The organism is Pseudomonas sp. St386 (assembly GCF_018325865.1).
GTDB lineage: Bacteria > Pseudomonadota > Gammaproteobacteria > Pseudomonadales > Pseudomonadaceae > Aquipseudomonas > Aquipseudomonas brassicacearum.
Window position 1 is genome coordinate 6089527 of record NZ_AP021900.1, and the last position, 56764, is coordinate 6146290.

Consider the following 56764-nt stretch of genomic DNA (forward strand, 5'->3'; position numbering starts at 1 on the left):
TGCGGCCAAATGCACCGTGGCCCAGCAGGAACTGGAAAGCCCGCTGTTCGGCGATGAACCGGACCACGAAGACCATGACGACGACGGCGATGGCGACGAGCACCACGGTGAGCACAGTGAGATCCATGCCCACTACCAGTTCACCTGCGCCGCCCCGGGTGCACTGAAGAACCTGGACCTGGCGACCCTGTTCAAAACCTTCCCGGCCACCCAGAAAATTCAGGTACAACTGATCAGCCCGAGCGGACAGCAAGGCGTGGAAGTGACGGCCAAGGCGCCAGCCCTGAAATTCTGATCCACCGCAAAACCCAATGTGGGAGCAAGCTTGGTGGGAGCAAAGCTTGCTCGCGATAGCGGTCCGACAGTCAACATCCAAGTTGAACGTGATGGCCTCATCGCGAGCAGCTCAGCTCCCACAGGTGTTCCACAGGTTCCACTATTTGAAGCGGCAAACATGACCCAAGCACTCATCGAACTCTCCGACCTGGGCTTCAGTTGGCCCGGGCATCCGCCGTTGCTGGATATCCCGGCGTTTCGCCTGGAGGCCGGTGAGACGCTGTTTCTCAAGGGCCCGAGCGGCAGTGGCAAGACCACCTTGCTGGGGCTGCTGGGCGGTGTGCAGACGCCGGATCGCGGCAGCATCCGCCTACTCGGCCAGGAACTCACCGAACTGGGCGCCGGCAGTCGCGACCGCTTTCGCGTCGACCACACCGGCTACATCTTCCAGCAATTCAACCTGCTGCCGTTTCTCTCGGTACGCGAGAACGTCGAGCTGCCCTGTCACTTTTCCAAGCTGCGTGCGCAACGGGCGATCCAGCGCCACGGCAGCGTCGATCAAGCCGCCGCCACGCTGCTGGCCCACCTGAGGCTGACCGATCCAAACCTGCTGGAGCGGCGCGCCGACTCGTTGTCCATCGGCCAGCAACAACGGGTCGCCGCCGCCCGGGCGCTGATCGGCCAACCGGAACTGGTAATCGCTGACGAACCGACCTCGGCCCTGGACTACGACGCCCGGGAAAACTTCCTGCGGCTGTTGTTCGCTGAATGCCGCGAGGCCGGGTCGAGCCTGTTGTTCGTCAGCCACGACCAGAGCCTGGCGCCGCTGTTCGACCGCAACCTGTCGCTGGCCGATCTCAATCGCGCCACCACGCCACTCGAGGTTTGAGATGTATTTGTTCCGTCTAGCCATGGCCAGCCTGGCGAACCGCCGTTTCACCGCGATCCTCACCGCGTTCGCCATCGCCCTTTCGGTTTGTTTGTTGCTGGCAGTGGAGCGGGTACGTACCGAGGCGCGGGCCAGTTTCGCCAGCACCATCAGTGGCACCGACCTGATCGTCGGCGCCCGCTCCGGCTCCGTGAACCTGCTGCTGTATTCGGTGTTTCGCATCGGCAACGCCACCAACAACATCCGCTGGGACAGCTTCGAACACTTCGCCAGCAACCCGAAAGTGAAGTGGGCGATCCCCATGTCCCTCGGCGATTCCCACCGTGGTTATCGGGTGATGGGCACCACCGAGGCCTACTTCGAACATTACCAGTACGGCCGCCAGCAGCATCTGGAACTGGCCGACGGCCGGGCTTTCGCAACCGATCCGTTCGAAGTGGTGCTCGGTGCCGAAGTAGCCGAGGCGCTGCACTACAAGCTCGGCGACAAGCTGGTGCTGGCCCACGGCGTGGCGGTGGTCAGCCTGGTCAAGCACGACGACAAGCCCTTCACCGTGGTCGGGATTCTCAAGCCCACCGGCACGCCGGTGGACCGCACGCTGCACATCAGCCTCGGCGGCATGGAGGCGATCCACATCGACTGGAAGAACGGTGTGCCGGCCCAGGGCAATGGCCGCATCAGCGCCGACCAGGCCCGCAACATGGACCTCACGCCCCAGGCGATCACCGCGTTCATGCTCGGCCTCAACAGCAAGATTTCGACCTTTGCCTTGCAACGCGAGATCAATGAGTTTCGTGGCGAACCGCTGCTGGCCATCCTGCCCGGCGTGGCGCTGCAGGAGTTGTGGAGCCTGATGGGCACGGCGGAAAAAGCCTTGTTCGTGATTTCGTTGTTCGTGGTGCTCACCGGGTTGATCGGCATGCTCACGGCGATCCTCACCAGCCTCAACGAGCGTCGTCGGGAAATGGCGATCCTGCGTTCGGTGGGCGCGCGGCCGTGGCACATCGCGACGCTGCTGGTGCTCGAAGCCTTCGCCCTGGCGCTGGCCGGGGTCACCGCCGGGCTGGCCTTGCTGTACATCGGTATCGCCGCCGCCCAGGGTTACGTGCAGTCGGCCTACGGCTTGTACCTGCCGCTGAGCTGGCCGAGCGAATATGAATGGACGCTGCTGGCTGGCATTCTAGTCGCTGCCCTGCTGATGGGCAGCGTGCCGGCCTGGCGCGCTTATCGCCAATCGCTGGCCGACGGCCTGTCGATCCGTTTATGAGGACGTTGAAGATGCCCCGCGCCCTGCTTGCGCTGTTGATGATGGTCGCCCTGCCGCTGTGGGCGGCCGAGCCGAGGGACCTGGCCTGGTCGGAAATGATCCCGCCGGACGCGCCGCCAGAAGTGCCGAACATGACCCCGCTGCACGACTTGTCGAAGATGAGCGACGCCCTGGCCGCCGAGTCCGCGCCAGCCGCCAAGCAGGATTTGCCCAACGCCCCGGTAGTCAAGGCCCTCGATGGCCAGCAGATTCGTTTGCCGGGCTACATCGTGCCGCTGGAAGTCAGCGAGGAAGGTCGCACCACGGACTTCTTGCTGGTGCCCTATTTCGGCGCCTGCATCCACGTACCGCCACCGCCGTCCAACCAGATCGTGCATGTGAAAAGTGAAGTCGGGGTCAAGCTCGACGAGTTGTACCAGCCGTACTGGGTCGAAGGGCCGATGCAGGTCAAGCCGTCCACCAGTGAACTGGCCGATGCCGGGTATCAGATGGAGGCCGAGAAAATTTATGTGTATGAGCTGCCGGAGTGAGTCCGGTAGTGATGTGTTGTTGATGAGATAGCTATCGCGAGCAAGCTCGCTCCCACAGTTGATCGCGTTTCTTCAGAAAGAATACGGTCGAATAATGTGGGAGCGAGCTTGCTCGCGATGGTTCCCTCAAATTTTCCCATCAGCGCTTTTATTGAGCTGAGTCAATTAAACACCCCCTGACTCATTGAGCTGTGTCAAAAGACCGGAGCAGACGGCTTCGTACCATGGGACATCAAATTTCGATGCCCTCTGGAGCCCTCATGAACAAGTCCTTGCTCTGCGCTTCCCTCGCGGCCCTCGCGCTCGCTGCCCCACTCGCCCAGGCCCACACCGCTGGCGATATTATCGTTCGCGCCGGTGCCATCACCGTCAACCCGGAAGCCGACAGCTCCAGCGTCAAGGTCGACCGTGGCCCGCTGGCCGGCGCCGACCTGGGTGGCAAGGCGACCATGAGCAGCGACACGCAGTTGGGCTTGAACTTCGCCTACATGATCACCAACAACCTGGGCATCGAACTGCTGGCGGCCTCGCCGTTCGAGCACGACGTGAAAATCAAAGGCACCGCCCTGGGCGCGGCCAATGGCAAGCTCGGCACCCTCAAGCACCTGCCGCCGACCTTGAGCCTGGTCTACTACCCGCTCGACGCCAAGTCGGCGTTCCAGCCTTATGTCGGCGCCGGCATCAACTACACCTGGATCTACGACGAACACGTCGGCAGCGAAGCCAGCGCCAACGGCTTCAGCAATTTCCGTGCGAGCAACAGCTGGGGCATGGCGTGGCAAGTGGGCGCGGACTACATGTTGACCGACAACATCATGATCAACGGCCAGATTCGCTACATCGACATCGACACCACCGCGTATGTGGACAACAACGCCGTGGCCGGCGGTACCCGGGCCAAGGTGAATGTCGATGTGGACCCATGGATCTACATGGTGGGGTTGGGCTACAAGTTCTAAGCCGAACCTGAAGGTACGAAAATCCCTGTGGGAGCGAGCTTGCTCGCGATGACGGTGGATCAGCCAGCAATCACGTTGACTGACCCGCCGCTATCGCGAGCAAGCTCGCTCCCACAGTTTTTGGGCGGTGAGAATCTCAGCGTCCCAGCAACCGCGCCAGCCCCACGCTCATCGGGGTTTGCGGGGGAAAGCTGAAGCGCTGCAACAGCCGATGATTGTCGGCCCGCGAATGGCGGATGTCGCCGGAGCGTGCCGGGCCGTAGCTGATCGGCGGCAGATCGCCCACCACGGCGGCCAGGGCCTGGAGCATCTGCTTGAGGGTCGTGGCCTGGTTCCAGCCGACGTTCACCGCGCCCACTTCCACCTCGGGCTTTTCGATGGCCTGCACCAACAAATCCACCAAATCTTCGACGTAGACAAAATCCCGAGTCTGCTCGCCATCACCGAACACCGTGATCGGCAGGCCTTTCTGCGCCCGTTCGCTGAAGATGCTGATGACCCCGGAATACGGCGAGGACGGATCCTGGCGCGGACCGTAGATGTTGAAGAAGCGGAACACCACCGGCTCCAGGTTGTGCTGGCGGCGATAGAAGTCGAAGTAGAACTCGCTGGCCAGTTTGTCCGAGGCATACGGCGTGAGCGGGGCCTTGGGGGTTTCTTCGTCGATGGACTCGCCTTCGCCATTGTTGCCGTAGACCGCTGCGCTGGAGGCGAACAGCACCCGTTTCACACCGCTCTGGCGCATGGCTTCGCAGACATTCAGGGTGCCGATGAAATTGCTCTGGTGGGTGCGCACGGGGTCGTCCACCGAGGCTTGTACCGAGGCCACCGCCGCCAGGTGCGCCACGGCGCTGCAACCGGCCATGACCCGCGCCACCAGCGCGGCATCGGCGACGTCACCTTCGATCAGTTCGAGCGCCGGGTTGTCCAGCGGCAGGTTGCTGCGCTTGCCGGTGGACAGATCATCGAGGATGCGCACCGAATGTCCCTTGGCGAGCAAGGCGTCGGTCAGGTGCGAACCAATGAAACCCGCGCCGCCGGTGATTAAAACAGGGCCTTCAGCCATGGCGATAAAACCTATCCAGTAAGCTTGGGAGTGCCGCGCGCCAGGCGCGGGGCTTGATCCCGAAAGTGTGCAGAATTTTCTTGCAGGCCAGCACCGCGTGCTGCGGTTCTTCCGCGGCGTCCGGCCGTGCGGCGTGGGCCTGGGGGGTGGGCGACTCGATGGCCAGCGGATGCAGGGCGCGGGCTTCGGTGAGGATCGCCTGGCCCAGCGCCAGCGGCGTAGTCGCCTCGTGGCCGGCGTAATGGTAGGTGCCCCACAGCGGCGCCGCGCAATCGAGTTGCTTGAGCACCGAGATGATCACGCGCGCGGCATCGTCCACTGGCGTCGGGTTACCGCGGCGGTCGTCGGCCAGCAACAGCTCTTCGGGCTGTTCGGCCCGGGCCAGGAAACGCCCGAGGATGCCATCGGCGCTGTCGTCCAGCAGCCAGCCGAACCGCAGCAGCACGTGTTGCGGGCAAGTGGCGCGCACGCTTTGCTCGATCCGCCACAGCGCCTGGCCGCGCACGCCCAGGGGCACGGGCTCGTCTTTCTCACTATAGGCCGTGGCGCGGGAGCCATCGAACACGCGATAGCTCGACGGTTGCAGCAAGACGATGTTGTGATGCTGGCACAGCTCGGCCAGGCGCTCGACAGCGCGCTCCTGGCTGGCCAGGCGCTGCTCGCTGACGGCCTCGGCCTGGAACCAGTCGAAGTAGTACGCCAGGTTGATCAAGGCGTCCGGGCGAGTGTCGTCGAGCAGTTGCGTCAGGCTCGCGGCATCCCAACCGTCTTCGGGCGGGCGGGGGGCAAGAAAACCGATGTCTTCTTCTGCACCGAGGCGAATCAGCGCCTGCCCAAGGGCATTTCCGCCGCCCAGTAACATAAGGCGCATTCGCATAAAGTCAGCAGGCCCAGTCTATTGGCACAAGAATTTGGTCGACAACGCCCGCAGGCGTTGTCGGAATCGTTGCATTTTGCGGGTTTAGTGCGCAACCGTCATCCGTAAAGTGCAGATCGCCGGGTTTGGGTGGGACTTGAGGCCGCTATCGCGAGCGAGCTCGCTCCCACAGGGGATCTCAGGTGCCCATGCTATCCCTGTGAGAGCGAGCTTGCTCGCGATGGCATTCTGGCAGGCAATGAAGGTCTCAAGTGGTACTTGCATCTTGCCCAACCCACCCGCATAACTGCCCCATGAATCTGCCTCTCCCAGCCAACCACGCCATGGCCGGCTTTCACCCCGCCGTTCGCGCCTGGTTCAGCCAGACCTTCCCGGCGGTCACGGCCGCCCAGGCCCGGGCGTGGCCGTTGATCGGCCAGCGTCGTTCGACCCTGGTGGCGGCGCCTACCGGCTCGGGCAAGACCCTGACGGCTTTTCTCGCCGTGCTCGATGACCTGGTGCACCGCGGCCTGGAACAGGGCGGCCTGCCGGACCAGACGCTGGTGGTCTACGTCTCGCCGCTCAAGGCCTTGAGCAACGATATCCAGATCAACCTGCAAAATCCCCTGGCCGGCATCACCGAACAGCTGCGGCAAATGGACCTGCCGCCCCTGCACATCACCACCGCCGTGCGTACCGGCGACACGCCGCAGAAAGAACGCTCGGCGATGCGCAAGACCGCGCCGCACATCCTGGTGACCACTCCCGAATCGCTCTACGTGCTGCTCGGCTCCGACTCCGGCCGACAGATGCTCGCCAGCACCCGCACGGTCATCGTCGACGAAATCCACGCCATCGCCGCCAGCAAGCGCGGCAGCCACCTGGCCTTGAGCCTGGAGCGTCTGCAAGCCCTGTGCGCCGAACCGCTGATGCGCATCGGTCTGTCCGCCACGCAAAAGCCCATCGAAGCGGTTTCACGTTTTCTCGTCGGTGAGGGACGCACCTGTGAAATCGTCGACATCGGCCACGCCCGCCCCCGGGACCTGGACATCGAAGTGCCACCAGTACCGCTGTCGGCGGTGATGGCCAATGACGTATGGGAACTGGTCTACAACCGCCTCGCCGAGCTGGCCGGGGAACACCGCACCACCCTGGTGTTCGTCAATACGCGGCGCCTGGCCGAACGCCTGAGCCGTCATCTGAGCGAGCGCCTGGGCAAGGACGCCGTGGCCGCTCACCACGGCAGCCTGGCGAAGGAGTTTCGCCTCGACGCCGAACAACGCCTCAAACGCGGCGAGCTGAAGGTGCTGATCGCCACCGCGTCCCTGGAGCTGGGCATTGATATCGGCGATGTCGACCTGGTGTGCCAGATCGCCTCGCCCCGCTCGATCTCGGCGTTCCTGCAACGGGTCGGTCGTTCCGGTCACCAGGTCGGTGGCATGCCCAAGGGACGCCTGTTCGCCACCACCCGCGACGACTTGATCGAGTGCGCCGCCCTGCTCGACTGCGTACGCCGTGGCGAACTCGACATCCTGCACATCCCCAAGGCGCCGCTGGATGTACTGGCCCAGCAGATCGTCGCCGAAGTCAGTTGCCAGGAATGGTCGGAGCAAGCACTGCTGGAAACCTTGCGTCGTGCCTCGCCCTACGCCGGGCTGGACGAAGGGCATTACCAGGCGCTGTTGCAGATGCTCGCCGAAGGCCTCAATGGTCGCCAGGGCGTACGCAGCGCCTACCTGCACCGCGATGCCGTGACCCGGACCTTGCGCGGGCGCCGCGGCAGCAAGCTCACGGCGGTGACCAGCGGCGGCACCATTCCGGACAATGCCGACTACGCCGTGCTGCTCGAACCCCAGGGCTTGAACATCGGCAGCGTCAACGAAGACTTCGCGGTGGAGAGCATTGCCGGCGACGTGTTCCAGTTGGGCAATACGTCGTATCGCATCATTCGCGTCGAGACCGGCCGCGTGCGGGTCGAGGACGCCCAGGGACAGCCGCCGACCATCCCGTTCTGGCTCGGCGAAGCGCCGGGGCGCAGCGCCGAACTGTCCCTGGCCGTGGCGCGCCTGCAAGCCCAGCTCGATCAACTGCTCGGCGCCACGCCGGGCAACCTGCAACCGGCCCTCGATTGGCTCACCGGCACCCTGCAACTGAACCTGGCCAGCGCTGAACAACTGGTGGATTACCTGGCCCCGGCGCGCCTGGCCTTCGGCGCCCTGCCGTCCCAGGACACGCTGCTGATGGAGCGGTTTTTCGACGAGTCCGGCGGCACGCAACTGATCATCCACACGCCCTTCGGCAGCCGTATCAACCGCGCCTGGGGCCTGGCCTTGCGCAAGCGTTTCTGCCGCACCTTCAACTTCGAATTGCAGGCCGCGGCCAGTGAAGACGCCATCGTGCTCTCGCTGTCCACCAGCCACAGCTTCGAACTGGACGAAGTGTGGCGCTACCTCAACAGCCACAGCGCCGAGCAGATCCTGGTCCAGGCGGTACTGGATGCGCCGCTGTTCGGCGTGCGCTGGCGCTGGAACGCTGGCGTGGCCCTGGCCTTGCCGCGTTACGCCGGCGGACGCAAAGTCGCCCCGCAGATCCAGCGGATGAAAAGCGAGGACCTGATCGCCAGCGTGTTTCCGGACCAGATCGCTTGCCTGGAAAACCTGGCCGGCGAGCGTGAGATCCCCGACCATCCGCTGGTGGAACAGACCCTCGACGATTGCCTGCACGAAGCCATGGACAGCGAAGGCTGGCTGACGCTGTTGCGGCGCATGGAAGCGGGCGAGATTCGCCTGATCAGCCGCGATCTGCCGGCGCCCTCGCCGCTGGCGGCAGAAATCCTCAGCGCCCGCCCCTACACCTTTCTCGACGACGCGCCGCTGGAAGAACGGCGCACCCAAGCGGTGATCAATCGGCGCTGGAGCGATCCACAGGCCACCGATGACCTTGGCGCACTGGACGCCGAAGCCATTCAGTCGGTCCGCGATGAGGCCTGGCCGACGCCGGCCAATCTCGATGAGATGCATGAAGCGTTGATGAGCCTGGCCTGCATCGCCGACAGCGAAGCCGACGCCCACGCGCCGTGGCTGGATTGGTTGCAGGCATTGGCCGCCAGTGGTCGCGCCAGTCACCTGCAGATCAGTGCCGAGCGGGGTCTGTGGGTGCCGCTGGAGCGCCTGACCTGCCTGCAAGCCGTTTATCCACAGGCCCGCTGGCAACCGCCGCTGACGCCCCTGGCCGGTTTCGATGAAGCCTGGGACAGCGACGAAGCCCTGGTGGAAGTGCTCCGCGCCCGGCTCAGTGCCTTTGGCCCGCTGCCGTTGAAAGCCATTGCCTACCCGCTGGGATTGTCGACCCCGCAGGTCACCCAGGCCCTGGCGCAGCTTGAACAACAAGGCTATGTGCTGCGCGGGCGGTTCACGCCGGGCACCGGCCAGGAGGAATGGTGCGAGCGGCATTTGCTGGCGCGGATCCATCGCTACACGGTCAAGCGTCTGCGCCGGGAAATCGAGCCGGTGATGTTGCAGGACTTCATGCGCTTTCTGTTCGACTGGCAACACCTGTCATCGTCCACCCAGGGCCGGGGCAATGCCGTGCTGCCGTCGATACTCGGCCAGTTCGAAGGCTTCCCGGCCGCTGCGTCAGCCTGGGACAGCGACCTGTTGCCAGCGCGGATCAAGGACTACTCGCCCAGTTGGCTCGATGAGTTGTGCCGCAGTGGCAAGTGGGTATGGACGCGCCTGAGTGCGCGCCAGAAGCCTTCCGCCAGCGCCCTGCGCAGCACGCCGGTGGTGTTGTTGCCGCGCAGTCAGGTGGCGCTGTGGAGCAGCCTGGCCGGGCAAACGGCCCTGGATGAGTTGTCGCCCAAGACGCAAAAAGTCCATCAGGCCCTCAGCGAACACGGCGCGCTGTTTTTCGACGAACTGGCCCACGAAGCCCACCTGCTGCGCAGCGAACTGGAAATCGCCTTGCAGGAACTGGTGGGTGCCGGGTTGGTGAATGCCGACAGCTTCGCCGGCCTGCGCGCGCTGATCACCCCGGCCAGTAAGCGCCAGGCCCGCAGCAGCCGGCGCGGGCGCGGAGCGTTTGTCGGTGGTATGGACGACGCCGGGCGCTGGGCCTTGTTGCGCCGCAGTCAACCGGCGCCCGTGGACGGCAACCGCGCCGCGCCCACACCGCCCGACACCCTGGAGCACATCGCCATGACCCTGCTGCGCCGTTACGGCGTGGTGTTCTGGCGCTTGCTGGAACGGGAAGCCGATTGGTTGCCGAGTTGGCGCGAGCTACTGCGCACCTTTCATCGCCTGGAGGCGCGGGGCGAGATTCGCGGCGGGCGTTTTGTCAGTGGGCTGGCGGGCGAACAATTCGCCCTGCCCGAAGCCATCCCGCTGCTGCGCGAAACCCGCCGCCGCCCTACCGATGGCAGCCTGGTGGCGGTGTGCGGCGTCGACCCGCTGAACCTGGCGGGCACCTTGCTGCCGGGGGCGAAAGTGCCGGCACTGGCGAGTAATCGGCTGGTGTATCGCGATGGTTTGCCGGTGGCGGCGCAGATTGCCGGCAAGCAGCATCTTTGGGTGGAGTTGGATGCTCAAGGGATGGCTGAGGTCAGGAACAAGCTGATTCAGAAAGGTTGAGGGCTTCTGGGCCGGCCCTATCGCGAGCAAGCTCGCTCCCACAGGGATTGTTCATTCACCACAAACCTACTGTGGGAGCGAGCTTGCTCGCGATGAGGCCATAAGCCCCACCACAGCCCCAGGCAATCATTGAGCTTGATCGGGCAGTTCATCCCCCGCTTTTTGCTCCTCGACCAACCGCTTGGGCAACACCACCTGCTGTGGATAAGTCTGCGCGAAGTGCACCGCCGGATGGTTATCCACAAGCTTCTTCAACTGCTGGTTGAACGCCCGGCTCACCGCATACTGCCCGCCGGATACGGTGCGGAACTGCGCCGTGAGCACCACGCCGTTGAGATCCATCTTGTCCACGCCAAACACATCCAGCGGCCCTTGCAGGTTGAATTTCAGGAACGGGTCTTCGGCGATCGAACGCCCGGCCTCGCGAATCAGCTCGATGGCCTGGTCGACATCGGTGTCGTAAGTGAACTGCACGGAGAAGAACGCAAAGGCGAATTGCCGGGACTGGTTGGTCACGGCCTTGATCTGGCCGAACGGCACCGAATGCACGAAGCCCTTGCCGTCGCGCAGGCGCAGGGTGCGAATGGTCAGGCCTTCGACGGTGCCGGCGTGGCCGGAGCTGAGCACCACCCAGTCGCCGATGGACAGCGTGTCTTCAATGATGATGAACAGCCCGGTGATCACATCCTGCACCAGTTGCTGGGAACCGAAACCGATCGCCAGCCCCACCACCCCGGCACCGGCCAGCAACGGTGCGACGTTGATGCCCAGGTTGGCCATGGTGGTGATTGCGCAAATCACCACCAGGATGATTTTCGCGGCGTTGCGCAACAGCGGCAGGATGGTTTTGACCCGGGTGCTGGGCTGACGGGCCCCGCGCTTGTTCAGCGGCGGTTTCAGGGCTTCCTGGATCGCCGTGTCGAGCACCACCCACGTGAGCCAGGTCATCAGGAAGATCAGGCCGATGCGGCTCAAGGAATCACTGATCGCCCGGCCTATGGCATTGCGCGAGGCGAACTCGAACAGGGAAATCCCCCAGATCCGTCCGAGGACCTCAATGAATACCACCGCCATGACGATGCGCAGCAACGCGTGCAGCAGGCTCAACAGGCGGCCCTTGTAGGCGCTGTCGCGCTGGATGGCCTCGGCCTTGGGCGACTTGAAGACATGCTGGAACACGGTGCTGAGGAACACCGTGGCGATCAGCAGGATGGTGGTGAACAACGCACAGCGCAGGGCTTTCTGGTTGTCCTCGCCGACACCGATCAGGCTCACCGCCGACACCAGCACCATCAACAGGATCGGCCAATACCAGAGCCCGGAGAAAATCCGCAGCGACTCCTGCAAGGCCGGTTGCTTCAAGCGCTGGGCCAGCGGGCGGTTGCGGATCAGGTGCGCCACGGGCCGGCGCATGCGAATCACCAGCCAGCCAAAGATTACCGAGGCGAACAGGCCGGTGAACACCGCGATGCTGCTGGTGATGTTGCCACCCAGTTGCCGGGCGATCTGCGGGCTGGTCAGGGCATCGCTGAGGGCGGCGAGAAAACCGATCATGAACAATGGCCGGGGGCTGAAGCGCCGGATCATCGCCACCGCCCGGCGTTTGTGGCCGGCGTTGAACATCACGATCACGCACAGCAACACCGAGGTGGAGAAAATGCCGCTGCTAGTGGCATAGGCGAAGCACAGCGCCAGGGCGCGACCGACCGAGACCTGCAGGAAGTGGCTGACGTACAGGGTCAGCGGCAGGCAGATCAACGCCGCAGCGGTATACGGCAGCAGATAACCGAGCAGGTCGCGCACGCGCTGGTGGGTGCGCAGCCAGCGGCGCCGGCCCAGATGGCGCAGCAGCAGCCGCGCCCCCGACCAGATCAGTGCAAAAGCGCCGATCCAGACGCTCGACAACAACAGGAAATCCCCCGCCACGCGCCAGGACGAACGGGACGTCTGGTCCACCAGCCGGTCCACCTCATCCGCCGCCCGGTCCGCCCGCAGGCGCCAGGCATCCACCAGGCTCTGGTTGAGATCGAGCTTGTCCTGGACGTCATCGATGCTCGAACTGATGGCCCCCAATAAACCGCCCTGCACCAGCGGCGCGGGTTCGGCGGGCGTTTCACTGGGCTGGGAGGTGCCGGGGACAGCGGCGGTCCCGTAGGCGCTGGTGCCGGTCATCGCCAGCAGGAACAGCAGCAATACAGTGCTCAATCGAGACAAAACGCGAGGCTCCTTCACACGGGATCGGTAAGGAACTGATCAACAACGGGCGGGCAAGTTCGCTCGAATGATCAATACAACCCCTGTGGCAAGAGGATTATGTGGGAGCAAGGCTTGCCCGCGATGGAGGCGCTGCGGTCTTTCAGAAATCGAGGCGCCTCCTTTCGCGGGCAAGCCTTGCTCCCACATAGCGGGGATAAATCCCCTCGCCACAGTACTTCACCGTCTGCTCCACCGTCGGTAAGACCATCGAAACTTTCCGGGCCGCGCAACAGTCATCACAAGACACAGGCAGTACGAGGTCATTGGCACGGGAGGGATACATGACGGCGATCCACATTGGTATTTCCGGCTGGCGCTACACGCCTTGGCGGGGGGATTTCTACCCCAAGGGGCTGACCCAGAAACGGGAATTGCAATTCGCCTCGCGAGCGGTCAACAGCATCGAAATCAATGGATCGTTCTACGCCCTGCAACGCCCCGAACGGTATGCCCAGTGGTACGCCGAGACACCGCCCGGCTTCGTGTTCAGCGTCAAGGCCCCGCGTTTCATCACCCACATCAAGCGCCTGCGAGACATCCGCAAGCCCCTGGCCAATTTCTTCGCCTCCGGTGTGCTGGAACTCAAGGAGAAGCTGGGCGCGATCCTCTGGCAGTTTCCGCCCAGTTTCAAATTCGACCCGGAACTGTTCGAAGACTTCCTCAAGCTACTGCCCCACGACACCGAAGGTGCCGCCGCCCTGGCCCGCGAGCACGAGCCGCGCCTGGACGGCCACGCCAGTACCACGACCGATAAAAAGCGCCCACTGCGCCACGCCGTGGAAATCCGCCATGACAGCTTTATCGACCCGCACTTCGTCACGCTGCTCAAGCGCTACGACGTGGCCCTGGTCATCGCCGACACCGCAGGTAAATGGCCCTATCGCGAAGACGTCACCAGCGATTTCGTCTACCTGCGCCTGCACGGTGCCGAGGAACTGTACGCCAGCGGCTATACCGACGAGGCGTTGAAGCGCTGGGGCGACCGGATCGAGGCCTGGAGCCACGGCAAGCAACCCGCCGACGCCCACCTGATCGATCCCGACAAGAAGCCCCGGGCCCGCAAAAGCCGGGAAGTGTTCTGCTATTTCGACAACGACATCAAAGTCCGCGCGCCCTATGACGCACGCCACTTGCTGGAACACTTCCATCTGGACAAGGACCTCGCCACCGCGCCGGGCGAACGCCCGGCCGAAGGGGTGTTGCCATGAACCGCCCGGAAACCAGCGAAGCGACCCACGAGCCGACCCAGCAACAGTCCCAGGATCTCGACCGGGTCAGCCGTTTCACCGTGCTGACGGTCAACACCCACAAGGGCTTCACCGCCCTGAACCGGCGCTTCATCCTGCCGGAATTGCGCGAAGCGGTGCGCAGCGTGTCCGCCGATGTGGTGTTCTTGCAGGAAGTCCACGGCACCCACGAACACCATCCCCAGCGCTACAGCAACTGGCCGAGCATGCCGCAATACGAGTTTCTGGCCGACAGCCTCTGGCCGCAGTTCGCCTACGGGCGCAACGCGGTGTACCCCGCGGGCGACCACGGCAACGCGCTGTTGTCGAAATTCCAGATCATCCGCCACGACAACCTGGACGTGTCCATCAGCGGCCATGAGAACCGCGGCATGCTCCACAGCGTGCTGCGCCTGCCGGGCGATGGACCGCAAGTGCATGCCATTTGCGTGCACCTGGGGCTGCGCGAAGGTCATCGTGTCGAGCAACTCAAGCTGCTTTGCCAGCGCTTGAGCGAACTGCCGCCCGACGCGCCAGTGATCGTCGCTGGCGACTTCAACGACTGGCGCGGCAAGGCCAGTGAACTGCTCGAACCCTGCGGTCTGCGGGAAGTGTTCGCCGAACAGTGGGGCAAACCGGCCCGCAGCTTTCCGGCGCGCCTTCCGATCCTGCGCCTGGACCGCATCTACGTGCGCAATCTCAAGGCCCATCATCCCAAGGTGTTGAACGTACGACCCTGGTCGCACCTTTCCGACCACGCACCGCTGTCGGTGGAGATCGAATTATGAGCGCGACGATGAACAAGGCGACAGTTGAGCAGGTCGAGGCGCCACCCACCGAGCGCAACCCGGCGCTGACGGATATCGAATACGGCTGGCACGGCAACAATCGCGTCACGCTGCTGGAAAACGGTGAAGAGTATTTCCCCAGGGTCTTCGAAGCGATTCGCCGGGCCGAGACAGAAATTCTCCTGGAGACCTTCATCCTGTTCGAGGACAAGGTCGGCAATGAACTACGGGACCTGTTGGTCGAAGCCGCCGCGCGTGGCGTGCGCATCACCGTCAGCCTCGATGGCTTCGGCTGCGGTGAGCTGACCACCGGTTTCCTGGCATCGCTGAGCGACGCCGGGGTGCGCTTGCAGATGTTCGACCCGGCGCCCCGGCGTCTGGGGATCCGCACCAACTGGTTCCGCCGCCTGCACCGCAAGATCGTGGTGGTGGACGGGGTGATTGCGTTTATTGGCGGGATCAACTTTTCCGCCGACCACCTGGGCGATTTCGGCGCCGAGGCCAAGCAGGACTATTCCGTGGAGGTCAAAGGCCCGGCGGTGGTGGATATCCACCACTTCGCGCTGTTGCAGAGTGGCCGCCCCGCCCGGGCCAAATACTGGTGGCAACGCCGCCGTAGCCGCCGCAACGAGCTGGCGTTCAGCGACCACGACGGCCAGGTGCGCCTGGTCTACCGGGATAATCACGAACACCAGACCGACATCGAAGAGGTCTATCTGCATGTGCTGCGCAGCGCCCAGCGGCGGGTGGTGATCGCCAATGCCTATTTCTTCCCTGGCTACCGGTTGCTGCGCGAGATCCGCAACGCGGCACGGCGCGGCGTGGAAGTACGGCTGATCTTGCAGGGCCAGCCGGACATGATGATCGCCAAGCTCGCCGCACGCATGCTCTACAGCTACCTGCTCAAGGCCGGCGTGGTGATCTACGAATATTGCGAGCGACCGCTGCACGGCAAGGTCGCCCTGGTGGATGAGGACTGGAGCACGGTGGGTTCGAGCAACCTCGACCCACTGAGCCTGTCCCTGAACCTGGAAGCCAATGTGCTGATCCGCGACCGGGCGTTCAACCGCGAGCTGTTCGAGCGCCTCGACTACCTGAGCCGCAACCATTGCACCGCGATGCCCAAGGACCACGCCCCCGGGGCCTGTTGTGGCGCATGACCATCGGTTTCATGGTGTTCCACTTTTTGCGCCATTTCCCGGCCTGGGCCGGCTGGCTGCCGGCCCATAAACCGCGTCTGAAACCATTTTCGCCGCCGACGGCGGTCCGGAGCGAACCCCATGAACCACTCTGAAGCGCACGCCGCGCCGAGAGATGCCCATGCGCCGGAACAGTCCAAGTCCAAATCCCGCTGGAGCCGCTGGAAAAGACCGCTGACCCTGGCGTTTTTCCTGCTGTTGATCGTACTGTTCACCACCTTGGCCCGACGCATCGACTGGTCGGAAGTGTTCGCCACCCTGGCGGACTTCAAGGTGCGCACCTTGATCATCGCCGCCGCGCTGACCGTCACCAGCTTCATCACCTATGCGTGTTTCGACCTGATCGGTCGCACCTACATCCGCCAGAAACTGGGTTGGCGGCAGATCTTGCCAGTGGGGGTGATCAGTTACGCGTTCAACCTCAACCTCAGCGCCTGGGTCGGTGGCATCGCCATGCGTTATCGGCTGTATTCGCGGCTGGGGGTCAGCACCGGGAACATCGCCAAGATTCTCGGCCTGAGCCTGGCCACCAACTGGTTCGGCTACATGACCCTGGCCGGTGCGGTGTTCAGCAGCGGCCTGGTGACCATGCCGCCAGGCTGGAAACTCAGCAGCGATGCGCTGCAAGGCGTCGGCGCGTTGTTGTTGCTGGTGAGTGCCGGTTACCTGGTAGCCTGCCGGTTTTCCAAGCGCCGGGCGTGGACCGTTCGCGGCATGGAAATCAACCTGCCATCGCTGCGCATGGCGGTGCTGCAACTGGCGTTGGGCGCGCTGAACTGGTCGTTGATGGCGGCGGTGATCTTCACGTTGCTGCCCAGCAAACTGGATTATCCGGTGGTGCTCGGGGTGTTGCTGATCAGCAGCATTGCCGGGGTCATCACCCACATTCCGGCCGGGCTTGGGGTGCTGGAGGCGGTGTTCGTTGCGCTGCTGCAACATGAAGTGTCGCGGGGCAGCCTGTTGGCGGGGCTGATCGCTTACCGGGCGATCTACTTCATCCTGCCGTTGCTGATTACCGTGGTGATGTACCTGGTGATCGAGGCGAAGGCCAAGGCGTTGCGGGTCAAGCCTGGGCTCAAGTGATGGGTTGCCTGGCCTGGCCCTATCGCGAGCAAGCTCGCTCCCACAGGGATGACTGGGACATAAGTTCGGGTTCACACAGATCCATTGTGGGAGCGAGCCTGCTCGCGATGAGGCCCGCCTGAACATCACGTATCTACCGCTCCTGGATAATGCTCAACCGCTCTCCCACCACCATTTCCGTGATCCAGTCCACCAGGATCGAGGTGTAGGCCTGCTGTGACACGGGGTCGCTCAAGGCATGGTCGGCGCCGTCGATGATCCGGTGGGTCAACGAGTGGGTCTGCTGACACGCCGCCCGGTAGCTCATGATGGTGGCATGGGGCACGTAGGCATCGGTCTCTGACTCCACCAGCAACACATCGCCGGTGAACTGCGAACACGCATGCAAGGCGCGATTGGTTCCGGCATGCACCAGCGTGCTGCGGTAATCCAGCAGGTCGGTCTTGTCCAGGTCGCGCTTGGGCGTGTGCCATTGCTCGTCGCGGTACAGCGCCGGCACCCGCAGGGCCAGCCAGCGTACCGGACGCAACGAAGTCAGGATCGAAGCCAGGTAGCCGCCATAACTGGTGCCCACCACGGCAATCGCCGAGGTATCCAAGGCCGGGTGCGCGAGCAGTCGGTCGTATGCCGCCAACAGGTCGCGCAGGTTGTCCTCGCGGGTGACCCGTGCCAAGGGGATCCCCGCCCCGCCGGTGTGCCCACGCAAGTCGAAGGTCAGGCACACGCAACCCAGGCCGGCAATGCCTTTGGCCCGTTCCAGGTCCCGCTCCTGGCTACCGCCCCAGCCGTGCACGAACAATACGCCGGGGACCTTCGACTTGGGACTCAGGAATGTCCCGTTCATGCGTTCATCGTCAATCTCGATCTGAATGGTTTCACTTCTAGCCGTCATAGGATTGAACCGTTACGTATTTGAGAAGGAAGTCGCCGTTGTGCGCCGCGCCACGATAGACCTCCCTCGCGCCGGGCGGCAGCGGTTGCTCGGTGTAGGTCTCCACCGAGGACACCCGCACCGCGCTGGTTTGCGGCGCTTCGACGAACACCTGCAACGCCGCCAGTTCGGCGCTGCTGGCGCCGCCCATGCGCCATGACTGTTCCAGTACACCGCCACGCGGCTGGCCGGCGGCATCCAGGCCCTGGGCAATGTCGTAATTGCGCCGCGACGCAAAAAAGCTCGGGTAGGCCTGGTTGGCGGCGTCATCGAACACTTGCGCCAGCCGCACCGCTTCGCGCACATCGTCGGGCAGTTCGAGCCTGAGCAACTCGATGTAGCCGCCCTGCACCACCAGCAGGTCCGATCCGCCGTACACCTCGACCCCTTCGCTGTCGTGGGTCAGGTGTTGCACGCCGCAATAACTCAGGACCTTGCCGTTGATGAAGCTCTGGCCGACGCTCTGGGTCTTGACCTCGTTGAGATGCTGCTCCAGCACCACCCCATCGCGAAACAGCGCCTGGGCGTCAGGCTCGGCGACAATTTCATCGAACTGCGCCAGGCTCTTGATCAGCCGTTGCCCACGTCCGGCACAGGCATGGATCGGCTTGAGGCGAATCGGTCCGATGTACAGCAAGTGCTCGGCGGCGGGTCGCGCATCCTTGAGCGAAAAGACCGTCACGCCATCTAGCACCGCGCCTCGCGTGAGCTTGGCAAACAGCGGCGACCAGCCTTTGGGCGCCACGGCGTCCTTATTCAACAGACCATGGGTAATCGCCTTGGTGCAGATAAAATCATGCTCGACATACCCGCCCCACACATCCTCCGGCCCCTTGACCCCCAGGCGCATCAAGGTTTCGGTGCCGATCAGGGTTTGCGTGGGCAACAGATAGAGATCATGACCGGCCTGAGAGTCATGACTGTCGCCGTACTCCCATCCCAGGATCTGTGCCAGCCACTGGGCCAGTGCACGATTGGTCTCGACTTCATGGCGCGGCGCTTGTGGATTGACCGAATAGGCCACTACCCGCTTGTTGCGATTGACTGGTGTCATGCGTTGCCCTTTTTCCTGCGCTCGATGGCTTTAGATAAGGGAAGGTGCAGAGATCAGGCCAACGGTGGCATCGGCCATAACGGTCAGCCAAGCGGGCGTATTGTGCGCAGTTGATCGCACCGAGCCTGTTTCATTCTGCACGACCCATGGCAGGCATCCCGCAAATTGCACGATGGCCAGCAGCAGACGCAACCTCCTGTGGCGAGGGGATTTATGTGGGAGCAAGGCTTGCTCCCACATAAATCCCTCGCCACAAAGGGTCAGCGTCAGCCTTTGGGAACGCTCGGCGGACTTACCCCAAACCGAGCCCGGTAATCACTCGGCGCCAACCCGGTTATTTTCTTGAAGGTCGCGCGAAAGGCGCTCGGGTCTTGGTAACCGACGGTCCAGGCAATGTGGTCGATGGTGCCATTGGTGAACTCCAGCATCTCCCGGGCCTTGCCGACGCGCAGGTGCTGACAGTATTCAGTGGGTTTGAGCCCGGTGGCGGCGCGAAACCGGCGCAGGAAGGTGCGTTCTTCCAGCCCGGCGCGTTCGGCCATTGCACCGAGGGAAACCTCCACCGCGCCGCTGCTTTGCAACCAATGCTGGACCTTGAGAATCGCCGGGTCGCCATGGCCGAGGATGGGCGCAAAATTACTGCCACACTGGCTCGCACTGTCGCTGTGCTCAATCACCAGAAATTGCGCCGTGCGCGTGGCGATGCTGGGCCCGAGCAGGCGGTCCACCAGGCGTAGCCCCAGTTCCGACCAAGCCATCAGCCCGGCGGTGGTGATCAGGTCGCCGTCGTCGACGATGGGTTTGTCGGCGTTGAGCTTGATCTTCGGGTAACGCGCCGCAAAGGACTTGGCCGAAGTCCAGTGGGTGGTCGCGCTGCGCCCGTCGAGCAGGCCGCTTTCGGCCAGCAGGATCGAGCCCACGCAAACCCCGCCCAGTACCGTGCCGTCGGCATGCTGCGCCCGCAGCCAATCCATCAGAGCCTGAGAGACCAAGCCGTCACTGAAACCGGCAAGGGACGGTGGAATCAACAACGCCACCAGCTTGCCCACCGGGCCGGTTTCGCTGTCGAACACCCGCAGCGGAGCCCCGCCCTCCTCCGTCTGCCAGTGACTCACCCGCAGCTTTGGCAACTGCACGCTGGCATGCTCGGCCGCGATCCGCTGCGCCACGGCGAACAGATCGGTCAAGCCATGCACCGCCGCCAGTTGCGCACCGGGATAGATGAGCACCCCGAGCTCGGCGACTGCCCTTTGCTGCGTCATTGTCAGTTTTCCCCCGCTTATTGTCGTTGCGGCCAATCCTCGAAGCGGCGGCAAAAGCTAATACTGGCTTCACACCCAATCTGATCGAGGAAGCCCTCATGTCCAAACAAGCGCTCATCGTAGTCGATATCCAGAACGACTACTTCCCCCAGGGCAAATGGCCGTTGGTCGGCGCCCAAGCCGCTGCCGATAACGCCGCACGCTTGATCGAAGCCTTTCGCCAGGCGGGCGACAGCGTGGTGCATATCCGCCACGAATTCACCTCCGACGACGCGCCCTTCTTCACCCCAGGCTCCGAAGGCGCACAGTTGCACCCCAAGGTGCTCAACCGCGCCGACGAACCGGTAGTGCTCAAGCACTTCGTCAATTCGTTTCGCGAAACCGAACTGCAAGCCATCCTCGACCAGCACGGCATCGAACAACTGGTGGTGGTCGGCAGCATGAGCCACATGTGCGTCGACGGTGTGGTGCGGGCGGCGGCGGACCTGGGCTACGGCGTCACGGTGGTCCATGATGCCTGCGCGACCCTCGACCTGGAATTCAACGGCGTCGTCGTGCCGGCTGCCCAGGTGCATGCCGCGTTCATGGCGGCACTGGGGTTTGCCTATGCGAGTGTGGTGAGCACCGAGCAATTCCTGGCGGCCAATCGCTAAATACACGGCGCATCTAAAAAAACGCAAAAAAAACCGCGCTTCGTCGGCGAAGTGCGGTTTTGCCTCAAGCATCAGCGGTGTGTCTGGAACGATCACACATCCAGCATTTGCAGCAACCTCGGCATCGTCGCCACGAATCCCATCTGCTGCGCTTCGCGCGCCATCCCTTTCACCTTCTCGCCGCTGGCTTGATCGGCGCTGCGCAGCCACTGCCCCGCTACGTCGATCAACCGCACATGATGGGTGATCCAGGCGCATGACGCTGACTCGGGCAATGCCGCCATCTGTTGCCCATGCCAGATCGCCTGTTCGGTATTGCCCGCCAACAGGCAGGTTTCAGCGGCGGCCACGCGAAAGCGCAAAGCGTTGTGGGCCAGGCAGGCCAGGGTGAGCTGGGCTTCGCCCTTCGCCAAGGCCTGCTGGCTGAGCGGCCCATCGTCGCTGATCATCGCCAGGCTGCCGTAGACCCACGGCCCGATGTAGCGCTGCAGCTCGAAGCGCTCCACCAGGCTCGCCGCCTCCATGATCAAGGTCTGCGCCAGCCCGCGCTCGCCCTGGCGCAACGCCACCCGCGCCAACCCTTCCAGCAGGATCGCTTCGAAACGGCTGGCGCCGAGGTTGCGCGCCAGCGCCAGGGCGCAGGTCAGCTCTTGCTCCGCCAAGGCATCCTGGCCGCCCGCCACCAGCACCCAGGCCGCCGTGAGCCGCGAGAAAACCTGTGCCCGATGATTGCCCAGCCGAGTGCTGCATTCGATGGCCTCCATGGCGTCACGCAAGGCCTGCTCCCACTGGCCCAGGTACAGCTGCGCCGATCCACGGGCGCTGCGATTGCCCGCCTCCACGTGCGCCAACCCATTGCGTTCGCACAGGCGTACGCATTGATCAAACACCTCGTAGGCGGTCTGCATGCGCCCTTGTGCGTAATAGGAGTCACCAATGCCACTCAAGGCCTTGGCCTCGGTCTCCAGATCCCGGCCGATGCGCGCACAGGACAAGGCCTCTTCATGGAGCCTGCGACACTCGGCGTAATCGCCCCGTGGAAAATAGATATTCCCGTGCAAGTGATTCAACCGGGCCAGCGCCGTATGCGCCTGCATGGCCCGGGCGATGGGCTGCATGTCCTTGATCAGGCGCTCCTCCTCGTCCAGGCAGTCGAGGGTATTGAGGACCGCTGCCAGCCCCAGCGCAGCCTCGATCTGATCCTGTGGCTGCTCGGCCAAGGCCAAGGCCCGCTGGAAATGCGCCCGAGCCTCCACGGTCTGGCCCAGGCCCGAGCACGCCTGGCCGCACAGCAACGCGAAGGAAAAATCGCCCTGCGTACGCTCGGCAAACGCCGCGCACTGCCGCGCCAGCGCAAGGACACTGTCGTACTGGCAGGCCAGGCGTTTTTCGCCCATGGCTACCAACAACGCGTCGAACGCCGCCGGATCGTTGGCCCGCAGTAAATGCTGGGCATGGAGCACCCGGTCGCGCTCGCGGTAGAGGCTCGCCACTTCACCGTGCAACTGCTCGCGAAGCAACGTGGGCATCGCGTCGTAGAGGCAGTGCATGACCAGGTCGTGGACAAACAGATAGCTGCCTGGCTCGACTTCCCGCAGCAGCCCCTGGCGCATGTCCGCCGTCGGCAGATAACCGGGCTGTCCTAGCGCTTGGCGCCACAGCGTCAGCTCGAAACGATTACCCAGCACCGCGGCGTAATGCAGGGCGCGACGTTGCTCGGGAGCCAGCTTGTCGAAGCGGGTCTGGACCAGATGCCGCAGACTGTCGGGGAAAATACCTTGCTGGCTCGACAGCAGTTGCGTCAGGTACAGCGGATTGCCCTGGGCGCGGGCAACACATTCAGCCCGGTAGCGCGGATCGACATCGATGAACTGCTCCGCCAGGACCGTGGCCTCCCGCGCCCGGATCGGCGCGATATCGAGCAGACTCATGGGGCTGGAGGAATACGAACGGATTTCGCCGCCCAGCGGGTCATCTTCGGGACGGGACGTCAGCAGCCAGACAACCGGCGCTTCGTCAGTGGCATCGAGCAGCTTGCCCAGCAGCGCAAACAGCGTGGTGTCGCCCCAGTGCAGGTCTTCGAAGCAGATCACCAAGGGCTGTTGCACCGCAACGCGCAGCAACACGTCGAGCAAAGCCTGGAACAGCCCCTGGGTACGGGCCTGGTTGCTCATCGCGCCATACAGGATGGGCGGCTCGGCAGACGACACGCCCGTCAGCACTTGCAGGAACATGCGATGTTCGGCGGCCACTTTCAGGCGGGACAAGGCCGCGTCCAACAGCGACGCGCTGATGGACGGCGCCCCACCGAGGTTGAGCAGGCTGGCCACCAATTGCCCCAGGGGCCACAGACTGTTGTCCATGCCGAAATCCAGCACATCGCCGCGATGGCAGGCAAAGCCACGCTGCCGAGCCATTTCGAGAAACTCGCTGACCAGCCGGGTCTTGCCAATGCCCGCCATGCCGCGCACATACACGACGTGCCCATCCTGGCATTCCTGGGTAGCCTCGATCACTGCCTTGAACTGCAACAGCTCGATGGCTCGCCCCACCAACGGACGCGGCGCGTTTTCGTCGAGGCTGCGCGGGCGCAGGCATTTGCGATAGGCCTGAAACTCATCGTCGGAGGCGGAAAACTCAAACCGGGCAGCGAGTTGTTCCAGCAGATTCTGCGCAATATACACCGGCGCATTCCCATGACGATCCAGCAACGGCTTTTGCGCGAGCAAAGCAGGCTCAACATGGGGGGCTGTCGCTTCGGCACTCAGGCGCACAAGCCGCAGCACCAAGGCATGCCCTGGCGTGACGAATTGCTCGCGGCTCAGCGCCAACGCGCAGAGCAGGCCCCGTTCGCTATCGCTGCGATACGCCTGCGGAGAGCCGAATTGGGCGATCACCACATCCCGCGTCATCCCCAGTGGCACGCCACCGAACTGACGCACCAGGCGCTCGACTTCATCCATGAACGTCGCCGCTGGCACCCCATCGATCCGAAAGGACAGTTCAATTACGTAGCGAATGACGCTGTCATCGACCTGTTTCTGCGCCTGTTGCGCAAAGGCCATCTGGTGCAGTTCGGTCATCGTCTGTTGGATGTGCACCAAAGCCGCCGAGGCGGGATCGCCCAGCAGCGCACTCACATCGACCCCGAAGGCCGTCGCCAGGTGCCGAGCGGTGCGATAAAGCACCGGCTTGCCGGTTTCGGCGCGCTTGATGGAGGCGATCGAGACGCACAAATGCCGGTTCAGGCAGGCCTCGGCCAGGGTTTCCTGACTCAGGCCATGCTGTTTGCGCAGTCCTTTCAACGACACCGCGTCCAACAGCACACGACCGTCGGATATCGAGGCATCACGCTTGGGCAGGGCAGCAAAGGTATTGTGTCGGGAGTCCATGTCGATAACCCTTCTACCCTGGGACAACGGCAGCCGATCGAGTGTACTCCAGCGCCTCTCTGCAGGTTAATGAAAAGATGGCATTTGGCCTGATACCAAACTGATACCGGACTGACACTGCTCTGGACTGTCCGGTTATCACGGCCCTCCCGATACTCACTCCCATCAATTGGCACCCAGTTGATACAACCTGAGCGATGGGAGAAAGGCGATGAACGATGGACTGAAGGGCACCACTGGCGAAGACTTGCGCGATATCGGCGGTTCGCAACTGCTGGGGCGTGGACTGAACCGGCTCGATTGGGCCGGCGATAGCAAGGAGTGTCAGAAGGTCGGCGATACCGAGTCGGGCAAACGTGCCGTGCCGTACCGGAAAACAGCCTACAACGTAGGGAAAAACGTCACCATGTCCACCGTCGTGGCCACCGAGAATTTCTCAACCGAGACGTTTTCCTCCCGCGACGAGTTCGAAAAACATACCCAGACGAGTGTCGAAGCCTCCGGTAAATACGGCGCCTTTTCCGCCGGTTTCAAAGTCACCTTCGGCAGTGACATCAAGACGCTCGAAGAGCGCGAAGCCGCGCTCTACAGTCACACCGTGCGGTTATGGAAACTGACCTTCGAAGTCAATCCGGCCAATGCGACTGAAGCGTTCAAGAAGCGTGTCGATGACCTGCCCAAGGCGTTCGATCCGGGCAATCCGACGACGTTTTTCAACTTCCTCGTCGATTTTGGCGCCGATATCGTCAGCGAAGTGACCGTCGGCGGCTCGCTGAACTATGCGATGACCGCACTCAAGAGTTTCCTCAGCCAGACCAATACCCTCGATGCGATGGTCAAGGCCGAATACGGCGCCTTCGTCAGCGGTAGCGCGACCACCTCGATCTCGGAAACGGTCAAGAAAAACATCGCCCACCGCAACGCCAACCTGACCACCCAGGGCGGTACGCACGCCATCGCGTTCAACGCAGTGGACCCCAGTAACTGCAACGCGGAGTTCGGCAAATGGCGTGAATCGCTGCCGGACGACCCTACGGTCGTGGAGTTGAAAATCTCGCCGGTCTATCGTTTCGTCAAGGAAGGCGAGACCCGTACGGCACTGGAGCAGGCCTACCAGTGGTACACCAGCTACAAAGCGGAAATCGAAGCCAATTGGCAGGAGTCGGTGGTGGTCCTCGGTCGCTCCGGGCGGCAAACCACGCCCAAGGCCGCGGCAACCGGCCCGGCCTTGCGAATGGTGTTCGTCGACAACAAAAGCAAGGAAACCAGCGAGAGCTTCCACTACCCACCCGCCGCGAATGCATCGACCACGGAATTTGAACAGTTCTGGGATGGACTGGCCCTGCTGCTGAGACAAAAAAGCGGGCAGAAACTGCTGATGGCCACTGAACGCTGGCCGCGCGACTCACGCTACTACCCGGGGTACGCGATGCGCGAGGCCCTGCTGGCCAACGGCGCCAGCGAAGTGTCGCTCGCACGCTGGGAGACGCTGACCAAGCACATGCAACCCAACCCGTTGTCCGGCCTGACCTATGTGCTGGCGGGGAATGACTTCGAGGTGCCCGGTGTCGATGGACTCATTGCCGGTTTCGGCCAGGCAGGCAAAGACCTCAACCCAACGGTGAAGATCAAGGCTCGGCTTTCCCACGACTCGTTCGGCAAGGTCAAGCTGGTCAAGACGGCAAGTACCGAGCAGGACCCTCGCACCGCGCTGTACATCGTGCGCAACAATACTGGGGACAAACCGGCGCTGGCAGTGGATCCGCAAAACCGGACCCGTATCGCCATGCAGACGCCGGACAGGTGCAACCCAGGGCAATTCTGGTACATGCCCGAGCTGGAAAAACCCTACCCGGAAATCAACCACCCGGTACTGCTGATCAACTACGAGACGGGAACCTGCCTGCAGGGCATGCATGACCAGGGCGACTGCCGGCTCAAGCCCATCGAACCGGGCCGCCAACAGGACGACGTCATTTGGGACCGGCGCGGCGATGAGGTGTTTCACCTGTTGATGGTCTACTACTGGATGGACGCCTTGTGCCTGACCCAGGTTGAAAAGCGCGCCGCAGTCCGGGCTTGGCGCCAACCTCACGGCATGGATTGGTTGCGCGAGCAGCATCGTCCATATAGTTGATAGCCGATAGTTACCCCCCTGTAGGAGCGAGCTTGCTCGCGATGGCGGCGGCACATCCAACATTGGTGCAAGCTGACCCACCGCTATCGCGAGCAAGCTCGCTCCCACTGGTTTCATGACTTGATTGACTGCCATTCCCTCTAGCCCTCTTGCGTGCGTGGTCCCCATACGATGCAAGTCTTCAACAGTGTTCCCTTTATCGGCGACGGCGCGGAAACAGCGCTCGATCCCCGCCGGTTTCCCTATCTGTTCAACGACCATGGGTTGGCGCAGCCGAGTGTCCAGGTGCGCGGCAACCTGATCCAGCTCAGCCCCGAGAATCCATCCCTGTCCGTGGGCACTCGCTACTCCGGCATCAGTTGGAGGGATCGTGAGGTTCCAACGAACACCGGCTCCTACTGGATCAAGACGTTCGACTTCCACGCCAGCGAAGTGCACTACGCCCCCATCTGGGCAACCAGGGAAACGGCGCAAGCCTTCGGCATGACCCTGCTCGGCAACGGCGAATGCCTGCGTTTCGAGTACGACCAACTGATCCTGGGCCAATACACCTACGGCAAATGGGCCGGCCACCAATCGCCCTACCTGGGCCCGGCGCGCCAGCGCGAGCTGCTGACCTACAACCCGACCGACCTCGAATACCACAACTTCCCCCACGCGTTCTTTTCCCGCTACGGACGCTTGCCGCTGGTGATCAGCGTCGCCCGCTGGCGTCCTGCGGCCAGGGAAATTTATCTGGCTGACCTGTGGCTGCGGCCCGGTGATGCACTGGTCCTGCCGCCCAAGCATTACCCCGACATAGCCCCCAGTGACGCCCGCGGCATCGAAAACTGGCCGGCCGTCTTGGACATGCACGGCAACCGAAACTCGGCGCTGGCCTGCTGGTTCGGGGAAGGCGAGGACTGTTTGCTGACGGAGACGATCCTGGCCAATCCGACCTTGATGAACTCCCCCCAGGGCAAACCGCACTATCACGAAGAGAAGACGCCGACACGGCATGAGTTACCGGCAAATTACCGACCGTGAGGGTGATAGCACTACAGGTCAGACAGAAAAAACCTGGGTTGGCGGGGGCCAGGAAGAACCCAACCTCGGGCGAACTGTTTTTTACTAGGCGTACTTGAGCAATAACGATAAGAATGGCCGGGCATTTTTCCCAAGAGCCAGCCGTATGAAACGCAAACGCCCGCCGCGACTGGTCGAATCCCCGTTCCCGACCGCTACATCAGCGCCACGGCACCCGCCCACGTGGGATTGCTCAAGCGACGTATCCAGGCCGGGATTCCTGGGCACCATGATTTACGCTGCGGGGATGTTACTGGCCCTGCCCGTCTACGGGCTGGCAGTGTTTACCATGATGCTGTTCAAGGTCGAAGGTCTGTCGTCCATTCACATGAGAATGATCGAAGATCCACTGATTCTAGCGCTCATGTTCATCAGCGCATTCGCGGCCGTCTGCGTGATCAACTGGCTCGCCTCCGGGCCCCAGGTGCTTGGCTTCTGCTTCGACGAACGCCAGCAACGCCTCACCTTCACCCAGCGCCGCCCTGCCCGGCAAACCACCGAAGAATGCGTGCCGTACAGCGATATCCATTCCATCAGGCCCTACATAACGACCGCTTCCGCCAACTTTTGTCACTTTGTGGTGTGCTTCGCCGGGGACAATGGCAAGCCGATCGAACTTCGGTTTTCGGATGTAACGGTGCGGGACATGGCGTTCCATGCCGAGTGGTTGAGGCAGTCGATTGGCGAGAGGATGCAGGAAGTATTGGATCTGGATTTGTGAGCATGACCGGGATTGCCCGGTGTCCTCAAGTCATGAACCTGGCCTGCGCCAATAAATAAAAAAGCCCCAAGGGCAGAGTGCGCTTGGGGCCTGTTTTCAAACTATTGGCGGAGTAGTCTCAACCAGTAATCAGAACGGAATATCGTCATCAAAGCTGTCGAAATCCGGAGCCGGTTGCGGCGCGGCCTGTTGTGGGGCCGGGCGTTCGCGTTGTGGCTGTGGCGCCGACTGCGGACGAGGCGCCTGCTGACGCGGGGCCGGAGCCGACTGCTGGTAGTTGTTGCCACCTTGTTGCTGGTCGCCTTGTGGACGGCCGCCCAGCAGTTGCATGGTGCCTTGCATGTCGACCACGATTTCAGTGGTGTAGCGCTTGATGCCGTCTTTTTCCCACTCGCGGGTCTGCAGCTTGCCTTCGATGTACACCTGCGAACCCTTGCGCAGGTATTCGCCGGCGATCTCAGCCACTTTGCCGAACATCGACACGCGGTGCCATTCGGTCTTCTCGACCTTCTGGCCGGTCTGCTTGTCGGTCCACTGTTCGCTGGTCGCCAGACTCAGGTTGGTCACGGCGTTGCCGTTCGGCAGGTAGCGAACTTCGGGATCCTGGCCGCAAGTACCGACCAATATGACTTTGTTAACCCCACGGGCCATAACGTTCTCCTAGGCTTCGCACGTGGTCGGGGCCGGGTTGTTCACCAGGCGCTCGAGCGTCGCGCGATCCAATAATTCGGTGTCGAGTTTGATATACACGGCCGCCTCGTCGGCGACCACCACTGCATCGGTTACTCCAACGACGGCCTTCAGACGCTCGGTCAGGCCAGCCTCACGAATCGCCTCGGGCGATAAGGGCAAGCGCAGGCTCGTCACATAGGGAGGTTCGCGCATGGTAACAGCAAAGGCGAACCAAAGTGCAGCCAGCGCGGCACAACCCAGGAACACAACCGACAAACCGCCATGCTGGAACAGCCAGCCGCCGAGGATCCCGCCCAACGCCGAACCCAGGAACTGACTGGTGGAATAGACCCCCATCGCCGTGCCCTTGCCGCCCGCCGGTGAAACCTTGCTGATCAACGACGGCAGCGATGCTTCCAGCAGATTGAACGCGGTAAAGAACACCACCGTGCCGATCACCAGCGCCCGCAAGCTATCGCCGAACTGCCAGAAGAATAGCTCAGTGAGCATCAACGTCATGACGGCGCCGAGCAAAACTCGTTTCATTTTGCGTCGCTTCTCGCCATAGATGATGAACGGAATCATGGCGAAGAACGAAATCAGCAGCGCCGTCAGGTAGACCCACCAGTGCTGCTCCTTGGGCAGGCCGGCCTTCTGGACCAGGGCCAGCGGCAGGGCCACGAAGCTGGACATCAGCATGGCGTGGAGCACGAAAATGCCCAGGTCCAGGCGCAACAGGTCCGGGTGCTTGAGCGTCGGGATCAATGCCTGGCGCGCCACCCCGGACTCCCGGTGCTGCAACGGCCCGGTGGCGTGCGGCACCATGAACGCCACGATCAGGATGCCTACCAGCGCCATGGCGCCGGTCGCCAGGAACAGGCCCGACAAGCCAAAGGCACGGGTCAGCAAGGGACCTACCACCATGGCCACGGCGAACGACAGACCAATGGTCATGCCGATCATGGCCATGGCCTTGGTCCGATGTTGTTCGCGGGTCAAGTCTGACAGCAGCGCCATGACAGCCGCGGAAATAGCCCCGGCGCCCTGTAGGATGCGTCCGGCGATCACGCCCCAGATCGAGTCGGCATTGGCCGCCAGCACACTGCCAAGGGCGAAGACGATCAGCCCCAGGTAGATGACCGGACGCCGGCCGATGCGGTCGGAAATGACCCCGAACGGGATCTGGAAGATCGCCTGGGTCAGGCCATAAGCGCCAATCGCCAACCCGATGAGGGCCGGGGTCGCGCCAGCCAGGTCCATGCCATAGGTCGCCAGCACCGGCAACACCATGAACATGCCCAGCATACGGAAGGCGAACACCAGGGCCAGACCGCTTGCTGCGCGTGTCTCGCCACTACTCATGCGTTCGCTGTGGGGATCTTGCATGGAAAAACCTCATGTGAACCGGCGGCGATTCTACCAGTCCCATCGATTGAGAGGGTATATGGCGACTGTTTGCCGCGCAGTCTTCATGTATGGCTGCAATCGCACCTTCGATAGTGTGCATCCATCCAGTATTTGCCCGTATACTCCTACGTTTTCGACGCCCGCCGAGCGAGGCCACTTTGGACAAGATCCTGATTCGTGGGGCCCGTACCCACAACCTGAAGAACATCGACCTGACCCTGCCACGGGACAAGCTGATCGTCATCACCGGCCTGTCCGGATCCGGCAAATCATCCCTGGCCTTCGACACGTTGTACGCTGAAGGCCAGCGACGCTATGTCGAATCGCTGTCGGCCTACGCCCGGCAGTTCCTGTCGATGATGGAAAAACCCGACGTCGACACCATCGAAGGCCTGTCGCCGGCCATTTCCATCGAACAGAAGTCGACCTCCCATAACCCCCGGTCGACGGTCGGCACCATCACCGAGATCTACGACTACCTGCGTTTGCTGTATGCGCGGGTCGGCATTCCCCGCTGCCCCGATCACGATATTCCCCTGGAAGCCCAGACCGTCAGCCAGATGGTCGACCTGGTGCTGGCCCAGCCGGAAGGCAGCAAGCTGATGCTGCTGGCGCCAGTGATTCGCGAGCGCAAGGGCGAACACCTGATGGTTTTCGAAGAACTGCGCGCCCAGGGCTTCGTGCGGGCCCGGGTCAACGGCAAACTGTGCGAACTGGACGAATTGCCGAAGCTGGATAAGCAGAAGAAGCATTCGATCGATGTAGTGGTCGACCGCTTCAAGGTCCGGGCCGACCTGCAACAGCGGCTGGCCGAGTCCTTCGAGACGGCGCTGAAACTGGCCGACGGCATCGCCCTGGTCGCGCCGATGGACGACGAGCCTGGCGAGGAAATCATTTTCTCCGCGCGCTTCGCCTGCCCGATCTGCGGCCACGCCATCAGCGAGCTGGAACCCAAGCTGTTCTCCTTCAACAACCCGGCTGGCGCCTGCCCGACCTGCGACGGCCTGGGGGTCAAGCAGTTCTTCGACACCAAGCGGCTGGTCAATGGCGAGCTGACCCTGGCCGAAGGCGCGATTCGCGGCTGGGACAGGCGCAACGTCTATTACTTCCAGATGCTCGGTTCGCTGGCAGCTCATTACAAGTTCAGCCTGGACATGCCGTTCAACGAGTTGCCCGCTGACCAGCAGAAATTCATCCTGCAGGGCAGCGGCTCGCAGAATGTCGACTTCAAATACCTCAACGACCGCGGCGATATCGTCAAGCGCTCACACCCGTTCGAGGGCATCGTGCCGAACCTGGAGCGACGCTACCGCGAGACCGAATCGGCCAGCGTGCGCGAAGAACTGGCCAAGTTCCTCAGCACCCAGCCCTGCCCGGATTGCCGTGGCACCCGTCTACGTCGCGAAGCGCGGCATGTATGGGTCGGCGAGAAAACGCTGCCGGCGGTGACCAACCTGCCGATTGGCGACGCCACCGATTATTTCGGCGGTTTGAAGCTCACCGGCCGTCGGGGCGAAATCGCTGACAAGATCCTCAAGGAAATCCGCGAGCGCCTGCAGTTCCTGGTGAACGTCGGCCTGGATTACCTGACCCTCGATCGCAGCGCCGACACCCTGTCCGGCGGCGAAGCCCAGCGTATCCGCCTCGCCAGCCAGATCGGCGCCGGCCTGGTGGGGGTGATGTACATCCTCGACGAGCCATCCATCGGCCTGCACCAACGGGATAACGACCGGTTGCTCGGGACCCTGAAGCACCTGCGGGACATCGGCAACACGGTGATCGTGGTCGAGCACGACGAGGACGCCATCCGCCTGGCCGACTACGTGGTCGACATCGGCCCGGGCGCGGGCGTGCATGGCGGGCATATCGTCGCCCAGGGCACCGCTGCCGAAGTCATGGCGCACCCTGACTCGTTGACGGGCAAATACCTGTCGGGTCGGGTCAAGATCAAGGTCCCGGCCAAACGTACGCCGCGCAACAAGAAGTTGTCGCTGACCCTCAAGGGTGCTCGCGGCAACAATTTGCGCAACGTCGACCTGGAAATCCCGATCGGCCTGCTGACCTGCGTTACCGGCGTGTCCGGCTCCGGCAAGTCGACGCTGATCAACAACACCCTGTTCCCCCTCAGCGCCACGGCCCTGAACGGCGCCACCACCCTGGAAGCGGCCGCCCACGACAGCATCAAGGGCCTGGAGCACCTGGACAAGGTGGTCGACATCGACCAGAGCCCGATTGGCCGCACCCCGCGTTCGAACCCGGCGACCTATACCGGGCTGTTCACACCGATCCGCGAACTGTTCGCCGGCGTGCCGGAGTCCCGTTCGCGTGGCTACGGCCCAGGGCGTTTCTCGTTCAACGTCAAGGGCGGGCGCTGCGAAGCCTGCCAGGGCGATGGCCTGATCAAGGTGGAAATGCACTTCCTGCCAGACATCTACGTGCCGTGCGATGTGTGCAAGAGCAAGCGCTACAATCGCGAGACCCTGGAGATCAAATACAAGGGCAAGAACATCCACGAAACCCTCGAGATGACCATCGAGGAGGCCCGGGTGTTCTTCGACGCGGTGCCGGCCCTGGCGCGCAAGCTCCAGACGCTGATGGATGTCGGCCTGTCGTATATCAAGCTGGGGCAGTCGGCAACCACGCTGTCCGGCGGTGAAGCCCAGCGGGTCAAGTTGTCCCGCGAGCTGTCCAAGCGCGACACCGGCAAGACCCTGTATATCCTCGACGAGCCGACCACAGGCCTGCACTTCGCCGATATCCAGCAATTGCTCGACGTGCTGCACCGCCTTCGTGACCACGGCAACACCGTGGTGGTGATCGAACACAACCTGGACGTGATCAAGACCGCTGACTGGTTGGTGGACCTGGGGCCGGAAGGCGGCTCCAAGGGTGGCCAGATCATCGCCGTAGGGACGCCGGAACAAGTGGCCGAGATGAAGCAGTCCTACACCGGCTACTACCTCAAGCCGCTGCTGGAACGTGATCGGGACTGATTTCACCCGAGCACGAAAAAGCCCCTGTCATCTCACCGATGACAGGGGCTTGATCGTTCCCACGCTCTGCGTGGGAATGCAGCTTGGGACGCTCTGCGTTCCCTTTCCCAGCAATCAGAACTGCGATTGCAAGTAGTTTTCCAACCCGATCAGCTTGATCAGACCCAACTGCTTCTCCAGCCAGTAGGTGTGGTCTTCTTCGGTGTCGGCGAGCTGGATCCGCAGGATCTCGCGGGTCACGTAGTCGTTGTGCTGTTCGCAGAGCTCGATGCCTTTGCACAGCGCAGCGCGGACTTTGTATTCCAGGCGCAGGTCGGCGGCGAGCATATCGGGCACCGTGGTACCGACGTCGAGGTCATCGGCGCGCATGCGTGGCGTGCCTTCGAGCATCAGGATCCGACGCATCAGCGCATCGGCGTGCTGGGTCTCTTCTTCCATCTCGTGGTTGATACGTTCGTAGAGCTCGGTAAAACCCCAATCCTCGTACATCCGCGAATGGATGAAATATTGATCACGAGCTGCCAGTTCGCCTGTCAGCAACGTGTTGAGGTAATCGATTACGTCTGGGTGACCTTGCATCGCCCTACATCTCCACAAGCTTTTAAAGGCTGTAGTTTGAACCAAGCTGACCGCAAGGTCACTGGCTCAACGCAACAAAAGCGAAGAAAATCCGAGAAAACCAGGTTAAATAACGCAAAAACCGCCCTAATGAGGGCGGTTCTGCTTCTCGTTTAGACTTAGTTAAGCGCTACACCCAAGGCTTTTGCGATGCCCTCTCCATAGGCAACATCGGCCTTGAAGAAATGCTGCAACTGACGGTCAACCACATCTGCCGACACGCCTCCCATTGCGCCGGCGATGTTGCTGATCAACAGCGCCTTCTGCTCGTCGCTCATCAAGCGGAACAGCGCTCCGGCATGGCTGTAGTAGTCGGTGTCTTCGCGATGGTCGTAACGGTCCGCCGCGCCACTGAGGGCCAGTGCTGGTTCTGCGTAACGCGGTGCCTGCTTCGGTGCCTCCACGTAGCTGTTAGGCTCGTAGTTTGGTGCCGCCCCGCCATTGCTGCCAAACGCCATGGCGCCGTCGCGCTGGTAGGTATTGACCGGGCTGCGCGGCGCATTCACCGGCAATTGCTGGTGATTGGTGCCCACACGGTAGCGGTGCGCATCCGCGTAGGCGAAGACACGTCCCTGCAGCATGCGGTCCGGCGAGAGGCCAACCCCTGGCACCATGTTGCTAGGGCCAAATGCCGCTTGCTCGACTTCGGCAAAGTAATTCAGCGGGTTACGGTTGAGCTCGAGCACACCGACTTCGATCAGCGGAAACTCTTTCTGCGACCAGGTCTTGGTGACGTCAAACGGATTCTCGTAATGGGCTGCGGCCTGGGCTTCGGTCATGACCTGGATGCAAACGCTCCATTTCGGGAAGTCACCGCGCTCGATGGCACCGAACAAGTCACGCTGGGCGTAATCCGGGTCGGTACCCGCCAGGCGTGCTGCCTCTGCCGGCGCGAGGTTCTTGATCCCTTGCTGGGTCTTGTAGTGCCACTTCACCCAGTGGCGCTCACCCTGCGCGTTGATCAGGCTGTAGGTGTGACTGCCGAAGCCGTGCATGTGACGGTAGCCATCCGGAATACCGCGATCGGAGAACAGAATGGTGACCTGGTGCAACGCCTCAGGCGAATGCGACCAGAAATCCCACATCGCCTGGGCGCTTTTCAGGTTGCTTTGCGGCAGACGTTTCTGGGTGTGGATGAAGTCTGGAAACTTCAACGGATCACGAATGAAGAATACCGGCGTGTTGTTGCCAACGATGTCCCAGTTGCCTTCCTCGGTGTAGAACTTCAGGGCGAAGCCGCGCGGGTCGCGTTCAGTGTCGGCCGAACCACGTTCACCACCCACGGTAGAGAACCGCAGGAAGGTTGGCGTCTGCTTGCCGATCGACTCGAACAACTTGGCGCTGGTGTACTGAGTGATGTCCTGGGTGACGGTGAATGTACCGTAGGCGCCCGAGCCTTTGGCATGCACGCGACGTTCAGGGATGTTTTCGCGGTTGAAGTGAGCAAGCTTCTCGATCAAGTGAAAGTCGTCGAGCAGCAGCGGGCCGCGCGGGCCGGCGGAACGAGAGTTCTGGTTATCGGCGACAGGAGCGCCGCTGGCGGTCGTAAGCGTTTTGATCTGGCTCATGCTCAATCTTCCTAGGTCGGTCTTCGAACTGCCGGCTAATCGGCTGGAAAGGAGTATTGATCATATTAATGACAGTATCCAAATTCATTAAATCATGGACATCGATAGTCATTATCTAACGCTGAATACTTGCCAATAGCCAAGCCAGTCGAAACGGCTTGCCTGCTTTCCTTCAGGCAACAAAAAACCGGGCACAAGGCCCGGTTTTTTGTATGTTGCCGACTTACTCAGCGGATACAGCTTCACCGCTGGTAGCACGATCAACCAACTCGACGTACGCCATAGGCGCGTTGTCGCCAGCGCGGAAACCGCACTTGAGGATGCGCAGGTAGCCACCCTCACGGGTAGCGTAACGCTTGCCCAGGTCGTTGAAGAGCTTACCAACGATAGCTTTCGAACGAGTACGGTCGAAAGCCAGACGGCGGTTAGCCAGGCTATCTGTCTTGGCCAGAGTGATCAGCGGCTCAGCAACGCGACGCAGTTCTTTGGCTTTCGGCAGTGTAGTTTTGATCAGCTCGTGCTCGAACAGCGACACCGCCATGTTTTGGAACATGGCCTTGCGGTGCGAGCTGGTGCGGCTCAGGTGACGACCACTTTTACGATGACGCATGGTTCATTCCTTACCAAACACAACGTTCGGTGATTACGACGATCAGGCAGTCGCCTTGTCGTCCTTCTTAAGACTTGCAGGCGGCCAGTTGTCGAGGCGCATGCCGAGGGACAGACCGCGGGAGGCCAGAACGTCCTTGATTTCAGTCAAGGATTTCTTGCCAAGGTTCGGAGTCTTCAACAGCTCTACTTCGGTACGCTGAATCAGGTCGCCGATGTAGTAGATGTTTTCCGCCTTAAGGCAGTTAGCCGAACGTACAGTCAGTTCCAGATCGTCAACCGGGCGAAGCAGGATCGGATCGATCTCGTCTTCCTGCTCGACAACCACTGGCTCACTGTCACCTTTGAGGTCGACGAACGCAGCCAACTGCTGTTGCAGGATGGTTGCAGCACGGCGGATAGCCTCTTCAGGATCCAGGGTACCGTTGGTTTCCAGATCAATAACCAGCTTGTCCAGGTTGGTACGCTGTTCGACACGGGCGTTTTCCACCACGTATGCGATACGGCGAACTGGGCTGAACGAAGAGTCAAGCTGCAAGCGACCGATGCTGCGGCTTTCGTCTTCATCGCTCTGACGCGAGTCTGCCGGTTCATAACCACGACCACGAGCTACGGTGAGCTTCATGTTCAGGGCGCCGTTAGACGCCAGGTTAGCGATTACGTGATCGGGGTTAACGATCTCGACATCATGATCCAGCTGAATATCGGCAGCGGTAACCACCCCCGAACCCTTCTTCGACAAGGTCAGCGTAACTTCGTCACGACCGTGCAGCTTGATAGCCAGACCTTTAAGGTTCAACAGGATTTCAATTACGTCTTCCTGTACACCTTCGATGGCGCTGTACTCGTGGAGCACACCGTCAATCTCGGCCTCGACTACTGCACAGCCGGGCATTGAGGACAACAGGATGCGGCGCAGCGCGTTGCCCAGGGTGTGGCCGAAACCACGCTCGAGAGGCTCGAGTGTGATCTTGGCGCGGGTTGGACTGACAACCTGCACATCAATATGGCGGGGTGTCAGGAACTCATTTACCGAAATCTGCATGGATGCACCTATTTTCTAGCCCTTACTTGGAGTAGAGCTCGACAATCAGGCTTTCGTTGATGTCGGCGGACAGATCACTGCGAGCAGGAACGTTCTTGAAAACGCCCGACTTCTTCTCAGTGTCTACTTCTACCCATTCTACGCGGCCACGTTGGGCACACAGATCGAGAGCTTGGACAATGCGAAGTTGGTTCTTTGCTTTCTCGCGAACAGCAACCACGTCACCAGCACGAACCTGGTAGGACGGAACGTTTACGGTCTGACCGTTAACGCTGATCGACTTGTGCGATACCAGCTGACGAGATTCGGCACGAGTAGAACCGAAACCCATACGGTATACAACGTTGTCCAGGCGGCATTCGAGCAGTTGCAACAGGTTTTCGCCGGTTGCGCCTTTCTTGCCAGCAGCTTCTTTGTAGTAGCCGCTGAATTGACGCTCGAGAACGCCGTAGATACGACGGACCTTCTGCTTTTCACGCAGTTGGGTGCCGTAGTCGGACTGGCGACCGCGGCGTTGGCCGTGGATACCAGGTGCTGCTTCAATGTTGCACTTCGATTCGATCGCGCGCACGCCGCTCTTCAGAAAAAGATCGGTGCCTTCGCGACGAGCGAGTTTGCATTTTGGACCAATGTAACGAGCCATTCTTTACAATCTCCTGGATTACACGCGGCGCTTCTTCGGCGGACGGCACCCGTTGTGCGGGATTGGCGTCACGTCGGTGATGCTGGCGATCTTGTAGCCACAGCCGTTCAAAGCGCGGACTGCGGATTCACGACCTGGACCTGGACCCTTGACGTTGACGTCGAGGTTTTTCAGGCCGTATTCCAGCGCAGCTTGACCAGCACGCTCAGCAGCTACTTGAGCAGCGAACGGGGTGGACTTGCGGGAACCGCGGAAACCCGAACCACCGGAGGTAGCCCAGGAAAGAGCGTTACCTTGACGGTCGGTAATGGTCACGATGGTGTTGTTAAAAGAAGCATGGATGTGGGCGATGCCATCAACCACTGTCTTTTTAACTTTTTTACGAGGACGAGCAGCAGGTTTTGCCATGATTAAATTCCTGTCGATTCGCTGGGGCGATTACTTGCGGATCGGCTTACGCGGACCTTTACGGGTACGCGCGTTGGTCTTGGTACGCTGACCGCGTACTGGCAGACCACGACGATGACGCAGACCGCGATAGCAACCGAGGTCCATCAAGCGCTTGATTTTCATGTTGATTTCGCGACGCAGGTCACCTTCAGTGGTGAACTTCGCCACTTCGCCACGCAGCTGTTCAATCTGCTCGTCGCTCAGATCTTTGATCTTTGCCGCTGGGTTGACCCCAGTCACTGCACAAATTTTCTGTGCAGTAGTGCGACCAACACCATAGATGTAGGTCAGCGAGATAACAGTATGCTTGTTATCTGGAATGTTGACGCCTGCAATACGGGCCATTCAGTGGGACTCCAATTGACAGCTACCTACGCCCCGGAAGCCAAGAAATAGGGCGCGAGATAATATCGCTGTAATAACAAATAATCAACCCGGCAGCGCACTAGCTGCCGGGCTTAAAGCACAATCACACTCAGCCTTGGCGCTGTTTGTGACGCGGTTCCGCGCTGCAAATTACCCGAACAACACCTTCGCGGCGAATAATCTTGCAGTTACGGCACAGCTTTTTCACCGATGCACGAACTTTCATCACCAACTCCTCGAACCTTATGGACGCTACTCAGCGCAACATGCCGCTGCCGTAGCCCTTCAGGTTGGCTTTCTTCATCAGGGATTCGTACTGGTGCGAAACGAGGTGCGATTGTACTTGGGACATGAAGTCCATCACAACCACGACCACGATCAGCAACGAGGTCCCGCCAAGGTAGAACGGTACGTTTGCCGCAACCACCAGGAACTGGGGCAACAGACAGACGGCCGTCATGTAAAGAGCACCGAACATGGTCAAGCGAGTCAGAACGCCATCAATGTAGCGCGCAGACTGCTCACCTGGACGGATGCCCGGAATAAAGGCACCGGACTTCTTCAGGTTTTCCGCTACGTCTTTCGGATTGAACATCAACGCCGTATAGAAGAAGCAGAAGAAAATAATCCCTGCACTAAACAGCAGAATATTCAACGGCTGACCAGGAGCGATCGACTGCGAGATGTCCTGCAACCAGCCCATACCTTCAGACTGGCCGAACCAGGCACCCAACGAAGCCGGGAACAGCAGGATGCTGCTCGCGAAAATAGCCGGAATTACGCCGGCCATGTTCACCTTCAACGGCAAGTGGCTAGTCTGCGCAGCAAATACCTTGCGGCCCTGCTGACGCTTGGCGTAGTGAACAGCAATACGACGCTGGCCACGCTCAATGAACACCACGAAACCGATAATCGCTACTGCCAGCAGACCGATGGCAACCAGGGCGAAAATGTTGATATCACCCTGACGCGCAGACTCGAAAGACTGCCCGATCGCTCTCGGAAGACCGGCGACGATACCTGCGAAGATCAACATCGAGATACCGTTGCCAACACCACGCTCAGTAATCTGCTCACCCAGCCACATCATGAACATCGCGCCCGCCACAAAAGTGGTTACCGCAACGAAATGAAAGCTGAAGTCAGCAGTGAACGAAACGCCCTGCCCCGCCAAGCCGATGGACATGCCAATGGCTTGAACGAGAGCGAGGACGACAGTGCCGTAGCGGGTGTACTGGCTGATCTTGCGACGGCCAGCTTCACCTTCCTTCTTCAACTGCTCCAGCTGCGGGCTGACGGCGCTCATCAATTGCATGATGATCGATGCCGAAATGTACGGCATGATCCCCAGTGCAAAGATGCTCATCCGCTCCAGCGCGCCGCCGGAAAACATGTTGAACAAGCTAAGAATGGTCCCCTCATTCTGTCGAAACAGGTCCGCGAGTCGGTCCGGGTTGATACCTGGAACCGGGATGTGTGCGCCTATTCGGTAGACGATAATCGCCAGGAACAGAAAACGCAGACGAGCCCAGAGTTCAGACATACCGCCTTTGCCGAGCGCAGAGAGAGCACCTTGCTTAGCCATTTATTCCTCGAACTTGCCGCCAGCTGCTTCGATAGCCGCACGCGCACCTTTGGTGGCGCCGATTCCCTTTCCGATGGTGACAGCACGAGCAACTTCGCCCGACAGCATGATTTTCACACGCTGAACGTTCTGGTTGATCACGTTGGCATCCTTCAGGGACTGCACGGTGACGATGTCGCCGTCCACTTTGGCCAGCTCGGACAGACGCACTTCTGCGCGGTCCATGGCTTTCAGGGAAACGAAACCGAACTTCGGCAGGCGACGATGCAGCGGCTGTTGACCGCCTTCAAAGCCTGGAGCAATGGTGCCACCGGAGCGGGAGGTCTGACCTTTGTGGCCACGGCCACCGGTCTTGCCCAAACCACTACCGATACCACGGCCCGGACGATGCTTTTCGCGACGGGAACCCGGCGCTGGACTCAGATCATTGAGTTTCATCGATTAACCCTCGACACGCAGCATGTAGTAAGCCTTGTTGATCATCCCGCGATTCTCGGGAGTATCCAGGACTTCTACAGTGTGACCGATGCGACGCAGACCCAGACCCTTAACGCACAGTTTGTGGTTAGGGATGCGGCCGGTCATGCTTTTGATCAGCGTAACTTTTACGGTAGCCATGATCAGAAGATCTCCTTGACGCTTTTGCCACGCTTGGCGGCAATGGATTCAGGAGACTGCATTGCTTTCAAACCCTTGAAAGTGGCGTGAACCACGTTTACCGGGTTAGTCGAGCCGTAGCACTTGGCCAGAACGTTCTGAACGCCAGCAACTTCGAGGACAGCACGCATAGCGCCGCCAGCGATGATACCGGTACCTTCAGAAGCAGGCTGCATGTACACCTTCGAAGCGCCATGGGCGGACTTCATTGCGTACTGCAGAGTGGTGCCGTTCAGATCAACCTGGATCATGTTGCGGCGAGCAGCTTCCATTGCCTTCTGGATCGCAGCAGGCACTTCACGCGACTTGCCACGGCCGAAGCCAACACGGCCTTTACCATCACCCACTACGGTCAACGCAGTGAAAGTGAAGATACGGCCGCCTTTAACGGTTTTGGCTACGCGGTTAACTTGAACCAGCTTCTCGATGTAGCCTTCGTCGCGCTTTTGGTCGTTATTTGACATAACTTAGAACTCCAGCCCAGCTTCACGAGCAGCATCAGCCAGCGCCTTGACGCGACCGTGGTACTTGAAGCCAGAGCGGTCGAAAGCCACCTGCGAGACGCCAGCGGCTTTAGCACGCGTAGCGACCAGCTGGCCAACCTTAGTGGCCGCGTCGATGTTGCCAGTGGCACCATCACGCAGTTCTTTATCCAAAGTCGAGGCACTTGCCAGGACTTTGTTGCCGTCGGCCGAAATGACCTGGGCGTAGATGTGCTGCGACGAGCGGAACACGCAGAGACGCACGACTTCGAGTTCGTGCATTTTCAGGCGTGCTTTGCGAGCGCGACGCAGTCGAGTAACTTTTTTGTCGGTCATTTGCTATGCCCTACTTCTTCTTGGCTTCTTTACGACGGACGACTTCGTCCGCGTAGCGCACACCTTTGCCTTTGTACGGCTCTGGTGGACGGAAGTCGCGGATCTCGGCGGCCACTTGACCTACCAGTTGCTTGTCGATGCCCTTGATCAGGATATCGGTCTGGCTAGGAGTCTCAGCGGTGATGCCTTCCGGCAGTTCATAATCCACTGGGTGCGAGAAGCCAAGAGCCAGGTTCAGCACTGTGCCTTTTGCTTGCGCTTTGTAACCAACACCGACCAGCTGGAGCTTGCGCTCGAAGCCTTGGCTTACGCCTTGGACCATGTTGTTTACCAACGCACGAGTGGTACCAGCCATTGCGCGAGTCTGTTGATCGCCATTGCGAGCAGCGAAACGCAGCTCACCAGCTTCTTCAACGATCTCAACGGACGAATGGATGTTCAGTTGCAGAGTGCCCTTGGCACCCTTCACCGAAAGCTGTTGGCCTGCGAATTTGACTTCGACACCGGCTGGCAGCTTAACGGGGTTCTTAGCGACGCGTGACATGCTTATCCCCCCTTAGAACACAGTGCAAAGAACTTCGCCGCCGACACCGGCAGCGCGCGCAGCACGATCCGTCATCACACCCTTGTTGGTGGAGACGATAGACACACCGAGACCGCCACGAACTTTTGGCAGATCATCGACGGACTTGTACTGACGCAGGCCTGGACGGCTAACGCGCTTCACTTCCTCGATGACCGGACGGCCTTCGAAGTACTTCAGCTCGATGGACAGCAGTGGCTTGATTTCGCTGCTGATCTGATAACCCGCAATGTAACCTTCGTCCTTCAGGACTTTGGCAACAGCTACCTTCAAAGTAGAAGATGGCATGCTTACGACGGACTTTTCAGCCATCTGGGCATTACGGATACGAGTTAGCATGTCCGCTAACGGGTCCTGCATACTCATGGGCTAGACGCTCCTAATACACAAAAAATTAGCCTTTCGGCTAGTACGTGTCGCCGAGCGCATCCGTGCAATAAAAACACGGGCTCAGGCGAGCCGGGTATTCTAGACACACCCCACAAATGAATCAAGCCCCAATAGGGGCTTGATTCATGTTCAAGGTCACCGACGGTCAGGATCTTGCGATCCCGAACGCCGCGACTTTGACAGTGCTTACCAGCTGGCTTTAACCAGACCTGGAACGTCACCACGCATTGCAGCTTGACGCAGCATGTTACGGCCAAGGCCGAACTTGCGGTACACGCCGTGCGGACGACCAGTCAGGCGGCAGCGGTTACGCATGCGCGAGGCGCTTGCGTCACGTGGCTGCTTCTGCAGGGCTACGGTAGCTTCCCAACGCGCTTCTGGACTTGCGTTCAGATCAACGATGATAGCTTTCAGCGCTGCACGCTTGGTGGCGTACTTGGCAACGGTGAGCTGACGCTTCAGCTCACGGTTTTTCATGCTCTTCTTGGCCATTTTCCTACTCCAATCAGTTGCGGAACGGGAATTTGAAAGCGCGCAGCAGTGCGCGACCTTCGTCATCCGTCCGAGCAGTGGTGGTCAGGGTAATGTCCAGACCGCGGAGAGCGTCGATCTTGTCGTAATCGATTTCCGGGAAAATGATCTGCTCTTTAACGCCCATGCTGTAGTTGCCACGACCATCGAAGGACTTGGCATTCAGGCCGCGGAAGTCGCGAACCCGAGGCAGGGAGATCGACAGCAGACGATCCAGGAACTCGTACATACGCTCACGGCGCAGGGTCACTTTGACGCCGATCGGCCAACCTTCACGGACTTTAAAGCCAGCGATGGATTTCCGAGCGTAAGTCACAACGACTTTCTGACCGGTGATCTTTTCCAGGTCGGCAACAGCGTGCTCGATGACTTTTTTGTCGCCGATCGCTTCGCCCAGACCCATGTTCAGGGTGATTTTGGTAACGCGCGGAACTTCCATCACGTTCGAAAGCTTAAGTTCTTCCTTAAGTTTCGGTGCGATTTCCTTCCGGTAAATCTCTTTTAGTCGTGCCATGGTCTTCTACCTAGCAGTGTTCAAGCATCAACCGCTTTTTGGGTCGACTTGAAGACACGAATTTTCTTACCGTCTTCTACTTTGAAACCAACGCGGTCAGCCTTGTTGGTTTCGCCGTTGAAGATGGCGACGTTGGAAGCGTGCAGTGGCGCTTCTTTCTCGACGATACCGCCCTGTACGCCCGACATCGGGTTAGGCTTGGTATGACGCTTGACCAGGTTCAGACCACCAACAACCAGACGGTTGTCAGCAAGAACCTTCAGCACCTTACCGCGCTTACCTTTGTCTTTGCCGGCGATCACGATGATCTCGTCGTCACGACGAATCTTTTGCATGTCGGATCTCCTTACAGCACTTCTGGGGCGAGCGAGACGATCTTCATGAACTTCTCAGTACGAAGCTCACGGGTCACTGGCCCAAAGATACGGGTGCCGATCGGCTCTTGCTTGTTGTTCAACAGAACAGCAGCGTTGCCATCAAAGCGGATGATGGAGCCGTCAGCACGACGGACGCCATGGCGAGTGCGGACTACGACAGCTGTCATCACTTGGCCTTTTTTCACCTTACCGCGAGGAATTGCTTCCTTGACGGTAACTTTGATGATGTCACCGATACCAGCGTAACGACGATGGGAGCCACCCAGCACCTTGATGCACATAACACGGCGAGCGCCGCTGTTATCGGCCACATCGAGCATGGATTGAGTCTGAATCATATAATTTCTCCGACCCCTAGCCCTTAGACTTCCACAGCGCGTTCGAGAACATCAACCAGCGCCCAAGACTTGGTCTTGGCCATCGGACGAGTTTCACGAATAGTGACTTTGTCGCCGATGTGGCACTGATTGGTTTCGTCGTGCGCGTGCAGCTTAGTCGAACGCTTAACGTATTTACCGTAGATCGGGTGCTTAACGCGACGCTCGATCAGAACGGTGATGGTTTTGTCCATCTTGTCGCTGACAACACGGCCAGTCAGCGTACGGACAGTTTTTTCGGCTTCAGCCATGATTACTTACCTGCCTGCTGGTTGAGCACAGTTTTCACGCGAGCGATGTCACGCTTAACTTGCGAGAGCAGATGAGACTGCCCCAACTGGCCAGTTGCTTTCTGCATACGCAGATTGAACTGGTCGCGCAGCAGGCCGAGCAGTTGCTCGTTCAGCTGCTGTGCTGATTTTTCACGAAGTTCATTCGCTTTCATCACATCACCGTCCGTTTAACAAAGGAGGTGGCGAGCGGCAGCTTTGCAGCAGCCAGGGCGAAAGCCTCACGCGCCAGCTCTTCAGAAACACCCTCGATTTCATACAGGACTTTGCCTGGCTGAATCTGGGCAACCCAGTACTCCACGTTACCCTTACCTTTACCCATCCGAACTTCGAGTGGCTTCTTGGTGACAGGTTTGTCCGGGAATACACGGATCCAGATCTTGCCGCCACGTTTTACGTGACGGGTCAGAGCACGACGCGCTGACTCGATCTGACGAGCGGTGAGACGACCACGAGCAACAGACTTCAGCGCGAACTCGCCGAAGCTGACTTTGCTACCGCGCAATGCCAGGCCACGGTTGTGACCGGTCATCTGCTTGCGGAACTTCGTACGCTTTGGTTGCAACATTTGGCGTACCCCTTACTTAGCAGCTTTTTTACGAGGCGCTGGTGCTTGTGGCTTCAGTTCTTCTTGGCGACCACCAATTACTTCGCCTTTGAAGATCCAAACCTTTACACCGATCACACCGTAGGTGGTGTGAGCTTCGTAGTTGGCATAGTCGATGTCGGCACGCAGGGTGTGCAGTGGCACACGACCTTCGCGATACCATTCAGTACGTGCGATTTCAGCACCGCCGAGACGACCGCTCACTTGGATTTTGATGCCTTTGGCACCAATGCGCATTGCGTTCTGTACAGCGCGCTTCATAGCGCGACGGAACATTACGCGACGCTCCAGCTGCTGAGCTACGCTCTGCGCAACCAGCATACCGTCGAGCTCCGGCTTGCGGATCTCTTCGATATTGATGTGCACAGGCACACCCATTTGCTTGGTCAGGTCCTGACGCAGTTTCTCAACATCTTCACCTTTCTTCCCGATAACGATACCTGGACGAGCGGTGTGGATGGTGATACGTGCAGTCTGCGCCGGACGATGGATATCGATACGGCTTACGGACGCGCTTTTTAGTTTGTCTTGGAGATACTCACGCACCTTCAGATCAGCGAACAAGTAGTCCGCATAAGTCCGACCGTCTGCGTACCAGACGGAGGTGTGCTCCTTGACGATTCCCAGGCGAATGCCAATGGGATGTACTTTCTGACCCATCTCTTCGACTCCGTTACTTGTCAGCAACCTTGACAGTGATATGGCAAGACCGCTTGACGATGCGATCAGCACGGCCTTTGGCACGTGGCATGATGCGCTTCAGCGAACGCCCTTCGTTGACGAAAACGGTGCTGACCTTCAGGTCATCAACGTCTGCGCCTTCGTTATGCTCGGCGTTGGCTACGGCCGACTCCAGCACTTTCTTCATGATCTCGGCGGCTTTCTTACTGCTGAAAGCCAACAGGTTGAGCGCTTCGCCCACCTTCTTCCCGCGGATCTGGTCGGCGACCAAGCGGGCTTTCTGGGCGGAGATTCGAGCGCCCGACAACTTAGCGGCTACTTCCATTTCCTTACCCCTTAACGCTTGGCTTTCTTGTCAGCCACGTGCCCACGGTATGTGCGGGTACCGGCGAACTCGCCCAGTTTGTGGCCGACCATGTCTTCGTTCACGAGAACTGGGACGTGTTGGCGACCGTTGTGTACTGCGATGGTCAAACCGACCATTTGTGGCAGGATCATCGAACGACGCGACCAGGTCTTAACTGGTTTGCGATCGTTCTTTTCCGCCGCCACTTCGATCTTCTTCAGTAGGTGAAGATCAATAAAAGGACCTTTTTTCAGAGAACGTGGCACTGTCGTATCCCTCTATTTACTTGCGACGACGGACGATCATTTTGTCGGTACGCTTATTACCACGAGTCTTCGCGCCCTTAGTCGGGAAGCCCCATGGCGATACCGGATGACGACCACCAGAGGTACGACCTTCACCACCACCATGTGGGTGGTCAACCGGGTTCATGGCAACACCACGAACGGTTGGGCGAACGCCACGCCAGCGCTTGGCACCAGCTTTACCCAACGAACGCAGGCTGTGCTCGGAGTTCGAGACTTCGCCCAGGGTCGCACGGCATTCAGCCAGTACTTTACGCATCTCACCAGAACGCAGACGCAGGGTCACGTAGACACCTTCACGAGCGATCAGCTGAGCCGAAGCACCAGCGGAACGAGCGATCTGTGCGCCTTTACCTGGCTTCAATTCGATGCCGTGTACGGTGCTACCAACTGGAATGTTACGCAGTTGCAGAGCGTTGCCCGGCTTGATCGGTGCCAGGGCACCTGCGATCAGCTGGTCGCCAGCACTCACGCCTTTAGGGGCGATGATGTAGCGACGCTCGCCATCTGCGTACAGCAGCAGAGCGATGTGAGCAGTACGGTTTGGATCGTATTCGATACGCTCGACGGTGGCAGCGATGCCATCCTTGTCGTTGCGACGGAAGTCGACCAGACGATAATGCTGCTTATGACCACCACCGATGTGACGAGTGGTAATACGGCCATTGTTGTTACGACCACCAGACTTCGATTTTTTCTCGAGCAGCGGTGCGTGAGGAGCGCCTTTATGCAGCTCCTGGTTGACCACCTTGACCACAAAACGGCGGCCAGGGGAAGTCGGTTTGCATTTAACGATTGCCATGATGCACCCCTTCCTTACTCAGCACTGCTGCTGAAATCGAGATCTTGGCCTGGCTGAAGGGAGATAACTGCCTTCTTCCAGTCATTACGCTTGCCCAGACCGCGAGCAGTGCGCTTGCTTTTACCCAGAACGTTCAGGGTAGTCACGCGCTCTACTTTCACGCTGAACAGGCTTTCGACGGCCTTCTTGATTTCCAGCTTGGTTGCGTCGGTAGCAACCTTGAAAACGAACTGGCCTTTCTTGTCTGCCAGAACCGTAGCCTTCTCGGAAACGTGCGGGCCAAGCAGAACTTTAAATACGCGTTCCTGGTTCATCCCAGCAGCTCCTCGAATTTCTTCACGGCCGACACGGTGATCAACACCTTGTCGTATGCGATCAGACTGACCGGATCGGAACCTTGCACGTCACGAACGTCGACGTGTGGCAGGTTGCGAGCAGCCAGGTACAGGTTCTGATCAACAGCGTCAGACACGATCAGGACGTCAGTCAGGCCCATGCCGTTCAGCTTGTTCAGCAGATCTTTGGTTTTCGGTGCTTCAACAGCGAAGTCCTGAACCACGACCAGACGATCAGTACGCACCAGCTCAGCAAGGATGGAACGCATTGCTGCGCGATACATCTTCTTGTTCAGCTTCTGGGAGTGATCCTGAGGACGAGCTGCGAAAGTGGTACCGCCGCCACGCCAGATTGGGCTACGGATAGTACCGGCACGAGCACGGCCAGTACCTTTCTGACGCCACGGGCGCTTGCCGCCACCGGAAACGTCGGAACGGGTCTTTTGCTGCTTGCTACCTTGACGGCCGCCGGCCATGTAGGCCACGACTGCTTGGTGAACCAGCGTCTCGTTGAATTCGCCGCCAAATGTCAGTTCGGAAACTTCGATCGCTTGAGCGTCATTTACATTTAATTGCATGTCAGCTTCCCCTTAACCGCGAGCCTTGGCTGCTGGACGTACAACCAAGTTGCCGCCAGTAGCGCCAGGAACAGCGCCCTTGACCAACAACAGATTGCGTTCAGCGTCCACGCGCACTACTTCGAGGGACTGCACGGTCACGCGCTCAGCGCCCATATGACCGGACATTTTTTTGCCCTTGAATACACGACCAGGAGTCTGGCACTGGCCGATAGAGCCTGGAACGCGGTGGGATACGGAGTTACCGTGGGTGTTATCTTGCCCGCGGAAGTTCCAACGCTTGATCGTACCCTGGAAGCCTTTACCCTTGGACTGACCGGTTACATCAACCAGTTGGCCAGCGGCGAAGATTTCAGCGTTAATCAGATCGCCGGCCTGGTACTCGCCTTCTTCAAGGCGGAATTCCATTACGGTACGACCAGCGGCAACGTTCGCCTTGGCGAAGTGGCCAGCCTGAGCTGCTGTTACACGCGAAGCGCGACGCTCGCCGACAGTGACTTGCACTGCACGATAGCCATCGGTCTCTTCAGTTTTGAACTGGGTGACGCGATTCGGCTCGATCTCAATGACCGTGACCGGAATGGAGACACCTTCTTCGGTGAAAATACGGGTCATACCGCATTTACGACCGACTACACCAATAGTCATGTTGTAAACCTCATGAGTGTACGGGGCTTTCACCCGCTATGGCCGCCCATTTCAGAGCGTTACACGACTAAGACCGAGTCTTAGCCGAGGCTGATCTGCACTTCCACACCGGCCGCAAGATCAAGCTTCATAAGTGCATCAACGGTTTTATCCGTTGGCTGGACGATGTCCAGAACGCGCTTATGAGTACGGATCTCGTACTGGTCACGCGCGTCTTTGTTGACGTGCGGGGAGACCAGAACGGTGAACCGCTCTTTACGGGTAGGCAGTGGAATTGGACCACGCACTTGAGCACCAGTACGTTTCGCGGTTTCCACGATTTCCTGGGTGGATTGGTCGATCAGGCGATGGTCAAAAGCCTTCAACCTGATACGGATTTGCTGATTTTGCATTGGATTTCAGACTCCGGCTGCTATTCCCACCGGGCGCAATACGCCCGTTAAAAGGAGGCGCAATTCTATAGACGCCCCTGATAGGTGTCAACCCAATAAAAAAGCCCCCGCTGGGCGGGGGCTTTTTCAACTCATCAAAGCTTACTCAAGAAAGAGCTTACTCGATGATTTTGGCTACGACGCCAGCGCCGACGGTACGACCGCCTTCACGGATAGCGAAACGCAGACCGTCTTCCATTGCAATGGTCTTGATCAGGGTGACAACCATTTTGATGTTGTCGCCTGGCATTACCATTTCAACGCCTTCTGGCAGCTCGCAGTTACCAGTCACGTCAGTTGTACGGAAGTAGAACTGTGGACGGTAGCCTTTGAAGAACGGAGTGTGACGACCGCCTTCTTCTTTGCTCAGAACATACACTTCAGCTTCGAACTTGGTGTGCGGCTTGACCGAACCCGGCTTAACCAGAACCTGGCCACGCTCAACGTCGTCACGCTTGGTACCACGCAGCAGAACGCCGCAGTTCTCGCCAGCACGACCTTCGTCGAGCAGTTTACGGAACATTTCAACACCGGTGCAGGTGGTGACGGTGGTGTCACGCAGACCTACGATTTCCAGTGAATCCTGAACCTTGACGATACCGCGCTCGATACGACCGGTCACAACAGTACCGCGGCCCGAGATCGAGAACACGTCTTCGATTGGCATCAGGAACGGCTTGTCGATAACACGAACTGGCTCTGGGATGTAGCTGTCCAGAGTTTCTACCAGACGCTTGACAGCGGTGGTACCCATTTCGTTGTCGTCCTGGCCGTTCAGAGCCATCAGAGCCGAACCGATGATGATTGGAGTGTCATCACCTGGGAAGTCGTAAGTGCTCAGCAGATCGCGCACTTCCATCTCAACCAGTTCCAGCAGCTCAGCGTCGTCAACCATGTCAGCCTTGTTCAGGAAGACAACGATGTACGGAACGCCTACCTGACGGGACAGCAGGATGTGCTCACGGGTTTGTGGCATCGGACCATCAGCGGCCGAGCAAACCAGGATCGCGCCGTCCATCTGGGCAGCACCAGTGATCATGTTCTTCACGTAGTCAGCGTGACCTGGGCAGTCAACGTGAGCGTAGTGACGAATCGAAGAGTTGTACTCAACGTGCGCGGTGTTGATGGTGATACCACGAGCCTTTTCTTCCGGAGCGCTGTCGATTTTGTCGAAAGCAACAACGGCCGAACCGAAAACTTCGGAGCAGACGCGAGTCAGAGCCGCAGTCAGAGTGGTTTTACCGTGGTCAACGTGACCAATGGTGCCAACGTTGACGTGCGGTAGGGAACGATCAAATTTTTCTTTAGCCACGACAATTAACTCCTTGCCTAAAGGGCTGAATCAGCCTTGCTTTTTGGTAACAGTCTCGACGATATGCGACGGAGCTGTATTGTATTTTTTGAATTCCATAGAGTAGCTTGCGCGACCCTGAGACATGGAACGAACGTCGGTTGCATAACCGAACATTTCACCCAACGGAACCTCGGCACGAATGACCTTGCCGGAAACCGTATCTTCCATACCCAGAATCATGCCACGACGACGGTTAAGGTCGCCCATGACATCACCCATGTAGTCTTCAGGCGTAACGACTTCTACCGCCATGATCGGCTCGAGCAACTCACCACCGCCCTTCTGGGCCAGTTGCTTGGTTGCCATGGAAGCAGCCACCTTGAACGCCATCTCGTTGGAGTCGACGTCGTGGTAAGAACCATCAAACACAGTTGCCTTCAGGCCGATCAGCGGATAGCCGGCAACAACGCCGTTCTTCATCTGCTCTTCGATACCCTTCTGGATCGCCGGGATGTATTCCTTAGGAACCACACCACCTACGACTTCGTTCACGAATTGCAGACCTTCCTGACCTTCGTCAGCCGGTGCAAAACGGATCCAGCAGTGACCGAACTGACCACGACCGCCGGACTGGCGAACGAACTTGCCTTCGATTTCACAGTTCTTCGTGATGCGCTCACGATAGGAAACCTGAGGCTTACCGATGTTGGCTTCGACGTTGAACTCACGGCGCATCCGGTCAACCAGGATGTCCAGGTGCAGCTCGCCCATGCCGGAGATGATCGTCTGACCAGTCTCTTCATCAGTCTTGACGCGGAAAGACGGGTCTTCCTGAGCAAGCTTGCCCAGAGCGATACCCATTTTTTCCTGGTCATCCTTGGTCTTAGGCTCAACGGCAACCGAAATAACCGGCTCCGGGAAGTCCATGCGAACCAGGATGATTGGCTTGTCGCCATTGCACAAGGTTTCACCCGTGGTGACGTCCTTCATGCCGATCAAGGCCGCGATGTCGCCAGCGCGCACTTCCTTGATCTCTTCGCGGGCGTTAGCGTGCATTTGCACCATACGACCTACGCGCTCTTTCTTGCCTTTTACAGAGTTGATCACGCCGTCGCCGGAGTTCAACACGCCCGAGTAAACACGGACAAAGGTCAAGGTACCCACGAATGGGTCGGTAGCGATCTTGAACGCCAGAGCCGAGAACGGCTCGCTGTCGTCGGCATGACGCTCCAGCTCGATAGTCTCGTCATCCGGGTCAGTACCCTTGATGGCAGGAATGTCGGTTGGCGCAGGCAGGAAGTCGATAACGGCGTCGAGAACCAGGGGAACGCCCTTGTTCTTGAAGGAAGAACCGCAAACAGCCAGGACGATTTCACCAGCGATAGTACGCTGGCGCAGAGCGGCCTTGATTTCCTCGTTGGTGAGCTCTTCGCCCTCGAGGTACTTGTTCATCAGTTCTTCGTTGGCTTCGGCCGCAGCCTCAACCATGTTGCCACGCCACTTCTCGGCTTCTTCCAGCAATTCAGCAGGAATGTCCTTGCGAACAGGAACCATGCCTTTGTCAGCATCGTTCCAGTAGACAGCTTGCATGTTGATCAGATCGATCTGACCCTGGAAGTTGTCTTCGGAACCGATAGCCAGCTGAATAGGCACCGGAGTGTGGCCCAGACGCTGCTTGATCTGACCGATCACGCGCAGGAAGTTGGCACCAGCACGGTCCATCTTGTTCACATAAACAAGACGTGGAACGCCGTATTTGTTGGCTTGACGCCATACGGTTTCCGACTGAGGCTCAACGCCCGAGGTGCCGCAGAATACAACCACAGCGCCGTCGAGTACGCGCAGGGAACGTTCTACTTCAATGGTGAAGTCAACGTGGCCCGGGGTATCGATGACGTTGAAGCGGTGCTCGTCCTTGTACTGCTTCTCGGAACCCTTCCAGAAAGCGGTAATGGCAGCAGAAGTAATGGTAATACCACGCTCCTGCTCCTGCACCATCCAGTCGGTGGTCGCGGCGCCATCATGCACCTCGCCCATCTTGTGGCTTTTGCCGGTGTAAAAAAGGACGCGCTCGGTGGTGGTGGTTTTACCAGCATCCACGTGAGCGACGATACCGATGTTACGGTAGCGGTTAATCGGTGTAGTACGAGCCATAAAGCCCTCGCAAATTGAGTGACGCTAAAATTAGAAGCGGTAGTGCGAGAAAGCCTTGTTGGCTTCAGCCATACGGTGCACGTCTTCACGCTTCTTAACTGCAGCACCTTTACCTTCAGCAGCGTCCAACAGTTCGCCAGCCAAACGCAGGGCCATGGACTTCTCGCCGCGCTTGCGGGCGAAGTCTACCAACCAGCGCATTGCCAGGGCGTTACGACGGGACGGACGAACTTCGACCGGAACCTGGTAAGTAGCACCGCCTACACGGCGCGACTTCACTTCGACCAGCGGAGCGATGGCGTCGAGAGCTTTCTCGAAGATTTCCAGGGGATCGCTGTTCTTGCGTTCCTTAACTTTGTCCAGTGCGCCATAAACGATACGCTCGGCAACGGCTTTCTTGCCGCTTTCCATTACGTGGTTCATGAACTTGGCGAGAATCTGGCTTCCGTATTTCGGATCGTCCAGAATCTCACGTTTGGCTGCTACGCGACGTCTTGGCATTGATAAGCCCTCAAACGGTCTTCAGGTTAGCCCGGGACAGCGGATGCGTGCCCGACCTTACTCTTATCGACTCAATAAAATTAAAAACTGCAAAACGGCCGATTATTTCGGACGCTTGGTACCGTACTTCGAACGACCTTGGTTACGACCTTTAACGCCGGAAGTATCCAAAGAGCCGCGAACGGTGTGGTAACGAACACCTGGCAAGTCTTTTACACGACCGCCGCGGATCAGTACCACGCTGTGTTCTTGCAGGTTGTGGCCTTCACCGCCGATGTACGAGGAAACCTCGAAACCGTTGGTCAGACGCACACGGCATACTTTACGCAGTGCCGAGTTAGGTTTTTTCGGCGTGGTGGTATACACACGGGTGCATACGCCACGACGTTGCGGGCAGTTCTGCAGCGCAGGCACGTCGGATTTCTCGACGATACGCTTACGCGGCTGACGTACCAGCTGGTTGATAGTTGCCATCTACTAGCTCCACTGTTGTCTTGCGACGCTATTGTCTTACAAGAAAAGCAAAATGGCAGGAACGAATTCCCGCCAAATTTAGGGGATCAAGAGTCTAAAGAGGATCTTGTCCCCAGTCAAGGCAAGGCCCCGACCTCCCCGCCCGCCGGATCTCGACAATTTGTCTCGATCCGCCGAACGGGGTGACCAGGGCCAGGCACTCAATTACCGCAGAACTCAGTTACCACTCGAGTTCAGTGCTTCGGTCAGTGCAGCTTCCACTTCACTGGCGCTTACGCGCAACGGCTTGTCAGCATCACGGCGACGCTTGCGTTCGCTGTGATAGGCCAAACCGGTACCGGCCGGGATCAGACGACCCACGACCACGTTTTCTTTCAGGCCGCGCAGGTAATCGCGCTTGCCGGTTACCGCCGCTTCGGTCAGCACACGGGTGGTTTCCTGGAAGGAAGCCGCCGAGATGAACGATTCGGTGGACAACGACGCCTTGGTGATACCCAGCAGCACGCGAGTGAACTTGGAGACAAACTTGTCTTCGGTCGCCAGGCGCTCGTTTTCCACCAGTACGTGAGTCAGTTCCATCTGGTCGCCCTTGATGAAACTCGAGTCGCCGGATTCAGCGATCTCGACCTTACGCAGCATCTGACGCAGGATGGTCTCGATGTGCTTGTCGTTGATCTTCACGCCTTGCAGACGGTAAACGTCCTGGATCTCGTTCACGATGTACTTGGCCAGCGCACTCACACCCAGCAGACGCAGGATGTCGTGTGGATCGCTCGGACCGTCCGAGATAACTTCGCCGCGGTTTACCTGTTCGCCTTCGAAAACGTTCAGGTGACGCCACTTCGGAATCAGCTCTTCGTACGGATCGCTACCGTCGTTCGGTGTAATGACCAGGCGACGCTTGCCCTTGGTCTCTTTACCGAATGCGATGGTGCCGCTGACTTCAGCCAGAATCGAAGCTTCTTTCGGACGACGGGCTTCGAACAAGTCGGCAACACGCGGCAGACCACCGGTGATGTCGCGAGTTTTCGAAGTTTCCTGCGGGATACGAGCGATAACATCACCGATCGCGATCCGCGCACCGTCCGCAACACCGACCAGGGCGTTGGCTGGCAGGAAGTACTGAGCGATTACGTCAGTGCCTGGCAGCAACAGATCCTTGCCATTGTCGTCGACCATCTTCACAGCAGGACGGATGTCCTTGCCGGCAGCTGGACGATCTTTCGCATCGAGTACTTCAATGTTGGTCATACCGGTCAATTCGTCGGTCTGACGCTTGATCGTGATGCCTTCTTCCATGCCCACGTAGGTCACGGTACCCTTCATTTCGGTAACGATCGGGTGAGTGTGCGGGTCCCACTTGGCCACGATGGCGCCAGCGTCGACCTTGTCACCTTCCTTGACCGAAATCACAGCACCGTACGGCAGCTTGTAGCGCTCGCGCTCGCGACCGAAGTCGTCAGCGATGGCCAGCTCACCGGAACGCGATACAGCCACCAGGTGACCATCCACTCGCTCAACGTGCTTCAGGTTGTGCAGACGGACGGTACCGCCATTCTTCACCTGAACGCTGTCGGCCGCGGAGGTCCGGCTTGCCGCACCACCGATGTGGAACGTACGCATCGTCAGCTGGGTACCCGGCTCACCGATGGACTGGGCAGCGATAACGCCGACCGCTTCACCGATGTTCACCTGGTGACCACGTGCCAGGTCGCGACCGTAGCACTTGGCGCAGATGCCGTAGCGAGTTTCGCAACTGATCGGCGAACGTACGATCACTTCGTCGATGCTGTTGAGCTCGATGAACTCGACCCACTTCTCGTCAACCAGGGTGCCCGCAGGAACGATCACGTCCTCGGTACCTGGCTTGAATACGTCACGGGCGATGACACGACCCAATACGCGTTCACCCAACGGCTCTACAACGTCACCGCCTTCAATGTGCGGAGTCATTACCAGGCCGTGTTCGGTGCCGCAATCGATCTCGGTCACGACCAGATCCTGGGCAACGTCTACCAGACGACGCGTCAGGTAACCGGAGTTCGCCGTTTTCAACGCGGTATCCGCAAGACCCTTACGAGCACCGTGAGTGGAGATGAAGTACTGGAGTACGCTCAGGCCTTCACGGAAGTTCGCGGTAATCGGGGTCTCGATGATGGAGCCGTCCGGCTTGGCCATCAGGCCACGCATACCGGCGAGCTGACGGATCTGCGCAGCAGAACCCCGTGCGCCCGAGTCGGCCATCATGTACATCGAGTTGAAGGATTCCTGGTCGACTTCGTTGCCATGACGGTCGATGACTTTCTCTTTCGAGAGGTTGGCCATCATCGCCTTGGAGACTTCGTCGTTCGCCTTGGACCAGAGGTCGATCACCTTGTTGTACTTCTCGCCCTGGGTTACCAGGCCGGAGGCGTACTGACTTTCGATCTCTTTCACTTCTTCGGTAGCAGCACCGATGATGCGGGCTTTTTCATCCGGGATAACGAAGTCGTTAACACCGATGGAAACGCCGGAAATGGTCGAATAGGCAAAACCGGTGTACATCAACTGGTCAGCGAAGATCACGGTCTCTTTCAGACCAACCACGCGGTAGCACTGGTTGATCAGCTTGGAGATCGCCTTCTTCTTCATCGGCTGGTTGACGACGTCGTAAGACAGACCAGGTGGAACAACCTGGAACAACAACGCACGGCCGACAGTGGTGTCGACGATTCGAGTGTTCTTGACGCTGCCACCGTCACGATCGTTCACGGTTTCATTGATCCGCACCTTGACCTTGGCGTGCAGTGCGGCTTCGCCGGCACGGAACACACGGTCAACTTCCTGCAGATCCGCGAACACACGACCTTCGCCCTTGGCGTTGATCGCTTCACGCGT

Annotated in this window: 58 protein-coding genes and 1 pseudogene (2 of these 59 running past the window's edge); 15 read left to right on the plus strand and 44 right to left on the minus strand. The window is 59.9% G+C overall.

Features of this window, described 5'->3' with window-relative positions; translation table 11 throughout:
• The 5 genes from KI235_RS26990 to KI235_RS27010 form a co-directional block, all read left to right on the plus strand.
• On the plus strand, positions 1 to 295 hold the 3' portion of the coding sequence (locus KI235_RS26990; RefSeq protein WP_003206041.1) for a DUF2796 domain-containing protein. Its footprint begins 290 nt before the window's first position; 295 of the gene's 585 nt are visible here — the last part of the coding sequence; the start codon falls outside the window, past its left edge; it ends in the stop codon at positions 293 to 295.
• Positions 296 to 454: 159 nt separating this feature from the next.
• On the plus strand, positions 455 to 1165 hold the full coding sequence (locus KI235_RS26995) for an ABC transporter ATP-binding protein (RefSeq protein ID WP_100264316.1): 711 nt from the start codon (positions 455 to 457) through the stop codon (positions 1163 to 1165).
• A 1-nt stretch (position 1166) separates the two neighbouring features.
• A complete protein-coding gene (locus tag KI235_RS27000; RefSeq protein ID WP_013694319.1) occupies positions 1167 to 2432 on the plus strand; it encodes an ABC transporter permease in 1266 nt (421 codons plus the stop codon).
• A gap of 11 nt (positions 2433 to 2443) precedes the next feature.
• Positions 2444 to 2962, plus strand: coding sequence for a DUF3299 domain-containing protein (locus tag KI235_RS27005; RefSeq protein ID WP_013694320.1), 519 nt, complete (start codon positions 2444 to 2446; stop codon positions 2960 to 2962).
• Positions 2963 to 3222: 260 nt separating this feature from the next.
• Entirely contained in the window at positions 3223 to 3921 is a 699-nt protein-coding gene (locus KI235_RS27010; RefSeq protein WP_003206048.1) for an OmpW family outer membrane protein, read from the plus strand.
• Positions 3922 to 4057: 136 nt separating this feature from the next.
• On the opposite strand, the gene KI235_RS27015 is transcribed toward KI235_RS27010, so the two are convergent.
• A complete protein-coding gene (locus KI235_RS27015) occupies positions 4058 to 4987 on the minus strand; it encodes an NAD-dependent epimerase/dehydratase family protein (protein WP_043042712.1) in 930 nt (309 codons plus the stop codon).
• A complete protein-coding gene (locus KI235_RS27020) occupies positions 4980 to 5864 on the minus strand; it encodes a sugar nucleotide-binding protein (RefSeq protein WP_003206053.1) in 885 nt (294 codons plus the stop codon). The genes KI235_RS27015 and KI235_RS27020 overlap by 8 nt, the downstream gene beginning before the upstream one ends.
• Before the next feature lie 293 nt (positions 5865 to 6157).
• On the opposite strand from KI235_RS27020, the gene KI235_RS27025 reads away from it, so the two are divergent.
• The gene (locus KI235_RS27025) at positions 6158 to 10471 is read left to right on the plus strand and encodes a DEAD/DEAH box helicase (protein ID WP_053163475.1); all 4314 of its coding nucleotides are present in this window, start codon (positions 6158 to 6160) and stop codon (positions 10469 to 10471) included.
• A gap of 126 nt (positions 10472 to 10597) precedes the next feature.
• Here the strand turns inward: KI235_RS27025 and KI235_RS27030 are convergent, their stop codons facing one another.
• Positions 10598 to 12685: a mechanosensitive ion channel family protein gene (locus KI235_RS27030; protein ID WP_028237107.1), complete on the minus strand. Its 2088-nt coding sequence runs from the start codon at positions 12683 to 12685 to the stop codon at positions 10598 to 10600.
• A gap of 323 nt (positions 12686 to 13008) precedes the next feature.
• Here KI235_RS27030 and KI235_RS27035 point away from each other — a divergent pair, with 323 nt between their 5' ends.
• From KI235_RS27035 to KI235_RS27050, 4 genes and pseudogenes are all read left to right on the plus strand, one after another.
• Positions 13009 to 13935, plus strand: a complete 927-nt coding sequence (locus KI235_RS27035; protein WP_038859752.1) for a DUF72 domain-containing protein — start codon at positions 13009 to 13011, stop codon at positions 13933 to 13935.
• On the plus strand, positions 13932 to 14741 hold the full coding sequence (locus tag KI235_RS27040) for an endonuclease/exonuclease/phosphatase family protein (protein ID WP_028237106.1): 810 nt from the start codon (positions 13932 to 13934) through the stop codon (positions 14739 to 14741). Before KI235_RS27035 ends, KI235_RS27040 begins: the two co-directional genes overlap by 4 nt.
• A pseudogene (clsB, locus tag KI235_RS27045) lies at positions 14735 to 16035 on the plus strand (cardiolipin synthase ClsB). Before KI235_RS27040 ends, clsB begins: the two are co-directional and overlap by 7 nt.
• Entirely contained in the window at positions 16022 to 17023 is a 1002-nt protein-coding gene (locus KI235_RS27050; protein ID WP_003206063.1) for a lysylphosphatidylglycerol synthase domain-containing protein, read from the plus strand. The pseudogene clsB and the gene KI235_RS27050 overlap by 14 nt, the downstream one beginning before the upstream one ends.
• Before the next feature lie 133 nt (positions 17024 to 17156).
• Here the strand turns inward: KI235_RS27050 and KI235_RS27055 are convergent, their stop codons facing one another.
• From KI235_RS27055 to KI235_RS27065, 3 genes are all read right to left on the minus strand, one after another.
• A complete protein-coding gene (locus KI235_RS27055) occupies positions 17157 to 17915 on the minus strand; it encodes an alpha/beta fold hydrolase (RefSeq protein WP_003206064.1) in 759 nt (252 codons plus the stop codon).
• On the minus strand, positions 17905 to 19008 hold the full coding sequence (locus tag KI235_RS27060; RefSeq protein ID WP_043042709.1) for a DUF3182 family protein: 1104 nt from the start codon (positions 19006 to 19008) through the stop codon (positions 17905 to 17907). Before KI235_RS27060 ends, KI235_RS27055 begins: the two co-directional genes overlap by 11 nt.
• A 266-nt stretch (positions 19009 to 19274) precedes the next feature.
• Complete coding sequence (locus KI235_RS27065) at positions 19275 to 20270, minus strand: GlxA family transcriptional regulator (RefSeq protein WP_042956417.1); 996 nt, start codon at positions 20268 to 20270, stop codon at positions 19275 to 19277.
• A 98-nt stretch (positions 20271 to 20368) separates the two neighbouring features.
• Between KI235_RS27065 and KI235_RS27070 the strand changes: the two genes are divergently transcribed.
• On the plus strand, positions 20369 to 20923 hold the full coding sequence (locus KI235_RS27070; protein ID WP_212795377.1) for a cysteine hydrolase family protein: 555 nt from the start codon (positions 20369 to 20371) through the stop codon (positions 20921 to 20923).
• Between the two features lie 92 nt (positions 20924 to 21015).
• Here KI235_RS27070 and KI235_RS27075 read toward each other — a convergent pair whose 3' ends face one another.
• Positions 21016 to 24315: a tetratricopeptide repeat protein gene (locus KI235_RS27075; RefSeq protein WP_069971351.1), complete on the minus strand. Its 3300-nt coding sequence runs from the start codon at positions 24313 to 24315 to the stop codon at positions 21016 to 21018.
• A 211-nt stretch (positions 24316 to 24526) separates the two neighbouring features.
• Here KI235_RS27075 and KI235_RS27080 point away from each other — a divergent pair, with 211 nt between their 5' ends.
• The 3 genes from KI235_RS27080 to KI235_RS27090 all read left to right on the plus strand — a co-directional run bounded on the left by KI235_RS27080 (position 24527) and on the right by KI235_RS27090 (position 28238).
• On the plus strand, positions 24527 to 26452 hold the full coding sequence (locus KI235_RS27080; protein ID WP_003206072.1) for an MAC/perforin domain-containing protein: 1926 nt from the start codon (positions 24527 to 24529) through the stop codon (positions 26450 to 26452).
• Positions 26453 to 26623: 171 nt separating this feature from the next.
• Entirely contained in the window at positions 26624 to 27478 is an 855-nt protein-coding gene (locus KI235_RS27085; protein WP_212795378.1) for a hypothetical protein, read from the plus strand.
• Between the two features lie 145 nt (positions 27479 to 27623).
• Complete coding sequence (locus KI235_RS27090) at positions 27624 to 28238, plus strand: hypothetical protein (RefSeq protein ID WP_172681421.1); 615 nt, start codon at positions 27624 to 27626, stop codon at positions 28236 to 28238.
• Positions 28239 to 28367: 129 nt separating this feature from the next.
• Here the strand turns inward: KI235_RS27090 and KI235_RS27095 are convergent, their stop codons facing one another.
• Together KI235_RS27095 and KI235_RS27100 are read right to left on the minus strand one after the other, a co-directional pair.
• On the minus strand, positions 28368 to 28889 hold the full coding sequence (locus tag KI235_RS27095) for a single-stranded DNA-binding protein (RefSeq protein WP_003206078.1): 522 nt from the start codon (positions 28887 to 28889) through the stop codon (positions 28368 to 28370).
• A gap of 9 nt (positions 28890 to 28898) precedes the next feature.
• Positions 28899 to 30296 (minus strand): MFS transporter, encoded by a 1398-nt coding sequence (locus KI235_RS27100; protein WP_003206080.1) that lies wholly within the window; start codon positions 30294 to 30296, stop codon positions 28899 to 28901.
• Positions 30297 to 30475: 179 nt separating this feature from the next.
• Between KI235_RS27100 and uvrA the strand changes: the two genes are divergently transcribed.
• On the plus strand, positions 30476 to 33310 hold the full coding sequence (uvrA, locus tag KI235_RS27105) for an excinuclease ABC subunit UvrA (RefSeq protein WP_003206082.1): 2835 nt from the start codon (positions 30476 to 30478) through the stop codon (positions 33308 to 33310).
• Between the two features lie 114 nt (positions 33311 to 33424).
• Here the strand turns inward: uvrA and bfr are convergent, their stop codons facing one another.
• The 35 genes from bfr to rpoC form a co-directional block, all read right to left on the minus strand.
• A complete protein-coding gene (gene bfr, locus KI235_RS27110) occupies positions 33425 to 33889 on the minus strand; it encodes a bacterioferritin (protein ID WP_003206084.1) in 465 nt (154 codons plus the stop codon).
• Positions 33890 to 34047: 158 nt separating this feature from the next.
• Positions 34048 to 35496 carry a catalase gene (locus KI235_RS27115; protein WP_013694334.1) on the minus strand — a complete coding sequence of 483 codons (1449 nt, stop codon included), beginning with the start codon at positions 35494 to 35496 and terminating at the stop codon, positions 34048 to 34050.
• A 223-nt stretch (positions 35497 to 35719) separates the two neighbouring features.
• Positions 35720 to 36106: a 50S ribosomal protein L17 gene (gene rplQ / locus KI235_RS27120; protein WP_003186009.1), complete on the minus strand. Its 387-nt coding sequence runs from the start codon at positions 36104 to 36106 to the stop codon at positions 35720 to 35722.
• Between the two features lie 42 nt (positions 36107 to 36148).
• Complete coding sequence (gene rpoA / locus KI235_RS27125; protein WP_003186012.1) at positions 36149 to 37150, minus strand: DNA-directed RNA polymerase subunit alpha; 1002 nt, start codon at positions 37148 to 37150, stop codon at positions 36149 to 36151.
• A gap of 22 nt (positions 37151 to 37172) precedes the next feature.
• Positions 37173 to 37793, minus strand: coding sequence for a 30S ribosomal protein S4 (gene rpsD, locus KI235_RS27130; protein ID WP_003176404.1), 621 nt, complete (start codon positions 37791 to 37793; stop codon positions 37173 to 37175).
• Positions 37794 to 37811: 18 nt separating this feature from the next.
• Positions 37812 to 38201: a 30S ribosomal protein S11 gene (rpsK, locus tag KI235_RS27135; RefSeq protein WP_002555466.1), complete on the minus strand. Its 390-nt coding sequence runs from the start codon at positions 38199 to 38201 to the stop codon at positions 37812 to 37814.
• A gap of 30 nt (positions 38202 to 38231) precedes the next feature.
• Positions 38232 to 38588 (minus strand): 30S ribosomal protein S13, encoded by a 357-nt coding sequence (rpsM, locus tag KI235_RS27140; RefSeq protein ID WP_003186020.1) that lies wholly within the window; start codon positions 38586 to 38588, stop codon positions 38232 to 38234.
• A gap of 130 nt (positions 38589 to 38718) precedes the next feature.
• Positions 38719 to 38835 (minus strand): 50S ribosomal protein L36, encoded by a 117-nt coding sequence (gene rpmJ / locus KI235_RS27145; protein ID WP_002555468.1) that lies wholly within the window; start codon positions 38833 to 38835, stop codon positions 38719 to 38721.
• 30 nt (positions 38836 to 38865) lie between these two features.
• On the minus strand, positions 38866 to 40194 hold the full coding sequence (secY, locus tag KI235_RS27150; RefSeq protein WP_003186029.1) for a preprotein translocase subunit SecY: 1329 nt from the start codon (positions 40192 to 40194) through the stop codon (positions 38866 to 38868).
• Positions 40195 to 40632, minus strand: coding sequence for a 50S ribosomal protein L15 (gene rplO / locus KI235_RS27155; protein ID WP_003186032.1), 438 nt, complete (start codon positions 40630 to 40632; stop codon positions 40195 to 40197).
• Between the two features lie 3 nt (positions 40633 to 40635).
• Entirely contained in the window at positions 40636 to 40812 is a 177-nt protein-coding gene (gene rpmD, locus KI235_RS27160; protein WP_003186033.1) for a 50S ribosomal protein L30, read from the minus strand.
• A 2-nt stretch (positions 40813 to 40814) separates the two neighbouring features.
• Positions 40815 to 41315: a 30S ribosomal protein S5 gene (rpsE, locus tag KI235_RS27165; RefSeq protein ID WP_003186035.1), complete on the minus strand. Its 501-nt coding sequence runs from the start codon at positions 41313 to 41315 to the stop codon at positions 40815 to 40817.
• A 3-nt stretch (positions 41316 to 41318) separates the two neighbouring features.
• The gene (gene rplR, locus KI235_RS27170; RefSeq protein ID WP_003186037.1) at positions 41319 to 41669 is read right to left on the minus strand and encodes a 50S ribosomal protein L18; all 351 of its coding nucleotides are present in this window, start codon (positions 41667 to 41669) and stop codon (positions 41319 to 41321) included.
• A 10-nt stretch (positions 41670 to 41679) separates the two neighbouring features.
• Positions 41680 to 42213: a 50S ribosomal protein L6 gene (gene rplF, locus KI235_RS27175; protein ID WP_003186039.1), complete on the minus strand. Its 534-nt coding sequence runs from the start codon at positions 42211 to 42213 to the stop codon at positions 41680 to 41682.
• 12 nt (positions 42214 to 42225) lie between these two features.
• Positions 42226 to 42618 (minus strand): 30S ribosomal protein S8, encoded by a 393-nt coding sequence (gene rpsH / locus KI235_RS27180; protein WP_003186040.1) that lies wholly within the window; start codon positions 42616 to 42618, stop codon positions 42226 to 42228.
• 210 nt (positions 42619 to 42828) lie between these two features.
• Positions 42829 to 43134 (minus strand): 30S ribosomal protein S14, encoded by a 306-nt coding sequence (gene rpsN / locus KI235_RS27185; protein ID WP_003186042.1) that lies wholly within the window; start codon positions 43132 to 43134, stop codon positions 42829 to 42831.
• Between the two features lie 13 nt (positions 43135 to 43147).
• The gene (rplE, locus tag KI235_RS27190) at positions 43148 to 43687 is read right to left on the minus strand and encodes a 50S ribosomal protein L5 (protein ID WP_003186044.1); all 540 of its coding nucleotides are present in this window, start codon (positions 43685 to 43687) and stop codon (positions 43148 to 43150) included.
• Positions 43688 to 43707: 20 nt separating this feature from the next.
• Positions 43708 to 44022, minus strand: a complete 315-nt coding sequence (gene rplX / locus KI235_RS27195) for a 50S ribosomal protein L24 (RefSeq protein ID WP_003186046.1) — start codon at positions 44020 to 44022, stop codon at positions 43708 to 43710.
• Positions 44023 to 44033: 11 nt separating this feature from the next.
• Entirely contained in the window at positions 44034 to 44402 is a 369-nt protein-coding gene (gene rplN / locus KI235_RS27200; protein WP_002555479.1) for a 50S ribosomal protein L14, read from the minus strand.
• A 23-nt stretch (positions 44403 to 44425) separates the two neighbouring features.
• Positions 44426 to 44692, minus strand: a complete 267-nt coding sequence (gene rpsQ / locus KI235_RS27205; protein ID WP_003194644.1) for a 30S ribosomal protein S17 — start codon at positions 44690 to 44692, stop codon at positions 44426 to 44428.
• A 2-nt stretch (positions 44693 to 44694) separates the two neighbouring features.
• Positions 44695 to 44886 carry a 50S ribosomal protein L29 gene (rpmC, locus tag KI235_RS27210; RefSeq protein ID WP_002555481.1) on the minus strand — a complete coding sequence of 64 codons (192 nt, stop codon included), beginning with the start codon at positions 44884 to 44886 and terminating at the stop codon, positions 44695 to 44697.
• A complete protein-coding gene (rplP, locus tag KI235_RS27215) occupies positions 44886 to 45299 on the minus strand; it encodes a 50S ribosomal protein L16 (protein ID WP_003186052.1) in 414 nt (137 codons plus the stop codon). Before rplP ends, rpmC begins: the two co-directional genes overlap by 1 nt.
• Before the next feature lie 12 nt (positions 45300 to 45311).
• Positions 45312 to 45998: a 30S ribosomal protein S3 gene (gene rpsC, locus KI235_RS27220; protein WP_003176422.1), complete on the minus strand. Its 687-nt coding sequence runs from the start codon at positions 45996 to 45998 to the stop codon at positions 45312 to 45314.
• Between the two features lie 13 nt (positions 45999 to 46011).
• A complete protein-coding gene (gene rplV / locus KI235_RS27225; RefSeq protein ID WP_003103908.1) occupies positions 46012 to 46344 on the minus strand; it encodes a 50S ribosomal protein L22 in 333 nt (110 codons plus the stop codon).
• Positions 46345 to 46355: 11 nt separating this feature from the next.
• Positions 46356 to 46631, minus strand: coding sequence for a 30S ribosomal protein S19 (rpsS, locus tag KI235_RS27230; RefSeq protein ID WP_002555486.1), 276 nt, complete (start codon positions 46629 to 46631; stop codon positions 46356 to 46358).
• A gap of 16 nt (positions 46632 to 46647) precedes the next feature.
• Complete coding sequence (gene rplB, locus KI235_RS27235) at positions 46648 to 47472, minus strand: 50S ribosomal protein L2 (RefSeq protein ID WP_003186055.1); 825 nt, start codon at positions 47470 to 47472, stop codon at positions 46648 to 46650.
• Positions 47473 to 47486: 14 nt separating this feature from the next.
• A complete protein-coding gene (gene rplW, locus KI235_RS27240) occupies positions 47487 to 47786 on the minus strand; it encodes a 50S ribosomal protein L23 (protein WP_002555488.1) in 300 nt (99 codons plus the stop codon).
• Positions 47783 to 48385 carry a 50S ribosomal protein L4 gene (gene rplD, locus KI235_RS27245; RefSeq protein ID WP_003186057.1) on the minus strand — a complete coding sequence of 201 codons (603 nt, stop codon included), beginning with the start codon at positions 48383 to 48385 and terminating at the stop codon, positions 47783 to 47785. The genes rplW and rplD overlap by 4 nt, the downstream gene beginning before the upstream one ends.
• A 12-nt stretch (positions 48386 to 48397) precedes the next feature.
• The gene (gene rplC, locus KI235_RS27250) at positions 48398 to 49033 is read right to left on the minus strand and encodes a 50S ribosomal protein L3 (RefSeq protein ID WP_003186059.1); all 636 of its coding nucleotides are present in this window, start codon (positions 49031 to 49033) and stop codon (positions 48398 to 48400) included.
• An 80-nt stretch (positions 49034 to 49113) separates the two neighbouring features.
• Complete coding sequence (gene rpsJ / locus KI235_RS27255) at positions 49114 to 49425, minus strand: 30S ribosomal protein S10 (protein WP_003186070.1); 312 nt, start codon at positions 49423 to 49425, stop codon at positions 49114 to 49116.
• A 157-nt stretch (positions 49426 to 49582) separates the two neighbouring features.
• Positions 49583 to 50776, minus strand: coding sequence for an elongation factor Tu (tuf, locus tag KI235_RS27260; protein WP_212795379.1), 1194 nt, complete (start codon positions 50774 to 50776; stop codon positions 49583 to 49585).
• 30 nt (positions 50777 to 50806) lie between these two features.
• Positions 50807 to 52912 carry an elongation factor G gene (gene fusA, locus KI235_RS27265; RefSeq protein WP_003206094.1) on the minus strand — a complete coding sequence of 702 codons (2106 nt, stop codon included), beginning with the start codon at positions 52910 to 52912 and terminating at the stop codon, positions 50807 to 50809.
• Between the two features lie 30 nt (positions 52913 to 52942).
• Positions 52943 to 53413, minus strand: coding sequence for a 30S ribosomal protein S7 (gene rpsG, locus KI235_RS27270; protein WP_003186074.1), 471 nt, complete (start codon positions 53411 to 53413; stop codon positions 52943 to 52945).
• Positions 53414 to 53515: 102 nt separating this feature from the next.
• Positions 53516 to 53887 carry a 30S ribosomal protein S12 gene (gene rpsL, locus KI235_RS27275; protein WP_003186084.1) on the minus strand — a complete coding sequence of 124 codons (372 nt, stop codon included), beginning with the start codon at positions 53885 to 53887 and terminating at the stop codon, positions 53516 to 53518.
• Between the two features lie 216 nt (positions 53888 to 54103).
• Positions 54104 to 56764, minus strand: the 3' portion of a protein-coding gene (rpoC, locus tag KI235_RS27280; protein WP_003206095.1) for a DNA-directed RNA polymerase subunit beta'. It continues 1539 nt past the right edge of the window; only the last 2661 of its 4200 coding nucleotides appear in the window; its start codon lies off the right edge, out of view — the gene reads right to left on this strand; it ends in the stop codon at positions 54104 to 54106.

Coding starts and splice junctions, on each gene's coding strand:
- KI235_RS26995 (WP_100264316.1), top strand. CDS start 455: ATGACCCAAGCACTCATCGAACTCTCCGACCTGGGCTTCAGTTGGCCC.
- KI235_RS27000 (WP_013694319.1), top strand. CDS start 1,167: ATGTATTTGTTCCGTCTAGCCATGGCCAGCCTGGCGAACCGCCGTTTC.
- KI235_RS27005 (WP_013694320.1), top strand. CDS start 2,444: ATGCCCCGCGCCCTGCTTGCGCTGTTGATGATGGTCGCCCTGCCGCTG.
- KI235_RS27010 (WP_003206048.1), top strand. CDS start 3,223: ATGAACAAGTCCTTGCTCTGCGCTTCCCTCGCGGCCCTCGCGCTCGCT.
- KI235_RS27015 (WP_043042712.1), bottom strand. CDS start 4,987: ATGGCTGAAGGCCCTGTTTTAATCACCGGCGGCGCGGGTTTCATTGGT.
- KI235_RS27020 (WP_003206053.1), bottom strand. CDS start 5,864: ATGCGAATGCGCCTTATGTTACTGGGCGGCGGAAATGCCCTTGGGCAG.
- KI235_RS27025 (WP_053163475.1), top strand. CDS start 6,158: ATGAATCTGCCTCTCCCAGCCAACCACGCCATGGCCGGCTTTCACCCC.
- KI235_RS27035 (WP_038859752.1), top strand. CDS start 13,009: ATGACGGCGATCCACATTGGTATTTCCGGCTGGCGCTACACGCCTTGG.
- KI235_RS27040 (WP_028237106.1), top strand. CDS start 13,932: ATGAACCGCCCGGAAACCAGCGAAGCGACCCACGAGCCGACCCAGCAA.
- KI235_RS27050 (WP_003206063.1), top strand. CDS start 16,022: ATGAACCACTCTGAAGCGCACGCCGCGCCGAGAGATGCCCATGCGCCG.
- KI235_RS27055 (WP_003206064.1), bottom strand. CDS start 17,915: ATGACGGCTAGAAGTGAAACCATTCAGATCGAGATTGACGATGAACGC.
- KI235_RS27060 (WP_043042709.1), bottom strand. CDS start 19,008: ATGACACCAGTCAATCGCAACAAGCGGGTAGTGGCCTATTCGGTCAAT.
- KI235_RS27065 (WP_042956417.1), bottom strand. CDS start 20,270: ATGACGCAGCAAAGGGCAGTCGCCGAGCTCGGGGTGCTCATCTATCCC.
- KI235_RS27070 (WP_212795377.1), top strand. CDS start 20,369: ATGTCCAAACAAGCGCTCATCGTAGTCGATATCCAGAACGACTACTTC.
- KI235_RS27075 (WP_069971351.1), bottom strand. CDS start 24,315: ATGGACTCCCGACACAATACCTTTGCTGCCCTGCCCAAGCGTGATGCC.
- KI235_RS27080 (WP_003206072.1), top strand. CDS start 24,527: ATGAACGATGGACTGAAGGGCACCACTGGCGAAGACTTGCGCGATATC.
- KI235_RS27085 (WP_212795378.1), top strand. CDS start 26,624: ATGCAAGTCTTCAACAGTGTTCCCTTTATCGGCGACGGCGCGGAAACA.
- KI235_RS27090 (WP_172681421.1), top strand. CDS start 27,624: ATGAAACGCAAACGCCCGCCGCGACTGGTCGAATCCCCGTTCCCGACC.
- KI235_RS27095 (WP_003206078.1), bottom strand. CDS start 28,889: ATGGCCCGTGGGGTTAACAAAGTCATATTGGTCGGTACTTGCGGCCAG.
- KI235_RS27100 (WP_003206080.1), bottom strand. CDS start 30,296: ATGCAAGATCCCCACAGCGAACGCATGAGTAGTGGCGAGACACGCGCA.
- bfr (WP_003206084.1), bottom strand. CDS start 33,889: ATGCAAGGTCACCCAGACGTAATCGATTACCTCAACACGTTGCTGACA.
- KI235_RS27115 (WP_013694334.1), bottom strand. CDS start 35,496: ATGAGCCAGATCAAAACGCTTACGACCGCCAGCGGCGCTCCTGTCGCC.
- rplQ (WP_003186009.1), bottom strand. CDS start 36,106: ATGCGTCATCGTAAAAGTGGTCGTCACCTGAGCCGCACCAGCTCGCAC.
- rpoA (WP_003186012.1), bottom strand. CDS start 37,150: ATGCAGATTTCGGTAAATGAGTTCCTGACACCCCGCCATATTGATGTG.
- rpsD (WP_003176404.1), bottom strand. CDS start 37,793: ATGGCTCGTTACATTGGTCCAAAATGCAAACTCGCTCGTCGCGAAGGC.
- rpsK (WP_002555466.1), bottom strand. CDS start 38,201: ATGGCAAAACCTGCTGCTCGTCCTCGTAAAAAAGTTAAAAAGACAGTG.
- rpsM (WP_003186020.1), bottom strand. CDS start 38,588: ATGGCCCGTATTGCAGGCGTCAACATTCCAGATAACAAGCATACTGTT.
- rpmJ (WP_002555468.1), bottom strand. CDS start 38,835: ATGAAAGTTCGTGCATCGGTGAAAAAGCTGTGCCGTAACTGCAAGATT.
- secY (WP_003186029.1), bottom strand. CDS start 40,194: ATGGCTAAGCAAGGTGCTCTCTCTGCGCTCGGCAAAGGCGGTATGTCT.
- rplO (WP_003186032.1), bottom strand. CDS start 40,632: ATGAAACTCAATGATCTGAGTCCAGCGCCGGGTTCCCGTCGCGAAAAG.
- rpmD (WP_003186033.1), bottom strand. CDS start 40,812: ATGGCTACCGTAAAAGTTACGCTGATCAAAAGCATGACCGGCCGCATC.
- rpsE (WP_003186035.1), bottom strand. CDS start 41,315: ATGTCAAATAACGACCAAAAGCGCGACGAAGGCTACATCGAGAAGCTG.
- rplR (WP_003186037.1), bottom strand. CDS start 41,669: ATGACCGACAAAAAAGTTACTCGACTGCGTCGCGCTCGCAAAGCACGC.
- rplF (WP_003186039.1), bottom strand. CDS start 42,213: ATGTCACGCGTCGCTAAGAACCCCGTTAAGCTGCCAGCCGGTGTCGAA.
- rpsH (WP_003186040.1), bottom strand. CDS start 42,618: ATGAGTATGCAGGACCCGTTAGCGGACATGCTAACTCGTATCCGTAAT.
- rpsN (WP_003186042.1), bottom strand. CDS start 43,134: ATGGCCAAGAAGAGCATGAAAAACCGTGAGCTGAAGCGTCAGCTCACC.
- rplE (WP_003186044.1), bottom strand. CDS start 43,687: ATGGCACGACTAAAAGAGATTTACCGGAAGGAAATCGCACCGAAACTT.
- rplX (WP_003186046.1), bottom strand. CDS start 44,022: ATGCAAAAGATTCGTCGTGACGACGAGATCATCGTGATCGCCGGCAAA.
- rplN (WP_002555479.1), bottom strand. CDS start 44,402: ATGATTCAGACTCAATCCATGCTCGATGTGGCCGATAACAGCGGCGCT.
- rpsQ (WP_003194644.1), bottom strand. CDS start 44,692: ATGGCTGAAGCCGAAAAAACTGTCCGTACGCTGACTGGCCGTGTTGTC.
- rpmC (WP_002555481.1), bottom strand. CDS start 44,886: ATGAAAGCGAATGAACTTCGTGAAAAATCAGCACAGCAGCTGAACGAG.
- rplP (WP_003186052.1), bottom strand. CDS start 45,299: ATGTTGCAACCAAAGCGTACGAAGTTCCGCAAGCAGATGACCGGTCAC.
- rpsC (WP_003176422.1), bottom strand. CDS start 45,998: ATGGGTCAGAAAGTACATCCCATTGGCATTCGCCTGGGAATCGTCAAG.
- rplV (WP_003103908.1), bottom strand. CDS start 46,344: ATGGAAGTAGCCGCTAAGTTGTCGGGCGCTCGAATCTCCGCCCAGAAA.
- rplB (WP_003186055.1), bottom strand. CDS start 47,472: ATGGCAATCGTTAAATGCAAACCGACTTCCCCTGGCCGCCGTTTTGTG.
- rplW (WP_002555488.1), bottom strand. CDS start 47,786: ATGAACCAGGAACGCGTATTTAAAGTTCTGCTTGGCCCGCACGTTTCC.
- rplD (WP_003186057.1), bottom strand. CDS start 48,385: ATGCAATTAAATGTAAATGACGCTCAAGCGATCGAAGTTTCCGAACTG.
- rplC (WP_003186059.1), bottom strand. CDS start 49,033: ATGACTATTGGTGTAGTCGGTCGTAAATGCGGTATGACCCGTATTTTC.
- rpsJ (WP_003186070.1), bottom strand. CDS start 49,425: ATGCAAAATCAGCAAATCCGTATCAGGTTGAAGGCTTTTGACCATCGC.
- fusA (WP_003206094.1), bottom strand. CDS start 52,912: ATGGCTCGTACTACACCGATTAACCGCTACCGTAACATCGGTATCGTC.
- rpsG (WP_003186074.1), bottom strand. CDS start 53,413: ATGCCAAGACGTCGCGTAGCAGCCAAACGTGAGATTCTGGACGATCCG.
- rpsL (WP_003186084.1), bottom strand. CDS start 53,887: ATGGCAACTATCAACCAGCTGGTACGTCAGCCGCGTAAGCGTATCGTC.